Below are 46,603 nucleotides of genomic sequence, written 5' to 3'. Positions count from 1 at the left end.
CAAAATAGGAAGTATTGGGCCACGTGTTATTTTCTTGGCAGCAAGAGCAGTCATAGCGTAATACCGCCGCATGGGAAGACAGCTCGAAAGGACGAACACGCATGGGAAGACAGCTCGAAAAGACGAACACGCATGGGAAGAAAGCTCGAAAGGACGAACACGCATGGGAAGAAAGCTCGAAAAGACGAGCACACATGGGAAGACAGCTCGCTAAAACGAGTGCCCGAAGCTCGGAGCTCGAAGCCCAAACTCCGCCTTCCGCTAATCCGCCAGCCGCCGAAGACTCCAATGAACAAGAGAAAAACCGGAGCAGGGCCGGGAATGTCTTGCTCCCCGCTGCCGGTTCTCATATTCTTGCGCTAAAACGTCACCTGTTCCTTTGGTAATGCCTGCTTTTGCAGCAGCTCCTTTTGTGCATGCGCGCGGCTATACGTAATGCAGCCCGTTCTCATAGGGCAGCGGGAGCGGGAACCAGCCGGCTGCGGCTTCACGCAGCTCGGGGTCGGCGACCGCCGCCCGGTGCGGGTCGAACAGCAGGGAGGCGATTTCCCGCTCGTCCACCGCAAACCGACGGCCGCGCAGCACGACCGCCACGCGCCCGTCCGCTTCGCGCGTCAAGCCAAAGCCGCCGTCCTGCGCTTCCGGCGGCAAGGCGGGCAAAAGCTGCTCCGCCAGCCGTTCGGGGCTGATCAGCTTTACGGTGTGAGCCGGCCGCTCCGGCTCGCTTTCCGCCGCTACAGGACGCAGCGCTTCCGCCAGGGCGTCCTGATGCCAGGGCACGGGAAGCTCCAGCGACTGCAAGCCGTATTCGCCAACGGCATGGGCAAGAAGCGCGGCGGCCGCCCGGCCGTCCCCGCCCCAATCAATCAGCCGGGGCTCCCGAACGCTGGAGCCGTAAGGAATGCCGATGACGGCATAGGCTTTGGCCTGGCCCGCTTCCTCGGCGATCACGATCTTCTGGCGCTGCTTCAAGATGCTTGCATAGGCTTCCGCCCGCGCCAAAGCGGCCCATTCCCACAGCGACGTCTCAAAATAGGCTTGGCCCGTCCGGGACAGCGCGTGAAGCCGAAACCAGTCGGTCTCCGCAGCCTCGCGGAACGAGAGGGCTTCCCCCGCCATCCGGGCCGAGCCGCACGTATCGGGCGTCATGCGGAATACTCTCGCTCCTCCAAACAGAACGCAGCCCGCCCGGGTATAAAGCGAGCGGCCGCCCGACACGAACAGCAGCGACGCGCCGGCTTCTTCGGCGTGCCGGATGATCCGGCTCAGCACCTCTCCGGCCAGTCCCTTGCCGCGGCTGGCTGCCGCGGTATAAACCGACCCCAGCTGGCAGACCTGGAGCCGGGCTTCCCCGATGCGCAGCTGCCGGGGCACCAGGCCCATGAAAGCGGCGAGTTCTCCTTCCTCAAACGCTCCGTAGGATTGAATCAAATAGGGCGTAAAAATATTCGGAAACGCTTCGCCCATCGAGGACTGCTCGCTGTCGCGAAACGTCAGATCCGACAAACGGGCCGCTTCGGCCAGTTCTTCGGGGCGGACCAAACGTACTTCTGTCACTAAGATCACGTCCTTCTCGGCCCGGTTTGCCCGGGCCCGGTTTGGAGCCTCATCCGCATGCGCCGCTTCTTCCGTCGCGAAGCGGTCCGCCGACCGTTTCCTATTCGGACGCTCAAGGCCGGATGCGGCTCTTGCTGTTGGTTTCTTCCTCATTATACCACGCACGCTCCCCTTTTCGGCCAATCCCCCTCCGCCGGTTTCTCCGCCCTTCCCGCTATTCCCCGCGTACCGACAGATGAGAAAGCACCGCGGCCGGACCCTCCCGGGACAAATTGGCTATCCGGCAGGATTTTGGATCAGGCTGTGGAATTATTCTCAAAGCTGTTATCCAAACGGATAGAGAGGGAGTCCTGCTGATGAAAAAGAACCTGCTGCAAGCCAAAAAAAACCTGCTTGCAGCCCTGAGCCTGTCGCTTGCGCTTTCCGCCGGCGCCGCCGCCGGAACCGCAAGCGCCGATTCCGCCATTGTCCAAAGCGGACGCCCGACTTCGGCTATCTCCGCCGTCATCGACAAGGTGACCCCGTCCGTCGTCGCCATCATAGGCAAGCCGGTCTACACGGAGGAAGACGCGGACAACCGGTATGACCTCAGCCACGGCACCGGGGTCGTCGTCCGCTCCGACGGGGTCATCATGACGAACGCCCACGTGGTCAAGGACATGAAAAACCTGAACGTCGTCACCTCCGACAGCAAGTCGTATACCGCGCGGATTACCCATTACGACGAGGAAAGCGATCTGGCTCTGCTCAAAATCGACGCCGCAGGCCTGACCCCCGCGGTCTTCGCCAAACCGGGAGACATCCGGGTAGGCGACAGCGTCATCGCCATCGGCACGCCGATTTCCTTCGCCCTGCGCAACTCCGTCACCATGGGCATCGTCAGCGGAATGGACCGTTCCGTCAGCTCCCGTTATCAGCTGATCCAGACCGATGCGGCGATCAACCCCGGCAACAGCGGCGGTCCCCTGGTCAACCTGCAAGGGGAGGTCGTCGGCATCAATACGCTGAAATTCAGCGACATCGGGGTGGACAGCCTTGGCTTCGCCATTCCCGCCGACACCGCAGCGTACGTGCTGGATCAGTTTTTGCAGTACGGCCGGGTCAAACGGCCCGATCTCGGGCTGGACCTGGAGGAAAGCTGGGAGGCGCTGGTCGGCCTGCCGACGAAGCAGTCCCTCGGCGTTTCATATGTCGATCCCGATTCGCCCGGAGCGAAAGCCGGGATCAAGGAAGGCGATTTTGTGCTGGCGCTGGACGGCAAAGCCGTGGATACCCTGGTCAGCTTAAACGAGCTGCTGAAGCGGTACCTGCCCGGCCAAACCGTCCGCGTTACCGTGAAATCGGGAACCGCCGTTTCCGAACGCAGCCTGGTGCTGGGAGAGGAAAAGGCCGGAGCGAAGTGGGAAACCTCCGAGGACGGCTCTTACATCGACTCCGATGAAGGCAAAACAAAAATCGGCGACAGCCAAAACGGCTGGTCGATGAAGTACCCGGCGGGCCTCATCCTGAACAACGACTACAAGATGCAGGACAGCGTGATGTTCGCCGACGCCAAAGAGGAATACCTGATCAGCATTCGCGTCGAAAAGCAGCAGAGTCCCGATCTTTCTCCCACGGGCCTTCTCCGCAGGCTCGCACTGGCGGAACAGACCGGCACCACCTTGGAAAAACGGTACGTCGAGGACGTCCCCTATCCGTACGCCAAGCTCGCGGGCAATCTCACCGAAGGCTCCTATTACCAGACCCGCGCGTTTTTGAAGGGAGACACGATTTATTACGCGTCGCTCTATCTGTCCGGCAGCGCCCTTTCGGCCAACACATCCAAACGCAACGCTTACCTGGAGCTGCTCGGCTCCTTCCAGCCCGTTTTTGACAAGAACGACCCCGCGCTCAAAGACATCGGCAGCGCCAAGAAAATGAAGCCCGTGTCGAGCGATTACGGCGTCGCTTTTGAAGTGCCTTCCGACTGGACGCAGGCGCCTTGGTCGGAAGGGGTGGAGTTCGCCAGCGACGATTACAACCGCTCCTTGTCCGTGGCCGTGACCTCGGCCTCTTCGGGAGATACGCTGAACGCCTGGGTAACCCGCAACGAGGCTTACCTGAAGAACACTTACGTAGCGGGTTACTACAGCATCGGCAAACGCGAAGCGTTCCGGCTTTCCGATACCCCGGCCGTCGCCAACACCTACACGTATACAATGGGCGACAAATGGTGGGCCTCCACCGAGATCTATTTCATTAAGGACAAGTATAAATATCATTTTGTTTTGAGCTATCCCAAAGCCGACGCCGAGGAAATGAAGCCGGCCATCGCCGACATGCGGGCGTCCATCCGCATCGACAAGTCGCTGATGAGCGAGTCGCTCGGGTATATCCAGGACGACCATGAATTGGCGGACCCCGGACGGCTTGTCACCTTTGCCAATAAAAAGTACAAATACGAGCTGAAGGTGCCGGAAACCTGGGAGTCCGACTTTTCCGACCAGGGGAACGACATCAAAACGGCGGATTTCTATTTCCCCGGGTCTCTTTTCTCCGTGGAAGCCAAAAGCGGTTCGAAGTACGCGGATGTGCTGAAAAGCGAAGAAGCCCGGCACAAGAAAAAGAAGCTGGAGGACCCCGATTACAAATACACCTCCGTGGAAAAAACGCTGTTCGGCGTCAAAGGGCGCAAAATCGAGGCGTCGGGCAAATCGGGCAATATCCCGTATCAGATGACCGAATACATTTTCGCGAAAAACGGCATAACCTACGTCATCACCATTGACATCAACAACGCCACCCGGACGCCGGACGTGCTGGCCCAGACGGAAAAGGCGTTTGCCTCCTTCAAGCTGCTTCCTTAAGCGAGGCCATCGGTTCCCTCATGGCGCTTTGCCGCCCGGCTCAAAGGAGATCCGGGCACCCGCTCGTTATATCGCTTCATCCAGCGGCATGAAAAAATCCTCCCGTTCCGCCTGCGCGGTACCGGAGGATTTTTTTCGTTCGTGCGGCGCTCCCCAAAAAAAGAACCGGGAGTCAGATAGGCAGCAAACGCACGTTATCCCGCCGTTCCAGATCGGCGATCATGTCGTGCCAACCCTGCGGTTTGTTTGGAAGCACGCTGTAATACCTCTTGAGAAAAGCGACGAGCAGCCCGGCCGGCAGCTCCTCCGTCTCCTCTGCGAAGGGCAGAAAGCAGAAGTCGAGCGCCGTTACCGCCTCCCCGTCGTTTTCCCAAGAAGGATGTACGTAAGGGAAGTCCAATTTTTTATAGCCCAAGTGGGACAGCACTTCCCGCCGGACAAACGGGTCCATCGGCTTGATTCCGCCAAAGGCGTGGTCCTTCATACGGTATGGATCATAAATCTCCGCGAACATGCCGAGCGCGGGGCGGCCGCTTTCGGCGATCCAGGCCCGCAGGTCCTCCATCCGCTTGCGCGCCAAAAACGCGCCAACGCCAAGGCCCTCCCGGCCGATGATCGTGAAGTCGGTCATCGCCACGCCGAGATCGGCGAAATAGCGGTATTCGGTCGCTCCGACAGCCTCCCCCTCATGGACGGCCGCATAGACGCGGATCGTCGGGTCCTTGAGGGGCTCCGCCCAAAGCGGCGCTTCCAGCACTTCCTCCGGCGGAAAAATCCGGCTCATCAGATCGTGCAATTTTTGAAAAAGCGGCTGCTTAATGTCGTCAATTCTCGCGTATTCCATCTCGCGATCGGCCTCCTTCGGCAAACGGATTTTTCCATTCCATCAATACCGCGTGGTGGAGGGAATCTTCGTCCTCCAAATAATCCGGCACCACCTGCAGCGGGGTGCGGCCGGCTCGCAGCAGAAACGTCAGCACCGGGTCACGGAGCTCGCCGCTCAGCACCGCCGCCAGATACGCCTCCGGGGACATTTCCCCGGCGCGGGCCCGGTAGCCCGGCATGCGGCCGCCGCCCAGCAGCCGATCCAGGCCAAGCCGGACCACCACCTCGTACATGGACTGCATCAGCCAATACCCCAGCTTCAGCCGACGGAATTCGGGCCGGATGCAGATGTCGACCACATACAGCGTGTTGCCCGCCGGGTTATGGTTGCCGATGTATCCCCCGTCCGTAACGGCTTCCCAGGTATGGAGGGGATGCTCCGGATCGAAGTCGACCCGCAGGGACGTCATGGAGCCGGCCAGCTTTCCCTCTACCTCTACGCAAAGGGCTCCTTCGGGGAACCGGGTCACGTGATTCGTCAACTGCTCCTCGTTCCACCATAGCTCGGGAGGAAACGGAGGCGAAAAGCTTTCCTGCTGAATCCGGATCAGCTCGGCGAAATCCGCCTCCGTGTACCGCCGGATTACCGAGCGGACGGGCCGGTCGTCCTGGAACGCATACCACTCCTTGCGGTATCCGTCCCCGCCGGCCGGCCGGCCGTTCTCCGGTCCCTTTTTTGGCTCGGCATTCCTTGTGACGTGCGGATCTGCGGCTTGGGCTGGATACGGATGTCCTCCATACGGTTCTCCGCTCGTTCCTCCACGCGGTTCTCCGCCCGTTCCTCCGCCCGTCTCCCGGACTGCGCCGTTCATGGCTGTTCCTCCCCGTCCCAGTCCGGGTACAAATCGGTGCGGCGGTCGCGCCAGGTGGTGACGGAGCCTTTTTCGCGCACCTCCTGCAAAAGGGCCAGGTCAAGATCCGCCGTCACCAGCATGTCGCTGTTCACGACGCCTTCGGCCAAAATCCCGCCCGGCGGGAAAGGAATGTCGTTGGGGGTGATGATCGCCGATTGCCCGTAGTTGGCCCGCATGAAGTCGACCGTCGGAAGCGAGCCGACCGTGGACGCCGTGACCACGTACACCTGATTCTCCACGGCCCGGGCATGGCTCGTGTAGCGCACCCGGTGGAAGCCGTGGCGGTCGTCCGTGCACGACGGGCAAAAAATGACGTCCGCACCGCGGGCGCGGGCCATCCGGACCAGTTCGGGGAACTCGATGTCGTAACAGATCAGCACGGCGGCAAGCCCGTACTCCGTCGGCACAAGCCGCAGCTTGTCCCCGGCTCCCATGCTCCACCCCTTGATTTCGGCCGGCGTAATGTGGAGCTTGCGCTGCTCATGCACGACGCCGTCCGGGTCAAACGTATAAGCGGCGTTAAACAGCTTGCCGCCGTCTTCAATGATATGGGTGCCGCCGATGATCAGCATGCCCGTTTCTTTCGCCAGCCCCGTAAAAAGCTTCAGATAGCGTTCCGTAAAAGCGGGAAGCTCGCGGATGGAGAACGCTTTTCCGTCCGTGCCGCCGATGGAAAGCAGCTGCGTCGTAAACAGCTCGGGGTACAGCAGGACGTCCGTTTCATATTCTTCAGCGTTCTTGGCGTAATGGGTCACCTGGGCCGCAAAGTCGTCAAAGGAACGGATCGTTCCCAGGTGATACTGGATGGTGGACACTCGGAATTTCAACGGATTTTCCCCTTTCTCGCACCCGGTTTGCCGGCCGTTTGACATCCCCCGGCCGAATGGGTAAGTTGATTATAACACGCTGCGTGCGGCCTCATAAAAAGCAGCGATTTATTAACCGCAAAGGAATGGTTCCATGCAATTTGTCCGTTATGAAAGCTTTCGCCAATATCTGAAGCTGTATCCGGTCACTTCGTTGATTATCGCTATCAACGTATTGGCGTACCTGGCCATGCTGGTGGCGGACGGCGGGCTTACCGCCTCCACCTCCACGCTGATCGACTTCGGAGCGATCTACCGGCTGGAGCCGGAGCTGGCCTACTACCTCGGCATGGCGGAAACGCCCAGCCCCTGGCGCTACCTGGCCGCCGCGTTTCTTCACATCGGGCCGACGCATCTTCTTTTCAACTGCTTTGCGCTGATTGTTTTCGCGCCGCCGCTGGAACGGCTGCTCGGGCATTTTCGCTACCTGTTCTTCTATTTGGTCGCAGCGGCCGTCGGAAGCATCGCTTCGGTTTTGCTGCATGGTTCCACGTTTGTCGGCGCAGGCGCCTCCGGTGCGATTTACGGCGTATATGCCGCCTATCTGTACATGGCCTTCTTCGGGCGGTTCCGGCTGGACCCCGCTTCGAAGCAAATGATCCTGACCATCGTGGCGGTAGGCGCGGTTTATTCGTTCCTTCCGAACGTGGACTGGCGCGCCCACCTGGGCGGACTTGTCGGCGGCTTTCTGCTGATGGCGCTCCTGTCGCCCCGCCTGAAGCCGCGCTCCTAGAGCAGCGGGCCGCGCTATCCCCGCCGAAGCGGCACCGTCATGCCGCGTTCGGCCAGCCGGACGCCCTCCGGAAGCGGATAAGCGCGGCGGACGTCCACGTCATGGGACAGATGCGTAAACAAGGTCTGCTTCGGCCGCACCTCGGCCAGCAGCTCCGCGGCTTCGACCATGTCATACACCGAACGCGTATCGAACGCGTACGGCTCCTGATAAAAGCTGGTTCCCAGCACAAGCAGGTCCAGCCCGGTCAGAAACGCCTTTTCCTCGCCCTGAAGGTTAATCGAGTCGGGGCAATACACAAAGGCATAATCCGGCTTCTCGAAACGGTACGCGTGCGAGAAGCCGTTTTTGCCGTGGCACACCCGGCGGACGGAAATGCTCCATCCGCACAGCGTCATGCCTTCGTCCGCCTCCCGGTACGCCAGTTGGTTTTCAAGCCAGGGATAACGGTCGCGCACGGCCGAAAGCACCTCTCCCGGCGCGTACAGGGTTCCTTTCCGCTTTGTCCAGCGGCAGGAATCGGCCCATTCCGGCAGGCCAGCCATATGATCAAAGTGGGCGTGCGTCAGGAGGGCCAGCCCCAGCTCCCTTTGACCCAATCCTTCCATTTGTTCGGTCCAGTCCGGGCCCAAATCGATCCAAAGCTCTCCCTCGTCCGAAACCACTTTGACGGCGGAACGAAGCCTCCGGTTAAGCCCGCCGGAACGCGCTTCCGCGCACACCCCGCAGTCGCAATAGACGCGGGGCACCCCCATGGAGTCCCCGTTTCCCAATACAATCAGCTGATCCATGATTCTCTCCTTTTTCCTCTTTCGCCGGCCGGCGCCGCTCCTGCGTTTATCATTTTTTCTAAAAAAAAGCCTATCATCCCTCGGCTATGGTATACTAATTGAGATATAAAACGTTAACGTCCGCCCAAATCCACAAACCCGTCTGCAGAAACCGAACGCGCAAGTCGATCCGGTTCGCCGGATGATTTAGTGGCGCCGTTGACTCCCGGACCGAAACCGAAGTCCGGCTCTCTCTGGCAGGAGATTCATCTCCTCCGGTTCCCTGTGGGGAAAGGAACCTTATTTCTCGTGACCATTCCTTCTAATCCTACCCCCAGCCATCTTCCCGAGCAACCGTCCCAAGCACTCCCCCTTCAAATTCTGGTCGCGGAGGACAACGAGATTAACCGCAGAGTGGCTCAGCTTATTCTGGAGCGCCTTGGTTATGACGCCTGTTATGTCTCCGACGGCAGGGAAGCGGTGGAAGCCGCTCTCGGCAGCCGTTATGATCTTATTCTGATGGACGTGCTCATGCCTGAAATGGACGGCTTTGAAGCCACACGTCTTATCCTGAACGGCCTTGCGCCGGACGAACGCCCGGTGATCATCGCCATGACCGCCAGCGCGCGCCCGGAAGACGAGCAGAAATGCCTCGATGCGGGGATGAACGACTATATCAGCAAGCCCTTTAAGCTGGAAACCGTGTTTCATAAGATTACCAAGCATTTTTCCGGAGCAAAGGGATAAACAAACCTCCAGACCGCACGTTTCATGCGGCTCTGGAGGTTGTTTTATATCGGCGGCGGGGCGGCCCTTATTCAGCTTGTCTGCCTGATCAGGCGGGCAAGTTTTTTTTACCGGACGGATTCCCCACCCTGCCGCCAAACCTCCGCAGGACGGCGTTCAAGTCCAGCGGAGCTCGATGTCGCGGTTTTCCTGGAGCCGAGCGGCAAAGGCCTCCGGCGTTTCGCCGGCCGGGCCGAAATCCGGACAGATTCGCTGCAGCTCGGTCCGCAGCGCTTCGGGGTCCTCCGGCAGAGCGGCCAGCTCAAAGCCGACCGAATCGGTCTCGGCCGCGTACAAGCGGATGCCGCAGGTGCGGTCGAGCGCTTGAAGCGCGCTTACGATGTCTTCCGTGGACAAGTCGCGGACCGGCGCTTCGGTTTGCGCCAGCCGAACGATGTCGAACTGGGACTCGCCTTTGCCGATCGCTACCTCCGCCTCGTCCTTCGTCTCCTCGCCTTCCCAGCGCGTCGTGCCGACAAAAGCGACAAGCTCTTCGGCCAGACGCGGCTGAAGCTTTTCAACCCAGGCCCGCGCCGTCCGCTTGTCCGTTACCGCCGATACGGCGTAAGGATAACGCCGCGTGCCGTTCTCAAAGCTGGAATACGAGCGCGGCTCCTGCCCGGACAGCTGGGCCAGCGCCCGGCCCGCCTCCCAAATCGAGCGGATCGGCGCATCGGTGTCCTGTGCCGAAGCCGGCGATGCAGGCGCGGCCGGTTCGCTTGCCGGGCCGCTCTCCGCCGCCGGCTCCTGCAAGGCCGGCTCCATCGCCGGCGCTCCGCCGTCCAGCGCCTCCGCCAGCGTCTCCGCCGGCGCCGTCGGCTCGCCGCTTTCCGCGCCGGCCGGCGCGCTTTCCGCACCGCCGCCTGCGGGCTCCGCCGCTGCCGCTGGCGCCGCTCCGTCCGCCGGCTCTCCCTCCGGCGCGTCTCCCGCCGCCGGCCCGCTTCCGCCGGCTGCGCCCGCATCCGCTTCGGCCGCTTTAAGCGCCGCCGCCAGCTCCTGCGGGTCCTTCTCGGCGCTCAGCCGCGCCATGCCCGTCGCCTGGAGCTCCTCCTGCGTCGTCTCCGGCGACCAGCGGTACGGCTGGATCGGACGGCGCCCGTTATCCGGCTCCGGCTCCTGCCGCTTCTTGCGGCGGTTCTGCTGCGGCCCGCGCCGCGGAGTTTTGTTTTTCGTCAGCATCAAATACAGAATGGCCACGGCTACGCCGAGCAACAACCACATAAGTTCTTCACTCCCGTTCTCGAATATTCCGCGTTTCTCGCGCGGAACCCTTTTCATTTCATTATTATAACATGTCCGGCCGCACAACCCTACCGAAACGCGATAACCCTCCGTCCCCCATCGTCATACAAAACAGCCCCCGCGCATCCGCGCGAGGGCCGTAAATTGACTTCCCGTTCATCCGTACACGTTTGCCGGTCAGCGTTTGCCGACTGCCGGTTTGGCCGCGCTTTGCAGAAGCGATTTCCCGTCGGACTCGCTGCCGCAGCAGCTGCTCGCGGACGGACAGGTTTTGGAGACGGAGCAGGAGGCGCATTTGCCCTGCCGGCTCTTCTGGATACTGCGGTAGAGCGACCACCCGGCGAATGCAAAGACAAGCGTAGCGAACACAATGCTGAAAATCATGAGCTTCCCTTCCTTTCGTTAACCGAGACCAAGGAGCCTGCCGCCCTGATAGATCACCAGGCAAAGCAGATAAGAGACCGCCAGCGGGTAAAGAACGGAAAACCAGGTCCAGCGGGCCGAAGCGGTTTCCTTCCGGATCGCCCCCACTGTAGCGAGACAGGGAATGTAAAGCAGCACGAATACCATAAAGCTGAAGGACTGCAGGGCGGTAAACTGGCCCGCCAGCATGTTGGAAAGTCCCTCTTCGGGAATATTGTAAATGATGCCCATGGTCGAGACGACCACTTCCTTGGCGGCGAAACCGGTCATCAGGCCGGCGCCGGCCTGCCAGGTGCCGAAGCCGATCGGCGCGAGGAGGGGAGCGAAGATGCCCCCGATCATGGCCAGAAAGCTCTCGTCCATGGCGACGTTAACGCCGCCGGGGCCGGTGTAGGAAAGCAGCCAGATCAGGATCGAGCCGGCAAAGATGAGCGTACCGGCCTTTTTGACAAAGCCTTTGCCCTTCTCCCACGTGCTGCGGGCCAGCGTGCGGACCTGCGGAACGCGGTAAGGCGGCAGTTCAACCACAAACATCGAGCCCTCCTGCTTCAGCAGGGTCGAGGAGAACACCTTGGCCAGCACAAGCGCGACGACAATGCCGAGCAGATAAAGACCGAGCACAACCAGCGCCTGCTGCTGGGCGAAAAACGCGCCGACAAACAGCACATAAATCGGCAGCCGGGCGGAGCAGGACATGAGCGGCGTCAGCAGAATCGTCAGCAGCCGCTCCTTCGGCCGTTCAATCGAACGGGCCGCCATGACGCCGGGAACGTTGCAGCCAAACCCGATGACCATCGGAATAAAGGCTTTGCCGTTCAGCCCGACGGCTTCCATCAATTTATCCATAACCGTGGCGATCCGCGCCATGTAGCCGGAATCCTCGATAAAGGAAATGATGAGGAAGAGGATAAAGATCTGCGGAACAAAGATCAGCACGCCGCCGACACCCGCCACAATGCCGTCCAGCACCATCGCCCGGACAAATTCCGTGGCGCTTGCCGCATCCAGAAGCGCGGTAAACCAATTGGTCAGCGGGCCGGTAAAAAAGGCGTCCAGCAAATCGGAGAGCGGGCTCCCCACCCAATCAAAGGTCAGCTTGAACGTGAGGTACATAAACGCTACGAAGATCGGGATGCCCAGGTACTTGTTCGTGACAATCCGGTCGATTTTGTCGGAGAAGGTGAGGTCGATGTCCGCCTGGTTGGTCACCGCTTCATCCAGCACATGCTGGATGTAATCGGCCCGTTTCTTGCGGATGTACTGCGGCAGCAGCTTGATGTTCGACTGGGCGGCGACCGCCTTCTCGGCGGCGTCCCGAAGATCGGCCAGCCATTGCTTGTCTGCATATTCTTCCAGATAAGAGGTTACGACTTCATTGCCTTCAAAATATTGAACCGCAAGCCAGCGCTTGTTGGCCTTCAGACCGTCCGGCAGTTTGGCCGACAGACGGTCGATGGCGTCCTCCAGCTTGTAGCCGTAATCGATTCGCAATGGCTCGCGCGCTTCCGCCACGCCCTCGGAGACGACCCCGAGAAGCTCGTTCACGCCCTTGCCCGAGCGTGCGACCACCGGGGTAACCGGAGCACCCAGCAGCGAGCCGAGCTTGGCCGTGTCGATATCGATTCCCTGCTGCTTCGCCACATCCACCATGTTCAAGCCGATGACCAGCGGCTTGCCGAATTCGAGAAGCTGCAGCGTCAGATTCAGGTTGCGCTCCAGCTGCGAGGCATCCACTACGTTCAGAACGAGCGAGAAGTCTTCAAACAGCAGGTAGCGGGCGGCCACTCCTTCATCCTTGGACAAGGGATTAATGGAGTAGATGCCGGGCAGGTCGACCAGATAACCCTTTTTGTTGCGGAGCAGGCCCACCTTCTTCTCGACCGTGACCCCCGTCCAGTTGCCGACATATTCGTAGGAGCCGGTCAGAATATTAAAAAGGGAGCTTTTTCCGGTGTTCGGATTTCCGGCCAGCGCAATTTGCATCATGCCGCCTCCACTAGGATTTGCTGAGCTTCCTTGCGGCGAATCGCAATCCGTTGTCCACAGGCTTCCAGCGTATACGGTCCCCTGAACGGAAGCGCCTTTTTGACGGAAATGACGGTGCCTTCCATAATGCCCAAATCGATCAGCCGACGGCGGACCAGAAGATTGACCGAATCCAGGTCCGTGATTCTTACTTTGTCCCCAACCGCGATGTCCGTGAGTTTCATTTCCATCATCCTCTTCATCGCTTAATTGATAATGATTATCATTGGCTCAATTATATACCAGAAAAACAAGCTTTGAAACGATTTTTTTCCCAAATTCTGTTACGATTGCATGAACGATTTTTGGACAAACCCTGAATTATTTCCGCAATAGTGATTATATTCACATACTTTTTCATATTGTTTTCATAAACTGCCCTGTTTCAGCCTGTCCGCTTTCGGGTAAAAAGTAGCGCACGTCTCATTTTTGAGGAGGTTGAACCTTACCGTGGACAAGGAAAAGTTTGATTTGTCGCGCCGGAAACAGGACACTCAGCAAATGGACGGTAGCCTCAGAAGCTTTGTCGAAGACATCACCGAAAATTCCCCGCGCCAGCAGTATCAGGATAACCGCGGCGGCAAAAGCCGGCTGATGGATTCGCAAAACAAGATGATCGACAAGCACAACCTGCGCAAATGACGAAACGCTGACCTAGCCGATGCGACGCCAAAAGCAACAGGAGGGACCCCGAAAGGCCCCTCCTCTATCCTGCTCCCGCCCATTCGGCTGAATGATGCGTTCCTGGCTTATATAGACGGTCCGGCCGCCGCCAGCTTGGCGTTCTCCTGCTGGACGCTGGTGTAAAGGAACTTCATCGCTTTTTGCATGTATTCTTCGTGATAGTATTTGTAGATCAGCTCATGCTGGCCGTCAGGGAGCAGCCACAGCTCGGACTGCGTGCCCGGAAGGCTCTGCTGGGCTTCATAGAAGCTTTTGACGCTCCAGGCGGGCGCTACTTTATCCCGTTCGCCGTGAACCATGAAGATCGGCATGGTGTAAGCCGAGCTCTTCACCTGTCCGGTCGGGATTTCCTTCAGGCTGTGGCCGGTGTAAAGCGGAGACAGCAGGTTCAGCATGAATACGGAAGGCAGACGGGGCAAATCCGCCAGCTTACGCTTCAAATTGTGATACATCGTGTCCGTGTCGAGAATGAAAGTGCTGTCCAGAATCATGCCGTTGATATCGGCGGCGTCCGTAAGCGCGGCCTGCAGCGCCGTTCCCGCACCCATCGAAAAGCCCCAGACATACACCTGTGTATCGCCAAGCGACCGGACATAATCGATCGCGCCGATCAGCTCCTGCGATTCCTGCACCCCTCCGGTGACGTAGTTCCCGGGCTGGGTGAAGCTATAATCGAACATGAGGACGTTAAACCGGTTCTTGTGGAGCTCGTTCGCGATTTTATAGAGCGGAACCCAAGGCTCTTCGCGGTTGCCGCCATAGCCGTGGGACAAAATGACCGTATGGCTTGTGGCGCCCGGGATGTACCAGCCGGAAAGCTTGGTTTTGCCGTTTGCGCTGGCAAATTCCACGTCACTGTAAGCAAGCCCCAGTTCTTTCATCGGATTGGACAGAAGCGCCGGAATAGCGGGCTTTTGCATCCGGTAGAGAAGATAGGCGTAAAACCCGGTCGTCGCGGCGGAAGCAACCAGAAGCAGGGAAAGCAGCACCATGAGCACGACCTTGAGCCTTCGCAGGCCTCGGTTTATTCCCGTTTGCCGGTTAATGTATGCGTTTTCATCCAAAATGACGGGAAAAGGGACGATCGTTGTTTGCGGTGTGCTCATGTTCGTTCTTCCTTCCTGCGGGAGATAAAAAGGGGGGGACGGCCAAGCGGACGAGGTCCGGAATAAATTTACTGAAAATTTAAAATCTTTGTCTTCTTATTCTAGCGGCTTTTGCCTGACCTGTGGTTAATGCGGATTTACGTTTCGATTACAATTTGATTACATAACCTGGTTTTTGCACCCACAAACGCCGCTTGATTTGACACCCGGCACCGGGAGCGCTATAAAAAGGAAAGGATTAGAAGACGTGTCTATGGAGGTTTTGAAATGGAGCAGGATTTGTTTCAGCGCAATTTGGAGAAGTATGCGGAGCTGGCCGTGCGTTCGGGGGTTAACGTTCAGCCGGGCCAGACACTGGTGATCCGGACGCCGGTCAGCGCAGCCGATTTTGTGCGCTTGGCGGTCCGCAAAGCGTATGAGGCCGGCGCGAAGAACGTGCACGTGGACTGGTTTGACGATCTGGTTTCCCTGACCAAATACCGGCTGGCGCCGGAGGAAGCCTTTCAGGAATACCCGGAATGGCATTCCGCGGGGTTTGCGGAGATGGCGCGCGGCGGCGCGGCGTTTCTTTATGTGCAATCGACCGATCCCGACCTGCTGAAGGGCGTTGATCCGAAACGGATTGCGGCGGCCCGGAAAGTGTCAGCGCAGGCAAACCGCGAATTTAACGAATACACCCGGTCCAATCAGGTAAGCTGGAGCATCGTCGCTGTTCCGGAGCCCGCATGGGCGATGAAAATCTTCCCGAACGAAACGCCGGACCGCGCGTCGGAGCTTTTGTGGGAGCAAATTTTCCATCTGACCCGGGCGGACCGCGAAGACCCGGTCGCCGCCTGGAAGGAGCACATCGCCAATCTGGAAAGCAAGGTCGCTTACCTGAACGAAAAAAAATACCGCAAGCTGCGGTATCAAGCGGAAGGCACCGATCTGACCGTCGGCCTGCCGGAAGGGCATCTGTGGCTCGCCGCCCAGGAGAAGACCACCCAAGGCCTCCCCTTCCTGGCCAATATTCCGACGGAGGAAGTCTTTACTTGCCCCCACCGGGACGAAGCCGACGGCGTCGTGACCAGTACCAAACCGCTGAACTACGGAGGCAGCCTGATCGAAAAGTTCAGCTTTACCTTTAAGGACGGCAAGGTGGTGGACGTCCAGGCCGATCACAACGCCGAAATCCTGCGCAATCTGGTGGCAACGGATGAAGGCGCGGCCCGCCTCGGGGAAGTGGCGCTGGTGCCCCACCATTCCCCGATCTCGGATTCCAACCTGGTGTTCTACAGCACGCTGTTTGACGAAAACGCCTCCTGCCACCTGGCCATCGGCGCCGCCTTCCCTTCGGCGCTCGCCGGGGGCGTGGAGCTGAGCAAGGAGGAGCAGGCAGAACGCGGCTTGAACAACAGTTTGACGCATGTCGATTTCATGATCGGTTCGGAGAAGCTGTCCATCGACGCCATGAAGCCGGACGGAACCTGGGAGCCCCTCTTCCGGGACGGCAACTGGGCGTTCTGATCCCCGCTCAGCGCAGGATTTCCTTCTGGGCGCGGTACTCCAGCGGCGTCACCCCTTCGGTTTCCCGGAACACGCGATTAAAGTGCTTCGTGTTCTCGAAACCGACGGCGGCGCTGATCTCGTAAACCTTGAGGTCGCTTCCCGCCAGCAGCTCCTTCGCTTTTTCCAGGCGGATTTTCTTCAGGTAATTGACGAAGCTTTCGCCGGTGTATTCCTTGAACGCCTGGCTGAAGTAGCTGTAATTGAGCGACACATGGTTCGAAACCACCGCCATGTTCAGGTTCTTCTGGTAGTTTTGCTGAATGTAATCCACGGCCTTCTTCATCTCCCGGCGGTCATTGTGAGCGGAGCGTACCCGCTGCACATAATCGTCCAGGCGGCGGAGAAGGCTTTCTACGTTGTGAAAGTAATCGTGGAAACGGTCGTAATTGTGCAGATGTCCGACGGAGCGGTACAGCTTCAGAATTTCGATGGATTCCTCTCCGTACAGCTGGAACACCCGGTCGAAAATCTGCTCGTTCAGCGCCCGGCTGATGCCCTCCAAATAGCCGATGTCATAGCGCAGGAGCGTCTTCATATCCAGCACCTGATGCAAAAGCCGCTGCATTTCGGCTTCGCGGCCTGTCCCGAGCATGTTGGCGATCTTCTGGATATCATCCAGCGGCAGGGTATAAGCGGTGCTCCGGTTTTTAACCGCCTCGTAGCGGATGAGACCCGATTCGGCGGTCGACTGCAGCAGAAAATAATGCAGCGCTTTGCCCGCTTCGCTGCATGCTTCCTTGAAGCGGCCGGGCTCTCCGTGCCGTTCGCTTAAGCCCATCCGCACGGCCGGAAACCGTTCCGCCGCCATATGCGCCCAGATGCCGCGGAACGCTTCCTCCCGGTTGGCCACCACCAGCAGCCGGCCGTCCTTCTCATGAAAGCGGACGTGGACATGCTCCTCCGGCTCCGCCTCGGCCATCCAGGCGTCCACTTGAGCCAATTCCTCCGCCCGGTTGCTCGAACGGCCGGACGACATCCGGATTGCGCCGACGACATAACCGTTCTCCATCCACGCGAGCCCCGCTTTGGCCAGTTGGGCGCGAATGTCTTCTTCCCCGAGCAAATCGTTCAATAAGATATAGTTGACCCGGCTCTCCAGATAATCCTCCCGCTGCTTCCGGGCCTCGCGCATCTGCTCGGACTGCTCCTCCTGCCGCCGGAAATCCGCCTCCAGCTTGCGCAGCGCCTGAAACAGCTCTTCCCGGACGATCGGCTTGAGCAGATAATCCCGCACTTCGCAGCGGATCGCTTCCTTGGCGTATTGAAAGTCGTCATGCCCGCTCAGAATAATCACGGCTGGCTTCGTCTCCCACTCCTGCAGCCGGTTGATGAGCGCGATGCCGTCCATGCCCGGCATGCGAATGTCCGTGATCATCAGATCGGCTCCGTCCGTTTCGATCAGCTTCAGCGCTTCCTCCCCGTTCTCTGCAAGCATCGTCGTGTAGGCGCCGGGGAATTCGCGTTCGATCATGGCTTTTAATCCGACCCGTATGTTTTTTTCGTCATCTACTATCAGCAGCTTTCGCATCGGATATCCCTCCCGACAGGATAAGATAAGGCAAGGTCATGACAACCCGGGTAAAGCCCTGTCCGCTTTCCACCCGAAGCCCGTAGTCTTTGCCGTAGTACATCACAATCCGCTGGTGAACGTTGCGCAGCCCGATTCCGCCGCTTTCGCGTTTGCCGCCCGGATTCAGCAGCTCCTGGCTTTCGGCGTCATCCAGACAAAGGGCGCGATTGACCAGCTCCAGCCGCTCCGGCGGGATGCCCGCCCCGTTATCCAGCACCTCGATGGCGATGACCTCTCCCCGCTCTTCGGTCCGCAGCGTCAGCTCAAGCGGCTGGCGGCGCGCCTCTCCTTCCGCCATGCCATGCTTGACGGCGTTTTCGACAAGCGGCTGCAGCGACATCTTGAGCACCTCCTGCTCCAGATGAGCCGGCGGGATCTCGACCCGCAGGGTCAGCTTGCCGTCATAGCGGATGTTCATGATCGCAATGTAATTGCGGATATGCTGCACTTCGTCATGCAGCCGGACATGGTTGCTGGTCCATTTGAGGCTGTACCGCATCATCCCGCCGAGCGAGGTAAGCGCGTCGGAGATCGTGTATTGGCCTTCCACCTCGGCCAGCATTTTCAGGTTTTCCAGCGTGTTGTAAAGGAAATGGGAGTCGATCTGATTTTTCAGCGACTTCAGCTCCGCTTCCTTGGTCGCCGCCTGCTTATTCACGGCGTCCACGATCAGCTCGTTGATCCGGCGCAGCATCAGCCGGAAATGATAAGCAAGCTCGCCGACTTCATCCGTTCCCTTAATGTCGATATCGACGGAGAAGTCGCCGCGGCGGGCTTTTTTGACCGAGTCGCGAAGAATCGTCAGCTTCTTCAAAATCAGCGAATGCAGAAAATAAGTGATCAGCGACAGCAGGCCGATCAGCACGATCGTCGCGGCGATGATGGTGTTCCGGGTTTTTCGGATGTCGGACATCGATTTTTCCAGCGACACCACGTGAAGCACATCCGCATCCAGACGGTCGATGCGCGTTCCGATGCACAGGTACGGCTTCCCGCCCGATGTGAAGGAAAAGCTGGCCTCGCCGTTCACGGCCTTCTCTTCAAACCGCTGCCGGATTTCCCCCGGCGCAAGCTCCCGGTAAAAGGCGGCGTCCCGGTTGGCGTACAGGTTTCCGTTCCGGTCGATCACCAGCATCTGCGAGTCGGGCTGCTGCACGCTTCCGAAGGCTTTGGAGAAAAACTTCCGCAGCTCCATGTTCACTTCCAGCACGCCGTTGTGGCTTCCGTCCAGGTTCTCGATCTCTCTCGCCAGCATGACGTAGGTCTCTTTGTCCTCGGCGCTGGTCAGGTAACGCTGGACGACCTCCTTCGGCCCCTCGCTGATGTCCCAATGCACAATTCCGTTCTTGTTGACGACCGTCTCCCGCCAGGGCTTGTCGGCGATGCGCGACTCCTGAAAAATAACCGGCCAAAGCTCTTGCACGAGAGGGTTCGAAGTAAAGATCAGCACGTTCGCAATGTTCGGGTTGCTGGACAGCAAATATTCCAGCCCCGTGATCCGGCCATTTTTGAAATCGATGAGAAAGGAGGTTTCCGGCTCCGTCTCGCTTCTCAGGTATTCCATTACTTCTTTATCGGATAACGCCAATTCGGCGGTTCTTTCCATGAGGTCCATGTTGTTCAGAATGTTATTTTTCTCAAGCTCCAGGAGCGATTCGGTTTTGCGTGTGGTTTCATCAATGGTGCTGTCGTTCATCTCATTAAACAGATAACTGGAAAAGATAATAATCGGGATCAAAATAATAATGACATAGGAAGTAATCAGCTTCATCTGGATCGAAAAGCCGTCGATATAGGAGGACAATCGGGTAAACGGTCCCGGATTTCGCTTCTTCATGCTGAGCTCCCCGCTTTGCGCAAAATAATCTCCCGCCCAAATCATAACACAGGAGAAAGCCCGGAACCCCTCCGAATTGGAGGGGTTGCAGGCCTTTTTTCATAAACAGGCGCGGCGGGCTTTACTTGGCCGCATCGAGCTTCTTCAGGTTTTCTTCGTACCCCTTTTGCTGGTACTCGACTAATTTGGCATAACCGGCGTCTTCGCGGTCTTTCACAAACTTGTTGAAGATCTCGTCGAATTCGGCGTCCGATTTGGCCATCAGGAGCTTCGGAAGCGCCTTGCCCCACAGCTGCTTGATCTTCGTGTTGGCAATGCCTTCTTCGGAGGTTCCCGGAGGCTCCGTGTTGTCGAACTCCGACATGCTGATCGATTTGCCCTTGGTCCAGTCTTCCAGCTGTTTCGCCGGCTCTACGCTGGGCGGCGCCCATTGCAGGATCATGTTCGTGTCCTGCTGCATCCAGTAGGTGTAGGAAGCGCCGTATTGCTTGTCAAACGCGGTGCGGTCTTTGTTCAGAAGCTCCAGCACTTCCGGCTTGAACTGGTCTTTGCCGTCGATCGTGTCCCAGGTTACGCCTTTTTCACCGAGGTATGCGTCCTTGACGCCTTCTTCGCTGATCAGGTAGCTCAGGAACTGAATGGCGCGTTTCTTGTCTTTTACGTCCTTGGAAATCAGCGTTACGGTCCAGCCGGAAATGCTCGGGCCGGCAAGGGTCGGCGCGTCTCCGTTGGAGTTGGCCGGTCCGTCAATGGCGATATAAGCGCTGTTCGGGTCTTGCTGGTACAGGGAAATGTTCTGGTTCGCAAAGTCGGTGCGCTGGTACAGCATCGCGAAGTACCGGCCCTGTGCGATCTTCTCTTCCATTTGCGGACGCTTGTCGATGAAGATGTCCTTCGCAAGCAGGCCGTCCTGGTTGGCTTGACGGAACGTTTTCAGCCATTTTAGATATTCGGCGTCCGTGCGGCGGTCATACAGCTTGCCGTCTTTTTCGCGCGGAATGGCCAGGAAGTTTTGCAGGTAGTCCTCCAGGGAGGAGTTGCCCGTTTCGCCGAATTCATGCAGGCCGATCGGAATGAGCGGCTGGCCGTTCACATCCGGGAACTTCTCCTTGGCGGCCTTGAGGGCGGCCAGGAAGCCTTCCGGCGTGCTCATATCCGGCTTGCCGAGCGCTTCGTACATGTCCTTGCGGACGACGAAGGTTTGGTTGGAGACGAAATGCTCGCCATATTTCTCATAATCCGCCGGCGATGCGGAGGAGTTCGGGTAACCGTAGATGTTGCCGTCCGGCTGCGTGTACCAGCCGATTTTGGCCGGGTCGCTGACTTTGAAGAAGTACGGGTCGTACTGCTCCGCCAGCTTGTTAATCGGTTCCACAAGTCCGCCTTCGATCATTTTCTTGACGCCTTCCTCATACCAGCCCAGCGTAATGAAGTCGGGCAGCTTGCCGGAAGCGATCATCGTGTTCAGCTTTTCGTTTTCATTCCCCGCCGGCACGATGAAGTTGACGTTTACGCCGGTCTTCTTCGTAATGTACTGGCTCGTTGCGTCTCCGCCCCATTGGTACGGAAACCACGAGAAATTCAGATACCAGTCGAAAGTGATCGGAGACGTATCCGATTTCCAGCCCGGCTCGTCGGGATTCAGCGCGGCGTTGGAAGCCGACGCTTCCGCCGGAGCGGACGCGGAAGGACTGGCGCTGTCCGAACCTTTATCGCTTTTCGTGCAGGCGGCCATCGAAAAGGCCATCGTCAGCGCGAGCAGCGAGGTCGTGACTTTTTTTGCTTTGCCCATTGGTTCATTGCCCCTTTTCTGTGGGTTGAATGTTGTATTAGCAATCCCGCCGGCCGGAAGACCGGCGAAGACCGATAACCGGTAGCGATCAGCCCTTGATCGAGCCGATCATAAAGCCTTTGACGAAATACTTCTGCAGGAACGGATAGACAAAGACGATGGGTGCCGTGGTCACGACCATGGTCGCCAGCTTGAGCGACTGTGAGGTAACCGCCTTGGTGACGTTGCCCGGCATCGCCGCAATCATCTGGGTGGAGCTGGATTGCGCAACGACCCGGTACAGATACGTCTGGATCGGCTGCAGGCTTGGCTCGTTGATGTAAATCATCCCGGTAAAGTAATCGTTCCATTGGAAGACCCCGTGGAACAGGGCGATGGTGGCGATAACCGGCATGGAGACCGGAATGATAACCCGGTAGAAGATTTTGAAGTCGTTCGCTCCGTCAATTTTGGCCGCTTCCTCCAGCCCGTCGGGAATCTCCCGGAAAAAGGTGACGAAGATGATCAAATCCCAAAAGCTGAACATGAACGGAATAATGTAAACGAGAAAGTTGTCCAGCATATGCAGGTCGCGGATCAGCAGGAAGGTCGGGATGAGCCCGCCGCCAAAAAACATCGTAATCGTGCCAAGGAACATATACAGCTTGCGGCCGACCAGCTCCTTGCGGGAGAACGCGTAAGCGACCATCGCGGTGAAAAAGACGTGGACCACGGTACCGACAAGCGTCTTGGCTATGGTGATGCCCATCGCAGTCATGATGCCGCTGCTCTGGAACACCGTTTTGAAGCTGTCCAGGCTGAACTGCCGGGGCCACCAGTAGATGCCGCCCCGCATGGCGTCCGTCCCGTCGTTGAACGCGTTGACCAGCACGTACCAGATCGGATACAGGGTCAGGAAGCAGATCGCCAGCATCAAAAGATTATTCGCGAAGTCGAAAGTGGCTTCGGAAGGAGTTCTTCGTTTCAGAAATTTCACAGGATTGCGCCGCCTTTCGCTCAGAATAAGGAGGTGTCATTCAGCTTCTTGGTGATGTAGTTCGCGGCGAGAAGCAGGCCGAGGGCGATCACCGATTTGATCAGGCCGACCGCCGTGGCGTAGGAATACCGCCCTTGCAGAAGACCCATCTGGTAAACGTAGATGTCGATGACGTTGCTGGTGCTTTCGTTCAGCGCGTTGCGCAGCACGAGAATCTGGTCAAAGTTCGAGTTGAGGATGCCGCTGACCGCGAGAATGAACAGAATGGAGATCGTTCCTTTGATCGACGGGAGCGTGATTTTGAAAATTTTCTGGAAGCGTCCGGCGCCGTCGATGGTGGCCGCTTCGTAAAGCTCCGGCGAGATGCTGGAGATGGCCGCCAGGTAGATGATCGCCGACCACCCGAGCTCCTTCCATAAATCCGACGCGACGATAATGGTCCAGAAGTAGCTGGGCTCCGCGAGATACGAGATCGGCTCCTTGATTAAATGAAGCGCCATCAGGATTTCGTTCAAAATCCCCACGTCCGACAGCCAGGTGGCCAGAATGCCGCCAAGCACGACCCAGGACAGAAAGTGAGGCAAATACGAAATGGTCTGGATCGACCGCTTGAACAGCACGGACCGCACTTCATTCAGCAGAATCGCGAACGCGATCGGCAGCGGGAAGTTGAAGAGCAGCTTCAGCAGGCTCATGCCCAAGGTGTTTTTGATGACGTAGATCAGGTTCTCGTCATTGAAAAACTCCCGGAAGTGCTCAAGCCCGGCCCAGGGCGCCTGCGAAATGGGATAAATGATGTCGTAGTTCTTGAATGCGATGATGATGCCGTACATCGGGATGTAGTTGAAGATAATCATCCAGGCGACCCCGAGCAGCGCCATCACCTGCAAATACTTCTGCCTCATCATGCGGGCAAGAAAATGGTCCGCTTTTTTGCGGCTTTTTGTCTGTTGTCCGGCCCCGATGTTTGCTTCTGTGCTCACGTTTGGCCGCACCTCCGTCTCCTGTTCCGTTTTGTAAGCCTTTTCTATCATTCATTGTAACGGGTCCGGGGACTTGCCATAAGGACTCAGTTTTTGTTTCGGGTGGCATTTTTTCGGGTGGCGGTTATGCGGGGATGAAGGGATGTGTATCGGGGCGGGCCGGCCGGAGCGGGGCGAGGCGGGCAAAAGAGAGAGCGGAGCGTTCACAGCCAAGGGAACGGGCGGGACGGCGGAAGGCGCACCGCCGCCGGTGGGCGCATCGCCGCCGGTAAGCGGCTTGGCCGACCGGAGCGGGACGGCCTGCGGGAGGGCCGATGGGCCGGACCGAGGCGGAGGACCGCCGGTGGGCGCATCGCCGCCGGTAAGCGGCTTGGCCGGCCGGAGCGGGACGGCCTGCGGGAGGGCCGGTGGGCCGGACCGAGGCGGGCGGACGGCCGGTGGGCGCAACGCGGCCGGTAAGCGGCTTGGCCGGCCGGAGCGGGACGGCCTGAGGCAGGGCGAGGCGGACGGCCTGCGGGACGGCGCAACGCCGCCGGTAAGCGGCTTGGCCGACCGGAGCGGGACGGCTGAGGCAGGGCGAGGCGGGCGGCCTGCGGGAGGGGCGGTGGGCCGGACCGAGGCGGGCGGACGGCCGGTAAGCGGCTTGGCCGGCCGGAGCGGGACGGCCTGAGGCAGGGCGAGGGGACGGACCGCCGGAGGAGGCAAGGCCGTCGGAAGCGGCTTGGCCGGCCGGAGCGGGACGGCTGAGGCAGGGCGAGGCGGACGGACCGCCGGTGGGCGCATCGCCGCCGGTAAGCGGCTTGGCCGACCGGAGCGGGACGGCCTGCGGGAGGGGCGGTGGGCCGGACCGAGGCGGAGGACCGCCGGTGGGCGCATCGCCGCCGGTAAGCGGCTTGGCCGACCGGAGCGGGACGGCCTGCGGGAGGGGCGGTGGGCCGGACCGAGGCGGAGGACCGCCGGTGGGCGCATCGCCGCCGGTAAGCGGCTTGGCCGGCCGGAGCGGGACGGCCTGCGGGAGGGGCGGTGGGCCGGACCGAGGCGGGCGGACGGCCGGTGGGCGCAACGCGGCCGGTAAGCGGCTTGGCCGGCCGGAGCGGGACGGCCTGAGGCAGGGCGAGGCGGACGGCCTGCGGGACGGCGCAACGCCGCCGGTAAGCGGCTTGGCCGACCGGAGCGGGACGGCTGAGGCAGGGCGAGGCGGGCGGCCTGCGGGAGGGGCGGTGGGCCGGACCGAGGCGGGCGGACGGCCGGTAAGCGGCTTGGCCGGCCGGAGCGGGACGGCCTGAGGCAGGGCGAGGGGACGGACCGCCGGAGGAGGCAAGGCCGTCGGAAGCGGCTTGGCCGGCCGGAGCGGGACGGCTGAGGCAGGGCGAGGCGGACGGACCGCCGGTGGGCGCATCGCCGCCGGTAAGCGGCTTGGCCGACCGGAGCGGGACGGCCTGCGGGAGGGGCGGTGGGCCGGACCGAGGCGGAGGACCGCCGATGGGCGCATCGCCGCCGGTAAGCGGCTTGGCCGGCCGGAGCAAACGGTAACCGGGGGCAGGACGATGCGAATAGCTGCAAAGTGACACTTATTTTCTCGGCAGCCTCCCCTTTTTACGCGAATAACTGCATAGCGGCACTTATTCCTCAGAAAAGTAACCGTACAGAGAGAAAACTGAATAAATAGGTGTATTTTCGGAACTATTCGGTCACAAACAGCGAATTTCAGCTTAAATAAGTGCTTCTGGGCACTTATTGCTTGCTCCAGTCATCTGGTGAGACGCGCATGGGGATCTTCGCGGCCTGATTCCGGCAGCCGGACAAAACCTTTTCCTTTCCTCCAACAATCCTAACAGACAGGACGCTAGCGTGATGCGCCTTGAAGAAAAGCCCTCAGCAGCTCCATTGGTTCTTCCGCCCCTTTGCCGAGCCAGGTCAGGTGCCCCCAAGTATCGAACAAGCGGAGCTGCGCCCCGGCAATATTGCGCTTCGCGTGCAAGGCATGATCCGGGGATACGGTGCTGTCATTCCGGCTGTGCAGGAGCAAAACGGGACAGGCAATGGCCTGAAGCTCCGATTCGGCTACAGAGCCGGTCTGGTCCAGGTCGATCATGAATCCTTCGCCCGAGCGCTGACGGCGTATCATCTGCCGGAACTGCTCCAGGTCCTCCCCGCTTATACGGGCCAGTGCTTCGCGGGTCGGGAGACTGCTGAAGGACGGAACCATCCGCTTGAATAAGAACGCCGGAAATCGGTTGGCCATCCAATGAACAAGTGCCCATGTGCACTTTTCTACCGAAGGACGAAACAACAGTTTGGCCGCCCGGTAGGTTGAATCGCCAGGTAGCAGCAACCTCTTGGAAACCGCAGACAAAAGCGTTAAGCTTCGCACCTTTTCGGGACAAAGCGAAGCAAACCGGATTCCGCTGGGACCGCCTGCGGATATGGCGAGAACATGCGCTTTTTGCACATTAAGTTGATCCAGTAAAAAGCGGTAAGCCCCGCAGGCGCGGGACAAGGTTTCGCCCAATGCGGCCGAGGTGCCGCCGTAGCCCGGCCGGGACGGCGTAATCAGAGAATAGCCGTATGGCAGCAGCTCCCGGGTCCCAAAAGCATCCTCGCTGTTGGAATGGCCGCCATGCAAGACCAGAACCGGCTCTCCTTCTCCGCGGACCGAGTATTCCAGCTGCAGGCCGTCATACGGCAAAACTCGTTTCTTTACAGGTGTCATTTTACGTCTATCTCCTTTTCCTCTCTCTATCCCCAATCCTACACATTTCGTATCTTTCTCCGGGATACGGCGCCCTTTCATCGTCCTTCTTTTTTGCAATCCGGGCGGGGGTGCGGTTAAATAGGTTACAATGCCTTCTATTGTTTTCGGTGGGCAGGCATATTTCGATTACATAAGAAAAGGAGAACGTTTCAATGGCGACCGAGACAGCAGGAAGCATCGAGCAGCTAACGGAGCAGGCCGAGCGGGGCGGGCTGAACGCCCAGCTTGCGCTTGCCGGTCATTACCTGGACGCCAGGGACACGAGAGCCGCCATCCGCTGGTTCAAAAAAGCGGCCCGGCAGGACGGCTCGGGCCGGGCGGCGACAGGCATCGCCCACGCCTACCGGCTGGCGGCCAAACCGAGAAAAGCGGAGAAGTGGTACAAACGCGCCATTCAAAACAACCATACCGAAGCCAAATACAGCTTGGGCAGCCTTTGGCTGCAAAACAGCCGCGAAGAAGAAGGCCTCGCCCTGATCGGCGAGGCGGCGGCGGAGCTCTACCCGCCGGCCGTGACGGCCTATGCGGAGCACCTGCGCGAGACCGGCCGTTCGGGCGAGGCCCGCAGCGTATACATGCGGGCGGCCGAAGCCGGGCTCCCCGAGGCCTGGAGCAAGCTGGCCGCCCTGGAGGAAGCGGAGGGCAGCTCGGAGCAGGCCCTTGTGTACTACAAGAAGGCGTACGAAAACGGCCGCGCCGGAGCATCCTGGCACGCCGGACGCCTCCTGCTGGAAGCAGGACACGCCGGCGAAGCCGTTACATGGCTGGAGCTGGCGGCAAGCGCCGGTTACGCCGAAGCGATGTACGCGCTGGGCGGCATCATGCGCGAAAGCGGCTACCTGCACGAGGCGTGGGAGTGGATCCAGGCGGCGGCCGGGCAGGGGCACGCGGAAGCGCGCCGGCTGGTTGCGGCCGCGCGGGCGGAGCAGGAAGCCGCCGGAGCCGATGAACAGGCGGCGCCGGAGCAAGATGCGGCGGGAAACACGCCGGATGCGGAACGGTCCGCCGGTGGGGACAGTGCCGAAACCCGCTTTCGCGCCGGTGTCCGAAGCGAGGAAGAAGGCAATGAAAATGCGGCGCTGGAGCACTATTACGCCGCAGCCGTTTCCGGTCATGTCGACGCCCAATACAACCTGGCTTGTTTGTTAAACGAGCTCGGCTATACCGAGGACGCGTTCAATTGGTATGGGGAGGCCGCCCGCCAAGGGGACCCTATGGCCCAATACAATTATGCCGTCATGCTTCAGCAGCAGGACCGGATGGAGGAAGCCCTCGCCATGTACCGGGCCTCCGCCCAGCGGGGTCTGGACGTCAGCCGCCGGTACCTCGAACGGTTAGGGGAACGCTGGTAAACTTTTATTTTCGTTGCGCCCCCGCATACCGGAAAGCCGGTGCGGCGGGCGTTCTTTTTTCAGGCAAGGCAGAGCGTAAAATCCCGTTCATTATTGGCCCCGGCAGCGAAAAAGTCAACGAAGAAAACAAGCTTGCTGATCATTCCGGGAATTGTTTCCTTTTCCGATTCCTTATGGTACAATTGTATATACAATTGTAATGACAAGATTGCGAGGAATTTACGTGCTGTTTATTTGGGATGAAATAAACATTATGCACATCGCCCGGCATAACGTGGAACCTTATGAAGCGGAAGAAGCCTTAACGGATCCCGGACGGATAAGCTTCTCCGCACACAGCGGCCACAAAGGCATCATTGGCACGACGGATGAAGGAAGACGCCTGATTGTGATCTTCATTCGCAAGGATGGCGCCGGAATCCGAATCATTACGGCGCGGGACGCCACCGAGGCCGAGAAGAAAGCATACCGGAAAAGGAGGAAAGCGGAATGATGAAAATCATTTACTCGCGGGACGAAATCCCTCCCGACATGAGCGACGAGGAAGCGGCGGAGTTCTGGTCCACTCACGGCTTAAGCGAAGAGCTGCTCGAAGCTTCAATTCTGGATGAAGACGAGACCGATCTGCCCAAACGCAAGTCGACCTCCATTTCCATCCGGCTGGATGAGGATTTGCTGGGACGTATACGCAGTTTGGCGAAGGCCAAGCAAAAGGGCTATCAAACGCTGATCAAGGAATTCCTCATCGAACGGACTTACGAGGAGGAAAAGAAGCTGCAAGCAGCAAAAGGAATCTTCGAGATGCGCGACATTTTGGTTCAGGAGAAAAAGGACAAGGAGCACGGACACGGATAACCAAACAAACGCTTGCATGGCCAGCCTTTCTATCCTGATTGACTGCCTGCTCTGACGTCGATCTGTCCGCCCCGGCGAACTTTGCGCGCCTCCGGAACGTGCGCCTTACACGAAAAAACCTGCTGCCAGGTCTAGCCCGGCAGCAGGTTTTTGCTTCGTCACGTTATTTCAATTCCACTTCAATCCTCGCAAACTCGCCGCTGCGAACCCGCTCGGCCAGCCCGCCCGACAGGACGGCGCCTTCCACACGCCGCTCGGAACCGTCCCCGCCCACAAGCCGGTAAGCGGCCACCTTCGCCGCGCCCGGCCCGTAGGTGGACGCGCGCCGCGAATTCCGGTAAATCACCTCGGTCGAGCCGAGGAAACGGAACGTGACCGTCCCTTCTTCGGTAAACAGCCAGCCCGGCAAAACGGGCTTCAGCTCCAGCTCCAGCCCTTCCGGGCCCACGCGGAACACGTTTTTGCCCGCCATCATGCCGATCCACATGCTGAGGAACTCCGCCGTCGAGCCGCTGAGCCGCGCGTAAAACCCGCGGCCGCGCACGTTCGGATCGGGGTTGACCGTCGTCGCGATGAACGAGGAGTTTTCCAGCACACTGCGGCCGTAGACCGCCGGGTCGAGGAACGGCACCAGCGAAGTGCGCATCTCTTCCTCGTACTCTTCGTACAGGCCCGCTTTCAGCAGAGCGAGGACGTACTTGTACGACATATGCAGGAACACCGACTCCCGCTCCAGCCACCCCGGCGTAAACGCCCGGATGCGGCCGATCTCCATCGATTCCCCGTCCAGGCTGACGGAGGTTTTGTACATGCGGAGCTCCTTGTCGTACAGGTCCGACTCTTTGATCTTCGCGTGCAGCGCCCGCGCTTCGCCGGCATCCTGAAAGGTTTTCAGCCAGCGGGCCGGCCCTTCCAGAAAATGCGGCAGCGGTTCGGGGCGGAACGCCTTCACCCGTACCTTCGGCAGCCCGTAGGCGCCGATCGCGGGCGCGCCGGTTTCATCCAGCACCGGCTCGTAGTCGGCGGCCTCGTAGCGCAGGTACGTCGGCAGAATGCCGCCGCCCAGCTCCGCCGCCCGCGTAATGCCCTGTTCCAGCACCCGCAGGAACAGCCCGGCGGCTTCGGCCACGTCGCCGAGCGCGATGTCCGCCTCCTCTCCGGAAATGCCGAACCGGATTTCTTCGCGGTACGCTTCCCGCGCCGAGGCGGTCAGGTCCCAGTAGGCGAAATCGTCCAGGCCGCCCGCCAGGCGGCGTTTCGCCAACCCGCTCACCGTCTCAAGGAAACGGGCGATCTCAACCGGCAGCCGCAAGCGCTCGCCGGCTTCTTCCCCGGCCGCTTCGGCCAGGAAGCGGACAAGCCGCTGCAGCTCGACCGTTTCGCCGACACCCGAGCCGACAAGACCCGGCAGCCCGTTCATGGCGTCGTTCCAGCCCGGCTTGTTCGCTTCCATTTCGATGCCCATCCCGCCGGGATCGAGCGTTGCAAATTTGGTCAACGCGAGCGTGAGCACCTTGCCCATCAGGGTCGTGCGGTAAATCCCGCCTTTTCCGTGCTCCGTGCGCAGCCAGTGAGTGCCGTTCAGCTTGATGCCAAGCCGGGCCAGCTTCTCTTCGTCATGCCTTATGGCTCCGTACTGCCGCACCGCGCCGTCCTTCAGCCCGTATTTCTCGCTGCGCGGAAGCACCTGCACCGGGCTGTCGAAAAAGGCATAGCTGTTGTCGCCGAGCAGAAGCTCTTTTTTGCGGTCCGGGTAGAGGGACAGGTAGGTTTCGATCAGATCCAGATTATACGTCCAGTGGTCGGACCAGTAGCCCTCGTTGAAGGACGCCTCGATGTTTTGCCGCGCCAGCCGCAGCACCTCGTTCAGGAACGCTTCCTCCGGCACTGCAAGCGCAATGCTTTGCTCCGCCAGGTAGCTGATCAGACGGCCCGGCGTAAACGGCTTGCGGCAGAATGCGGCCAGTTTATCCGCATCCTCCGGGACAGAAACCGCGCGGTTCAGCAGCTGCGCCAGCGCCTCCTCCTTGCCGCCGGGCACCTCGAAGGTGCTGACCTCGACGCCCAGCGGGTTGTAGCCGTCCGCCTGGACCAGGCTGAAGAAAGTGCGGACGTTGAAGCTGCCGATCCGGGGATGGAAAAAGACGTCGTTCCGGCGGTTCTGGTTCGCGTCCCGGAAATTCCCGTTGCCCTGCGAATAAAACTCCGGCAGAATCGAGAAAAAGTTGTAGTCGCGCTCCAGATCGCCGTGCTTGCGGGAGAACAGGTGAACCACCTTGGCTTCGCCTTCCGCTCCCCCCGCTCCGGCGTCCGCTTCGCCTCCAAACAGATACGGGTAGCCGCCGCGCAGGAAATTGTCCAGGTAGCACTGCCGGGCGTAGGCGTCGAACTGCGGAACTGCGGTGCGGGCGGTGATGTCCTCCGTCAGCGTCTCGGTCAACCGGACGGCCTCTTCCCGCTTCGCCGTGACGTAGGCGGCGGATACGAGCCGCTTCGCCGCTTCATTTACCGTGTCTGCGGAAGCCGCGTGCCCGATCACCGTGTACAGATTGGCGGTTTGGCCCGCATCCAGCTGCCGCGCAAAGCCGCTGAAGCTGCACGGCAGCTTGTTGGCGTCGTACTGCGGGCGGCCCAGCAGCTCGGCAAGCGGCGTACGGCCGAACACGGAGGGGTACAGCAGCGAAGAGTTGTCTCCAAAAACGAGGTCCGGGTCGAACAGAGGCGCCAGAAGCTCCTCTTCATCGGAAAACGACAAGGAGAAATGCCCCCGCTTGATTTCCGTCACCTCGGCCTCGTCGTGCGTGCTTGACCGAAGCTTGTAGAACGGAATCCGCTGCTCCCGGTTTTCGACGCCCATCCAGCTGCGCAGCAGATGGCCGATTTCCTTGTACCCGCTGTTTTCCACGCCAAACGGAAGGAGCTCGGGCAGCCCGTCGAGCAGCTCAAACCGGACGGCCCGACCGCCCGTGTTGGTCACTTCGACATGGCGCACCAGACCGGCAAACGGCTCGCCCGGCAGATGGAAGTACGTCACCCGCACGCGCAGGCCGTGTCCGGCATGGGTCTCTTCGATGACAATCCGGTTGGCGTCGATCCGCATCGTCCGTTCGGCAAGCGGGTCCGGCGCTGCGGTTTGAAAAGGCTCATAGAGAGACGCAGCCCCTTCCAGCTTCAGGAACGTTCGGAAGCCGCTCGTCGATACGGTTTTATAGGCGATGGCCGCGGGGGAAAACTCCATGATCGGGTTGTTTTTGTCGCGGATGCCAAACCCGCTGACGGCCTGCCCCCGGTTGACGTAAAACGTCCACATCGGAACGCCCTTCAGTCCCGCAAGCCCGGGCAAGAAGCTGGCAAACGGTTTCGCTTCGTCGTACTGTCCGATTACAAAGGTGCTGTTCTCATAGGAAAATGTCGGCATATCCCTGCTCCTTTTTCGTTGATTGTCGGTTCGTCAAAGTCATTCGGCCGCCGGGCCCGTACCTTCGGCCCCGCCCGCCTCCAGCGTGATCGTCAGCGTCGCGATGCCGTACGCCGGAACAGCCGTTTCCAGCTGCCGGCCCGCAAGGCCGAGAGAAAAGCCGCGCTCCGTGTCCGTTTCGTTCTGCACGACGGCTACAAAACTTCCGTCCGGGTTCTGGAAAGCAGCGGCCAGGAGCGAGGCATCCGCGCACGTCAGCCCGATTCGCACGGCGCCCGGCTTCACATGCCGGCTGAAATGCCCGATGTAGTAAAATGAACTGTTATAATGCACTTCCCCGCTGCGCGTATCGGCAATGACCGGAGCGTCGCAAAGGTTGTTGACGTGATTGGGCCCGCCTGTTTCGTCCAGCACCAGATTCCAGTCCAGGTACCCTTCGCACCAGTTGTTCAAGTCCCCGATCATGTTGCGGCCGTACCGCTCGCCGGTGAACCATTCGCCCAGCTTGACGCCGCCCTCCTGGCAGCCTTCCGTAAACAGCAGGTGCTTGTCGGGAAACAGCTCGTGCACCTTCCCGACGTTTTCAAATTCCTCGCTCACGTACCAGTGGAACCCCGTTCCCCAGACGTATTTTGCCGCTTCCGGATCGGACAGGACGGCACTCGTCCGCTCCACGAGAAGATCCCGGTTGTGGTCCCAAATCAGGATTTTGACATGCTCCAGCCCTGCGCCGTGCATAACCGGCCCCAGGTGATGCTTGATGAAGTCGCGCTCCTCTTCGCCGCTGTAAATACAGGAGTCCCATACCTGCACGGCGGCCGGCTCGTTCTGCACGGTGATGCCCCAGATCGGCAGTCCCGCTTCTTCGTACGCGCGGATGAACTTCGTGTAATACCGCGCCCAGACCTCGGCGTATTCCGGCTTCAGCTGGCCGCCGTGGTTCATGTCGCCGTTTGTTTTCATCCAGGCGGGCGGGCTCCAAGGCGAGGCCAGCAGCGTGATCGAGTCTCCGCGCACAGCCGCCGCGTCGCGAATCATCGGGATGACCCATTTGAAATCGCGGGCGATGTCGAAGCTGGCCAGCTCCGTGTCCCCTTCCTCGACGTAGGTATAATTTTCAAGCGCGAAATCGCAGCTGTGAATGTGCACCCGGCCGATGCTGTAGCCAAGCCCTTCGGCCGGATCGAAATAACGGCGGATCACCTCCATCCGTTTGTCCGGGCTGATCCGCGACAGGGTGTAAGCCGCCGCCTCCGTAAACGCGCCGCCGAAGCCGACGATCTCCTGATAACGGGCCTCCGGGTCGAGCCGCAGGACCGCCTCCCCGCCTTCCGCCGCCTTCAGTTCAAGCGCCGGACGCTCCTTCCAGCGTTCGCCGGTATCCTTTGCCGTCACAACCATCGTTGCTTTCGCCATGCTGTTTCGCTCCTTTTAAGTGGTGTAAGCTGCCTTCCTTTACACAGACCGAAACCGGTTTCGATTTTCGGCGGAAAAAGATGTCGGTCTGCCCGGGAATTGCCCAGTTTTTGGCGGCACAAGGCGTCGGTTTCCCGAAGAATTGCCGCAGGGAACAGCCCCCTGCCCGCCCGTCTCCCCTTTCCCGGTTTGCACCTGCATTCTCAGGGAAACAGAGAGGCTCCATTTGTAAACAAACTCGAAACCGGTTTCGAAAACTCCGATAAAAAGCCTTACGCCCCCGGCGAGGCGCAGGAATCCCGAACGATCAGCTCCACCGGCTCTTTGACTTTCTCCGCGGGGACTCCGGTTTCAATCGCCTGAATCAGCATTTCCGCCGCGCGGCCGCCCAGTCCTTTCGAATCCTGCCGGACCGTGGTCAGCGCCGGGGTCAGGTAACGGGCCGTTTCAATGTCGTCAAACCCGACGAGCGACACATCCTCCGGGACGCGAAGCCCCTGCTCGCGGATTGCCTGCATGGCCCCGATCGCCAGGTTGTCGCCTGCGGCGAACACGGCGGTCGGCCGTTCCTTCCGCTTGAGCAGCTTCTGCATCGCCTGATAGCCGCCCTCCACCGAATAGTCGGTGCCCGCATGCACCACGTACCCGCCCGGCCGGGGAAGCTCAAGCGCGGCGAGCGCCTTCTCGTAGCCGGCTTTCCGGCGTTTGCCCGCAAAGGTGCCGGACCCGCCGGCCAGATGGGCGATTTTGCGGTGGCCGAGCTTGTGCAGATACTCGACCGCCAGCCGGCTGCCCGCTTCGTTGTCGGAGCAAACCGTTCCGGCTCCGGCCGCCTCCGCATCCAGCAGGACGCAGGGAATGCCGCTTGCCAGCAGCTCGGCGTGGTCCGGGTCTTCCGGCGAAGACTGGATGACCACGACCCCTTCGATGCCCCGCATGCGGCAGTGCTGAACGTAGCTGTTCGGCTTCCCGCCGATGTCCCGGCTGATGAACATCAGATCGTAGCCCCGGGAGACGGCCGTTTTTTTGAACCCTTCGATCACGCCGCCGAAAAACGGATGCATGAGTCCGACGCCGGTCGGTTCGACAAACAGGATGCCGATCGTCCATGAACGCTTGGTGCTGAGCCCGCGGGCTTGCGCGTTCGGCAAATAGCCGAGCTTCTCGGCGGCGGCCAAAATTTTCTGGCGGGTTTTCGGGCTGACATCCGAATAGTTGTTGAACGCCTTCGAAACGGTAGCCGGGGAAAAGCCGGTCTCCTTGGCGATATCGTAGATCGTTTTCACTTCCAGCCTCCGCTTCCGGGCTTTGCTTCTTCGCATGCCGGCGAAGAAACGCCGTAACGCCTCAGCCTCATTTTAAAACCCGCCCGGCACAGCGTCAATCGCCATCGCCCCCCACCCGAAAAAAGCGGCCTCGATCCGAAATAATCGGAAGCCGTCCGGCAGCCGCAAGAAACGTCAAGAACAGGCGGGCGGAATTTGGTATTCTTTCAATGGAAGGAGCCGAGAGCTGATGAACGGGTATGCGTTAAAGATCCAGCGGGTTATCGACCACATCGAAGGCAGTCTGCATGACACCTTGACGTTGAGCGGGCTGGCGGAGTTGGCCGGTTTTTCCGAGTTTCATTTTCACCGCGTGTTTGTCTCCCTGGTCGGCGAGCCGGTCATGGAGTATGTGCGCAAACGCAGGCTGGCTCACGCCGCCTGCCGGGTGGCAAGCACGGAGGAACGACTGATCGACATCGCCTTCGACTGCGGCTTTCAAACCCAGGAGACGTTCATCCGCGCCTTCCGCAAGCAGTATGGCGTAACACCGGGCGAGTACCGAAAGCGGCGGGTCGACACGCCGATTCTGTCCCGGGCCAACGTGGTGCAGCAATTTTACAATCCTTATCGGGGAGGTATACGTATGGATTATCGCATCGTGGAAAAGCCGGCCCTCGAGCTGGTCGGGTATCCGCTTCGGACCAACAACCGGAACGGGGAGAACATGAAGGAAATTCCTGCTTTTTGGCAAACGTATCTGAAAAACGACGGCTGGGAAACGCTGAATAAGCTGACCGGCTCGGAAGCCGAGTATGGCATCTGTACCGATTTCGACATGGAGACGGGCGCGTTCACTTACCTGATCGGGCTCGAGGCGGGGGACGCCGGGGACACGGCCGAGCTGCCCGAAGGCGTCGTGCGCCGCACGTTCCCGGCGGAGACGTATATCGTTTTCACCACCCCTCTGGTGGAAAAGGAGCAGTTTACGGGCTCGATCCAGGACACCTGGAAAGCAATTTTCCAGGACTGGTTCCCGGGGTCCGGGTACGAGCATTCCGGCGGGGTGGAGTTTGAATACTACGACGACCGCTCCTGTCCGACAAAAGAAATGGCGCAAATGGACATTTACATCCCTGTCAAAAAGAACTCCTAAAGAGACGGCCTTCCCGACCGCCCCGTTCCCGTCCGATGGCGGGGCCGGGGCGGTCTCGAAAGCAGGCTGTCTTGTCGGCGGCTCTTTAGCGCCCGAAAGAAACTCCGAAGCAGACAAGGAAGTCTTCCTTGCCTGCTTCTTTTTTTGCATCCTGCCGCTAGCAGCTTGCGAAATGGTCCTTGTCCGCTTCTTTTTCTGTCTCCTGCCGTTTTGAGCTTGCGAGATCATGCTAGACTGCTTCTTCTCGTACCTCCTGCCGCCTGCAGCTTGCGGGAATGTGTGCACGGTCAGGCAGCGGGCAGGCGATCACTCCCCCACTGTGCGCCACACTTATTGGACCACGCAAAGCGGGCTAAATGCCGGCTTCCAAAAATGTCCCCCACAGCGATATCAAGCGCCCATTCCAATACCACCGTATCGTTCGTATAGGAGCAGGCTTGCCGGGTTGGTTTGTTATTCCCCTCCCTGCACGAGCTTTCCCCCGGACAGGCCGGGAAAGCCCCTTGGGAGTCCGGTGCCCGCAGGAATAAATGCAAAAACGCAACTAAATCCTCTCTTCCCGCCCCCTTCGAACCAAATAATTTCAAAATCGCAACTATTTTAGCTCAAAATGGCATAAAACAGCGAAAAGGGAGTTTTTAAGTGCGGCTGCGTACTTATTTGGCTTTTTGGCGGACTTATCGCTCGAAATAGTTGTCGTTTTGCACTTAACTCTCTTTTCCATCACCAATCTCTTCTTTCATCTCTTCTCTCATCTCTTTTCTCATGGCCCTGTGAACAAAGAATGGGGAAAATTTGTTTTTTCGTCCGCTTCCCCCTTGTCTCTTTCTCCCTTTTCTCCTTTCGCTTATCACCTTCCCCTTCCTCCTTTTGCTTGTCACCCTCCCTTTCCTCCTCCCCCCTTTCTTTCTCATTTCCCATTTCCTCATTTCCTCGTTGCCTCATTGCGTCATTGCTTCATTTCCCAATTGCCTCATTTTCCCTTTCCTCATTTCCTCGTTGCCTCATTGCGTCATTGCTTCATTTCCCAATTGCCTCATTTTCCCCTTCCTTTCCTCTTCTTTCCTCCCCCCCTCCTCTCCTCTCCTTCTCATACTCTCCCCCTGCCCATCCGCTCTCGCATCTCCTCGTTTCCGACTTTCTCTCCCTGCCCTCCCCTCTCTCGCGTCTCCTCGTTTCCGACTTTCTCTCCCTGCCCTCTCTCTCATCAGCTCGTTTCCTCGTTTCTCCCCCTTCCCCCCAGCCCTCGTCTCCTCCTTCTAAAACAATGTGACGTTTCCGCGTTTTGTTCCGACTTGCTTTACTGTGGGTCTTTTTCTTTTTTATAGTCCAGCAAAAATTTGGCTCCCCACACTGGTAGTCGTCGGCGGCCCCACTCTACACGCCGGGAGCTGCTCGGGATACAGGACAGCCTTTGCGGCGAAAACCGTCCATTTTCCTCCATCCTCCGCCTGCTTTTCGTTTTCTTTACATTCGCCTGTGGCGGTGCTTGGCCCTTATCATTTGCGGAAAAAATGCGTCGGGAAAGCGCGGAGCCGTGTGAAGAAACCGTGAAGAATCGGCCGTTCTTAAAAAAGGATTTATCTCCCCTTGACCCCCGGCAAACAATTTCCCTATAAACTGGCCCTGTTTCCGCGGTGCAACGCGGGAACGAATCGAAACCCGGAGGTGGCAAAATGAGACTGATCGTCCTGGGCGATCTGCACTATCCGCTGATGCGGGACGCCGGGCCGGAGCTTTTGGCGGCGCGCGACGAATTTTTCGGCGGTCTGCTTGGGCGCATGATGGCCGAGCCGGCCGATTTTCACATTTCCCTCGGCGACCTGACCAACGAAGGCATGCCGGACGAATTAAGCGACGTCTACCGGATCCTCCGGCAAACGGATGGGCCCGACGTTCCGTTCCTTCATGTGCTGGGCAATCACGACGTTTACTCCCAGCCAAAACGCGACCTGCTGGCTTTCACCGCACAGGAACGCTACCGTTCGATCGATACGCCCGAAGCTTTGCTGCTTTTCCTCGACACGACCAAGGAGATGTCGCCCGCCGACTGGGGCGGCGAAATCGACGCCGCGCAGCTCGCCTGGCTGGCCGAGCGGCTGGAGGACGCGCCGGACAAACCGCTCCTGGTCTTCGCGCACCATCCCGTTTACAACACGACCGCCCGGTCCGCCCTGGATATGCTGTGCGTCCATCCCGACCTCGGGCTGCAAAGCCTGCTGGAGCGCCGCACCGGGCCCTGCTATTACTTTTGCGGCCACAACCACCAGCAATCCATCGTCCGCATGGGCAGCTGGCATTACGTGCAAACCGCCGCCGCGCTCGACCTCCCCGGCTACCGCATAGTGGAAATGGAAAAAGGCCGGATTTCCATAACCACCAAGCGGATCGAAGAGGAGCATCTGCATCGGCTGGCCCGTTACATAGGAGAACGCATGCAGCATTTTCGGCTTTTCCCGGATGCCGCGGGAAGCGACGCGGACCAGAGCCACGACATGGAGCCTTTTGCAGCCCGTTAAAGAAGGAGGAGAACGCAAGTGGCGGAAATCGAATTGAAACGGATCACCAAGACCTTCGGCGGCGAAACCGTCGTCCGGGACATCAGCCTGACCATACGGGACGGTTCGTTTACCGTCCTGGTCGGCCCCTCCGGCTGCGGCAAGTCCACCACGCTCCGCATGATCGCCGGCCTGGAACGGCAGTCGTCCGGGGACATCCGGATCGGCGGCAAAACGGTGAACGACACCGAGCCGGGCAAACGCGGCGTGGCGATGGTGTTTCAAAATTACGCGCTATACCCGACGATGACCGTGCGCGGCAACATCGAGTTCGGCCTAAAAAACCGCAAGGTGCCGAAAGCCGAACGGGCGCGCCTGATCGCAGATATCGCCGAGATCGTCGGCCTTGCGCCGTACCTGGACAAGAAGCCGCAGGCGCTCTCCGGCGGCCAGCGGCAGCGGGTCGCCCTCGCGCGGGCAATGGTCAAGGAGCCGGCTGTCTTCCTGATGGATGAGCCGCTCTCCAATCTGGATGCCAAGCTGCGCGGCCAGATGCGGACCGAGCTCATCCAGCTCCACCAGCGGCTCCGCACCACCTTCGTCTACGTGACGCACGATCAAGTGGAGGCCATGTCGATGGGTGACGAGATCGTCATCATGGACGGAGGGCAAATCCGTCAGGCGGGCGCGCCGATGGAGGTTTACCACAACCCGGACAATCTGTTCGCCGCCCGGTTTATCGGCACGCCGGCGATGAACGCCCTGGAGCGGGCGCAGCTGCCCCAGCTCGGCATCGGCAGCGAAGCGGAGGTCCGCCACATTGGCTTCCGGCCCGAGCATGCGCAGCTCGGGGACGAAGCGAAGGCGGGCGGCCTGCAGCTTGCCGCCGAAATCGTGACCCGGGAAACGCTCGGGTCCGAGATCGTCTACCGGCTGCGGACGAACGGCGAAGACTTCTTCGCCAAGACCTTCCTGCAGCCGATGCTCCAGTCCAGCCGTGTGACGGTGACCGTCCCCTACGAGCGGCTGTACTTTTTCGGTGCGGACGGGGAGCGCCTGCGCAGCGCAGCCGCCCGGGAGCGCATCGTTCCGGCGTCCGCCGCGGCCAAGGACGCGGCGGCGCAAACGGCCGCGGCCCGCGAAGCCGCCGGCCCTGCGCCGCACCGTGAGCCGCTTGCCCAGCCCGCGGCAGATGCGGGGACCGGGGCCGGCCCTGCGCCGCACCGCGAGCCGCTTGCCCACCCTCCGGCAGATGCGGGGACCGGGGCCGGCACCGCGCCGCACCGTGAGCAGCTTGCCCAGCCCGCGGCAGATGCGGGGACCGGGGCTGGCCCTGCGCCGCACCGTGAGCCGCTTTCCCAGCCCGCGGCAGATGCGGGAACCGGGCCCGGCCCTGCGCCGCACCGTGAGCCGCTTGCCCAGCCCGCGGCAGATGCGGGGACCGGGGCCGGCCCTGCGCCGCACCGTGAGCGTGTCGCTCAACCGGCGGCCGGCGGAGGCGTCTCCTGATGGTGTGGTCCCGCATCCGGCCCTATGCCATGGTCGCGCCGTCGATCGCCGTGTTCGGCATCTTTTTCCTGTACCCCATCGGGTACATGATCTACCTGAGCTTTCATTCCTGGAACTTCGTCAGCACGGACAAGGATTTTGTGGGGCTTGCCAACTTCAAGGAGCTGTTTGATGCGGAGCAGTTCCGCACCGTGCTCGGGAACTCGTTTCAATACACGCTTTTTACTGTGGGGCTGACGCTTCTCATCTCGCTTCTGCTCGCCCTTTGGCTGAACCGCCCCGGGTTCCCGTACCGGTTTGTGCAGGGCGCCATTTTTACGCCGCATATCATTGCGCTCGTTTCCGTTTCGCTCGTCTGGATGTGGCTGATGGACCCGAACTACGGCCTCCTGAACTGGCTGCTCGAAGCCGTCGGCCTGCCCGCCTCGCAGTGGCTGAACCACCCGGATTCGGCTCTCCTGTCGCTCGTGCTCGTGGCCGTCTGGAAAGGCGTCGGCTTTAACGCGCTGGTGTTTATCGCCGGTCTGCAAAGCATCCCGAAGGACATGTACGAAGCCGCCCAGCTGGACGAGTCGCGGCCGCTGACCACGCTGTTCAAGCTGACGCTGCCGATGCTGTCGCCGACCCTGTTTTTTCTCGCGATCACGAACCTGATCAGCTCGTTCCAGGTGTTCGACACGATCTCGATCATGACGCAGGGCGGACCGGTCGATTCGACCAACACGATCGTCTTCTACATTTACCAGTACGGCTTCCGTTTCTTCAAAATCGGCTACGCCTCGGCGGCCGGGGTCGTGCTGCTGGTCGTCGTCGCGCTGCTCACGCTCGTTTACTTCAAGCTGCTCAACAAACGGGTTCACTACCGCTAAACCGGCTGTTCTGCCAATCCGCTAGCCCACTTTTCTGCTAACCCGCAAACCCGCTGATCAGCAGATTTGCTCATCCGCTGACCCGCTAAAAGGAGGAACCGCCTCATGGCCCTGTACCGCCTTTCGCTCCGACTGCTGCGGGGCGTCTTCCTGGCCTTGGCCGTCGCCGTTTTCGCCCTGCCGTTCGTGTGGATGCTGTCCACCTCGGTGAAGTCCCTGTCGGAAACGGTTCAGTTTCCGCCGGTCTGGCTGCCTTCGGAATGGCATTGGGAAAACTTTTCGCTCGCCTGGAACTCCGGGCCGTTTCTGCAATACCTGGGCAACAGCGTCGCCGTTTCGATCGGCGTGCTGCTCCTCCAGTTTCTCACCATCATCCCGGCGGCTTACGCCTTTGCCCGCTACCGGTTCCGCGGCTCGTCGGTGCTGTTCGGCCTCACCATGGTCAGCCTGATGATTCCCGGCCAGCTCATTTTTCTGCCGGTGTATCTGCTGCTCAGCGACTGGGGCCTGATCGACACCCGCTGGGCGCTCATTTTACCGTTCGCCTCCAGCGCCTTCGGCATTTTCCTGCTGCGGCAGGCGTTCAAGCAGGTTCCGGAGGAGCTGCTGGAAGCGGCGCGGCTGGACCAGGCCGGGGAATGGAAAATCATTTTCAAGCTGATGGTCCCGATGGCCCTGCCGACACTTGTCACGTTTGCGCTGTTCAGCTTCATCGCGCACTGGAACGATTATTTCTGGCCTTTGGTCATGACCACGACCGACGCGGCCCGCACGCTGCCCATCGGCATCGCCAAGCTGCGTCAAGTGGAGGGCGGCTCCGCCTGGAACATTGTCATGGCCGGCAATTTGATCCTCGTCGCACCGATCCTCGTGGTTTTTCTCGCCGCCCAGCGGCAGATTATCAAAGCGTTTGTGTACTCGGGCGTCAAATAAAAAAAGTGGTGGAGGGAATCGACTGTGAAAGCAAATCGCGTTTGGAAAAAAGGACTGGCCGGGGCGCTCGCCCTGACGGCCGCCATCTCCCTGACGGCCTGCGGCCAGGACGAGCAAGCCTCGGCGGGCAATGCTCCGTCCGCATCGAGCGGCGCCGAGCCGGGCAAAAAGGTGGAAATCACCTACTGGTACGCGTGGGGCGACAAGATCGGCGAAAACAACGAAAACCTCGTGAAGCAGTTCAACGAATCGCAGGATAAAATCCACGTCACCGCTGCTTACCAGGGCACCTATGAGGACCTGCATTCCAAAACGCAGGCGGCTTTTGCGGCCGGCAACGCTCCCGAGGTAACGCAAAACGAAATCGCCTCGGTCAAAACGTTTGCCAAAAGCGGCATGACCCAGGACCTGACCGAGCTCGTGAAGCGCGACAACTTTGACCTGAGCGATTTTGTGCCCGGCCTGATGGGCAATTCCTACGTGGACGACAAGCTCTACGCGCTGCCTTATCTGCGCAGCACCCCGATTCTGTACCTCAACGTCAACCTGCTGAAGGAAGCGGGCCTGGACCCGGCCGGTCCGAAAAATTGGGAGGAATTTGCCGAGTACGCCCGCAAGCTGACCATCCCCGGCCAGCGCGTGGGCATGTCGATCGCCCCGAGCGCCTGGTATTTTGAAGCGTTCGTCGCCCAAAGCGGCGGCAAGCCGCTGGCCGAGGACGGCAAAGGCCTCGGCTTCGGCAACCAGCTTGGCGTGGACATCGTGAACTACTGGCTCGGCCTGAAGGACGAAGGCGCGATCACGATCCAGGCGTCGGACAACGCGGGCGAGATGGCCAAGCAGGACTTCTACAACCAGAAGGCCGGCATGTTCTTCAGCTCGACGGCCGACTTGACCAAGGTCCGTCAGGTGGCGCAGGAGGCCGGGGTGGAGATCAACACCACGTTCATGCCCGCCAACAAAACCTACGGCGTCCCGACCGGCGGCGCGAACCTCGTGATGACCAGCGGCCTGTCCCCGGAAAAGCAGGACGCGGCGTGGGAATTCATCAAGTGGATGACCGCCAAGGAGCAAACGATTTACGCCAGCTCCTTCACCGGTTACCTGCCGAGCCGCCAGTCGGCTATCGAAAGCGACGAAATGAAGAAGCTGTACGAGGAAGTGCCGCAGTTCAAGGTTGCCGTCGACCAGCTGGAATACGCCCAAGCCCGCCCGATGGACGCCGCGTACCCGGAAGTTGCCAAGTTCCTGGAAACGCAGTTTGCCAAAGCCTCGCTCGACAAGTCCTACACCGCGCAGCAAATGATCGACGACGTCGCCAAAAAAGGCGCCGAGCTGCTGGGCAAGGATTGAGGTTGGCCGATTTTGGCGGACAGAAAGTTGAAACGTGGACGGAAGGAAATCGAAAACCGCCCCGCGCGCAGCCGTTTGCTGTGCGCGGGGCGGTTTATCAGTTTCTCAGCCTGCTAAAAGCTGGTTCATATGCTGGCCAAGCATAGTTGACAGTTTTAACAGTTACTTACCAAATACTTTTTCGTTTTGGATTTTAATTTCTTCCTCCGTCATTGTGTGGATGGGATTTTTTTCAAGATCCTCTAAAGTCGCTGTAATTTCTTCTTTGACACTTCCTTCACTAAAAAAATCTTTCCCATTGTTAAAGTCCCCATCAATACCATTTATAAATTTCTTTCCTTCTCCTTTACTTTCCGTTAGTGAAAACTTACCTTGGAACATCCCCGTTAGGACATAATAGTCTTTAGATGGATCAGCCAAATCACCGTTATCTCTTGATAAAAAGAGTACCACTTCTTCTCCTTCAAGGAAATCCGGGTAACCTTCTGAAACGGTTTTTGTATTACCCACCTCACCGGCATTTATCCGAACAGTAATCTGCTTATTGTTAAGTTGATTTTTATAGACTTCCGTTACGTTTACAATTACATCCGTTTGAATAATATTTCGAACATTACTTCCCTTCGCACCTTTCGGATTACTCCACTGACTAGGCAACTTCTTGTCCACAGTCCCTCTTACTATGAGGTCTGAATTATTTATCAATTCTCTTTTAGTGAATAAGGGAAATTCACCTGACACTTCAATTTCCACCTGTTTGGGTATTATCTGATAAATCCCCATTCCAACTACAAAAGAAATAATTGCAATTAGTAGAAACTTTTTCATGCTTTTTTTTCTTCCCCCTTCCTCTTAGTATATGTCAGCAATCCCACGCTTATCGTCATCCTCAATAGTCCGTTTATGTATAGTTCCCATTGAGGAACCTGATTGCATTGTTGCGCCATTGACATCGGAATGATTTAATCCCAACAAATGTCCAAGCTCATGAGTAAATGCATTCCCAATGTCGTAAGTTGTTGAGTTCCCATTAGGTGCATTAGACCATGGATAAGAAAGGTTTACATCTATATCAGCTTCGTATATAAAGCTTTCAAAATAAAGGCCGTTCCATTTGACACCTGTCGAAGTCGCTGTTGTTTGCATTAGATAGTCATTCGCTCCACGAGCACCTTTTGTTACTTCGTTTAGGTCATTATCATTTTTGTAGGTATTATTCTCAGATGTACCTCCTATTGTTACCAGAATACCCGCCCCTGCGTTGTTCCACTGGCTCGCTCCATTCTTCATTGCTGCAATACTTTCAGAGTCAAATGTCTTATAGGGATTAACAATTGCAGGGTAAGGTTTGAATCCACCGTTATACCATTTATCATATGCGAATGCTGAACCGGCTCCCCCCAGAACGCTACATGATATTACTCCCGAAAGTAATAAATTCCCCCACATTTTATTTCCCATAAAATTATCTCTTTTTGGATTTTTATACAAATATAGTATAACAGAACCATAAAACAATTCATACCATATTTATTACAATATTCAAATGTTTTGGCCGAGCGAAAATATATAAATCATATTTGCAATGAGACATACGCTGAGAATGTAAGCCCGGTAAATTGACGTCTCCGTCCCGGAGGAACCAGTTTCCTAAAAATTCAAATCGTTAAAGCCCCCACGACGATTTCTGTAGGCGTAATAAACAACTTAAAAAAAACGAAAACCGCCCCCGTGTGCAGCCAATTGCAATGCGTGGGCGGTTTTTATTGATAGTGCTAATGCAAAAAGTGTTTTGTTATGCGTTGTTATATCGAGCAGACGAAAACAACCAAGTACAGAACATTCTTCTATCGCCCCAAAAAAAGGTTCGTCCACTTACATATTTTCCGAAAGTCTGGTGGAGCTTTTCTCGTCATTTAGCCATACCGGAAGCCGAATGCTGAATCAGATCTTCATGCGAGGCCATGACCTCAATCAGGATAGAAGCTCCGGTCGTGAAGCCGTGCAGAAAAGCAGCCTCGACATGCATCAAACTGGATTTATCACACAGGTCGAACAATTCTTCAAGGTCTCGAAATTCTTCCTCGTTCAGTCTGCTTTGCCATTGCTTCGTCTTGGCCGCGATTTGCCGGCGTAATGACCGATAGTCAGGATGAGATGGAACAATTGCCTCATCAGGATGAAGCTGCCCGCGATACAGCGCTTCCAGCACGGATTTCATATTTATCCTCCTGTATAAACCTCGCACCGCTTGAAGGAGCTTCCTGCACATGGTAGGATATTTGTGCAGTCTGCTTATTGAAGCGGTTGCGGGATAGGAAGTAGCGGTGTTCTTGTCGGGACTCACGCTGCTTCCTTCTTTATTTTTGGAGCTCGTCATACACCTTTTCAATCCCTTTGCGAACAATTGCAGAACGTGACGTATTCAGCTTTTTGGCAGAAGAATCAAGCTTGCTCATCGTTTCCTGATCGACACGTATCTCAATCGTTTTGCTTTTGGGTTTGTCAGATGGAGGACGCCCCGTCTTTTTGGAGGACATCGCTTCACCTCGCTTTTTGTCCTGACAATAATATATTGTTGTCAGGACAAAAAGTCAATTAAACCTTTCCAGGCATCTTTTCTCGATGCGCTAAAGGTTTTTCATGCTGTTGGCCGCAAAAAAAAGAAACTCTGAAGGGCGTGAAGCCAATCAAGGTTGATCTTTCATACAACCTATATTTTCATTTCTTCTCTCCGTAAGGAATCGTACAAAAACTGCTTGGATTTGATTTTTTCCATCAGGCTCTGCATCTATCCTTCGCTTTACTTTTTAACCGCCATATACAGTTTCGATTGGTTTGCCGAATGTCTTCAGACTTGTCTTCCTAACATTAGCCGATGCATCCCACTCATCATAAGGAATAGTTCCTGAGAGCGATCTCGGTTACGGGCCGACCCTTCTAAACTTTACAAACCAACAGTATTATTCCAAGAACGGAGGTCACACCGTAACCGGAACGGGGTACAAAGAGTACAAATATAACGGGAGCTCTGTGGGTCACCAATATATGACGGTTAACGATAACTGGGATAACACAAAAAACGTTCATATCTTGTATGGACAGCATTACGCCAATATGGCCTCGGCTTACTTTTTACCTGAATAAAGTTAGGTGGCGTCTCGATGAAAAGCAAAAGAGTTCTTCCCATACTAATAGCCGTTCTGGTTCTGTTAGCAGGTTGCAGTGAAAAACAGACGGATGGCATCCCAGTAAAAATGCCTGAAGGCTACCAAAGTGTTTTAATGAAGCTGAACTTAACGGAGCTTGCAGCACTGTCATATTTCAACGAACCCTACGGTGTTATTGCACGCAATGACAGCGACGAGGAGTTTTTACTGGCTTTTTACGAGAATGGTTCCCATAAACAAGAGCGTTTGCTTGTCTCTTTTGAAGAAATTAAAACGATTTTTTTGCAGGAAAATCATGACGTCTTATCGGACTCCGGCGACGTGATCGGGATTTATATTCGAGAAAAAGACGGGAAGCTTTATTATTCCTCTTCCCAAGGAGGGGGCGAACCCCAAACGTTAGCTCTATCGTTGGTTGGCAAAATCGTTCCGGCGGAATCCGATTAATCCCCCCCATGTCACAACCTGCCCTCGCGCGACAGCCGTTCTGCGCATGGGCTTTCTTGCAATTACGCCGAACGAAACGCTAGCTAAGATGAACGTAAACAAGGACAGCCCTCCATAATTGCTA

Annotated in this window: 40 protein-coding genes and 1 pseudogene; 17 read left to right on the top strand and 24 right to left on the bottom strand. The window is 58.5% G+C overall.

What is annotated here, in order from left to right:
- Positions 1-426: 426 nt before the first annotated feature.
- Complete coding sequence (locus tag AC6I6H_RS17415) at positions 427-1,557, bottom strand: GNAT family N-acetyltransferase (RefSeq protein ID WP_497955263.1); 1,131 nt, start codon at positions 1,555-1,557, stop codon at positions 427-429.
- 356 nt (positions 1,558-1,913) lie between these two features.
- On the opposite strand from AC6I6H_RS17415, the gene AC6I6H_RS17410 reads away from it, so the two are divergent.
- On the top strand, positions 1,914-4,403 hold the full coding sequence (locus AC6I6H_RS17410; protein WP_497955262.1) for a S1C family serine protease: 2,490 nt from the start codon (positions 1,914-1,916) through the stop codon (positions 4,401-4,403).
- Positions 4,404-4,575: 172 nt separating this feature from the next.
- Here AC6I6H_RS17410 and AC6I6H_RS17405 read toward each other — a convergent pair whose 3' ends face one another.
- From AC6I6H_RS17405 to AC6I6H_RS17395, 3 genes are all read right to left on the bottom strand, one after another.
- Positions 4,576-5,247, bottom strand: coding sequence for a GNAT family N-acetyltransferase (locus AC6I6H_RS17405; protein ID WP_497955261.1), 672 nt, complete (start codon positions 5,245-5,247; stop codon positions 4,576-4,578).
- On the bottom strand, positions 5,228-5,872 hold the full coding sequence (locus tag AC6I6H_RS17400; protein ID WP_497955265.1) for a GNAT family N-acetyltransferase: 645 nt from the start codon (positions 5,870-5,872) through the stop codon (positions 5,228-5,230). The genes AC6I6H_RS17405 and AC6I6H_RS17400 overlap by 20 nt, the downstream gene beginning before the upstream one ends.
- A gap of 224 nt (positions 5,873-6,096) precedes the next feature.
- Entirely contained in the window at positions 6,097-6,969 is an 873-nt protein-coding gene (locus AC6I6H_RS17395; RefSeq protein WP_497955260.1) for a carbon-nitrogen hydrolase family protein, read from the bottom strand.
- A gap of 133 nt (positions 6,970-7,102) precedes the next feature.
- Here AC6I6H_RS17395 and AC6I6H_RS17390 point away from each other — a divergent pair, with 133 nt between their 5' ends.
- A complete protein-coding gene (locus tag AC6I6H_RS17390) occupies positions 7,103-7,741 on the top strand; it encodes a rhomboid family intramembrane serine protease (protein WP_497955259.1) in 639 nt (212 codons plus the stop codon).
- Between the two features lie 14 nt (positions 7,742-7,755).
- Here AC6I6H_RS17390 and AC6I6H_RS17385 read toward each other — a convergent pair whose 3' ends face one another.
- Entirely contained in the window at positions 7,756-8,532 is a 777-nt protein-coding gene (locus AC6I6H_RS17385) for an MBL fold metallo-hydrolase (protein ID WP_497955258.1), read from the bottom strand.
- Between the two features lie 288 nt (positions 8,533-8,820).
- On the opposite strand from AC6I6H_RS17385, the gene AC6I6H_RS17380 reads away from it, so the two are divergent.
- Positions 8,821-9,258, top strand: a complete 438-nt coding sequence (locus tag AC6I6H_RS17380; protein WP_497955256.1) for a response regulator — start codon at positions 8,821-8,823, stop codon at positions 9,256-9,258.
- Between the two features lie 156 nt (positions 9,259-9,414).
- On the opposite strand, the gene AC6I6H_RS17375 is transcribed toward AC6I6H_RS17380, so the two are convergent.
- The 4 genes from AC6I6H_RS17375 to AC6I6H_RS17360 form a co-directional block, all read right to left on the bottom strand.
- Positions 9,415-10,518, bottom strand: a complete 1,104-nt coding sequence (locus AC6I6H_RS17375) for a DUF4253 domain-containing protein (RefSeq protein WP_497955255.1) — start codon at positions 10,516-10,518, stop codon at positions 9,415-9,417.
- A 198-nt stretch (positions 10,519-10,716) separates the two neighbouring features.
- A complete protein-coding gene (locus AC6I6H_RS17370; protein ID WP_497955254.1) occupies positions 10,717-10,923 on the bottom strand; it encodes a FeoB-associated Cys-rich membrane protein in 207 nt (68 codons plus the stop codon).
- Between the two features lie 18 nt (positions 10,924-10,941).
- Complete coding sequence (gene feoB, locus AC6I6H_RS17365) at positions 10,942-12,948, bottom strand: ferrous iron transport protein B (RefSeq protein WP_497955252.1); 2,007 nt, start codon at positions 12,946-12,948, stop codon at positions 10,942-10,944.
- On the bottom strand, positions 12,945-13,172 hold the full coding sequence (locus AC6I6H_RS17360; protein WP_497955251.1) for a FeoA family protein: 228 nt from the start codon (positions 13,170-13,172) through the stop codon (positions 12,945-12,947). The genes feoB and AC6I6H_RS17360 overlap by 4 nt, the downstream gene beginning before the upstream one ends.
- 265 nt (positions 13,173-13,437) lie before the next feature.
- On the opposite strand from AC6I6H_RS17360, the gene AC6I6H_RS17355 reads away from it, so the two are divergent.
- On the top strand, positions 13,438-13,629 hold the full coding sequence (locus tag AC6I6H_RS17355; protein WP_497955250.1) for a hypothetical protein: 192 nt from the start codon (positions 13,438-13,440) through the stop codon (positions 13,627-13,629).
- A 107-nt stretch (positions 13,630-13,736) separates the two neighbouring features.
- Here the strand turns inward: AC6I6H_RS17355 and AC6I6H_RS17350 are convergent, their stop codons facing one another.
- A complete protein-coding gene (locus AC6I6H_RS17350) occupies positions 13,737-14,777 on the bottom strand; it encodes an alpha/beta hydrolase (protein WP_497955249.1) in 1,041 nt (346 codons plus the stop codon).
- 267 nt (positions 14,778-15,044) lie between these two features.
- On the opposite strand from AC6I6H_RS17350, the gene AC6I6H_RS17345 reads away from it, so the two are divergent.
- A complete protein-coding gene (locus tag AC6I6H_RS17345; protein ID WP_497955248.1) occupies positions 15,045-16,283 on the top strand; it encodes an aminopeptidase in 1,239 nt (412 codons plus the stop codon).
- A 7-nt stretch (positions 16,284-16,290) separates the two neighbouring features.
- On the opposite strand, the gene AC6I6H_RS17340 is transcribed toward AC6I6H_RS17345, so the two are convergent.
- The 5 genes from AC6I6H_RS17340 to AC6I6H_RS17320 form a co-directional block, all read right to left on the bottom strand.
- Positions 16,291-17,853 carry a response regulator gene (locus AC6I6H_RS17340; RefSeq protein WP_497955247.1) on the bottom strand — a complete coding sequence of 521 codons (1,563 nt, stop codon included), beginning with the start codon at positions 17,851-17,853 and terminating at the stop codon, positions 16,291-16,293.
- Complete coding sequence (locus AC6I6H_RS17335; RefSeq protein WP_497955246.1) at positions 17,828-19,732, bottom strand: cache domain-containing sensor histidine kinase; 1,905 nt, start codon at positions 19,730-19,732, stop codon at positions 17,828-17,830. The genes AC6I6H_RS17340 and AC6I6H_RS17335 overlap by 26 nt, the downstream gene beginning before the upstream one ends.
- A gap of 121 nt (positions 19,733-19,853) precedes the next feature.
- On the bottom strand, positions 19,854-21,524 hold the full coding sequence (locus tag AC6I6H_RS17330) for a type 2 periplasmic-binding domain-containing protein (protein WP_497955245.1): 1,671 nt from the start codon (positions 21,522-21,524) through the stop codon (positions 19,854-19,856).
- Positions 21,525-21,612: 88 nt separating this feature from the next.
- Positions 21,613-22,500: a carbohydrate ABC transporter permease gene (locus tag AC6I6H_RS17325; protein WP_497955244.1), complete on the bottom strand. Its 888-nt coding sequence runs from the start codon at positions 22,498-22,500 to the stop codon at positions 21,613-21,615.
- Positions 22,501-22,520: 20 nt separating this feature from the next.
- Positions 22,521-23,483, bottom strand: a complete 963-nt coding sequence (locus AC6I6H_RS17320) for an ABC transporter permease (RefSeq protein WP_497955243.1) — start codon at positions 23,481-23,483, stop codon at positions 22,521-22,523.
- Positions 23,484-23,625: 142 nt separating this feature from the next.
- Between AC6I6H_RS17320 and AC6I6H_RS17315 the strand changes: the two genes are divergently transcribed.
- Positions 23,626-24,153 carry a hypothetical protein gene (locus tag AC6I6H_RS17315; protein WP_497955242.1) on the top strand — a complete coding sequence of 176 codons (528 nt, stop codon included), beginning with the start codon at positions 23,626-23,628 and terminating at the stop codon, positions 24,151-24,153.
- A gap of 196 nt (positions 24,154-24,349) precedes the next feature.
- Entirely contained in the window at positions 24,350-24,769 is a 420-nt protein-coding gene (locus tag AC6I6H_RS17310; RefSeq protein WP_497955241.1) for a hypothetical protein, read from the top strand.
- A gap of 560 nt (positions 24,770-25,329) precedes the next feature.
- Here the strand turns inward: AC6I6H_RS17310 and AC6I6H_RS17305 are convergent.
- Positions 25,330-26,196 (bottom strand): alpha/beta fold hydrolase, encoded by an 867-nt coding sequence (locus AC6I6H_RS17305; protein WP_497955240.1) that lies wholly within the window; start codon positions 26,194-26,196, stop codon positions 25,330-25,332.
- Positions 26,197-26,390: 194 nt separating this feature from the next.
- On the opposite strand from AC6I6H_RS17305, the gene AC6I6H_RS17300 reads away from it, so the two are divergent.
- The 3 genes from AC6I6H_RS17300 to AC6I6H_RS17290 all read left to right on the top strand — a co-directional run bounded on the left by AC6I6H_RS17300 (position 26,391) and on the right by AC6I6H_RS17290 (position 28,445).
- On the top strand, positions 26,391-27,590 hold the full coding sequence (locus tag AC6I6H_RS17300; protein ID WP_497955239.1) for a tetratricopeptide repeat protein: 1,200 nt from the start codon (positions 26,391-26,393) through the stop codon (positions 27,588-27,590).
- A 223-nt stretch (positions 27,591-27,813) separates the two neighbouring features.
- On the top strand, positions 27,814-28,083 hold the full coding sequence (locus AC6I6H_RS17295; RefSeq protein WP_497955238.1) for a BrnT family toxin: 270 nt from the start codon (positions 27,814-27,816) through the stop codon (positions 28,081-28,083).
- On the top strand, positions 28,080-28,445 hold the full coding sequence (locus tag AC6I6H_RS17290; protein ID WP_497955237.1) for a CopG family antitoxin: 366 nt from the start codon (positions 28,080-28,082) through the stop codon (positions 28,443-28,445). Before AC6I6H_RS17295 ends, AC6I6H_RS17290 begins: the two co-directional genes overlap by 4 nt.
- Before the next feature lie 163 nt (positions 28,446-28,608).
- Here AC6I6H_RS17290 and AC6I6H_RS17285 read toward each other — a convergent pair whose 3' ends face one another.
- The 3 genes from AC6I6H_RS17285 to AC6I6H_RS17275 form a co-directional block, all read right to left on the bottom strand.
- Complete coding sequence (locus tag AC6I6H_RS17285) at positions 28,609-31,863, bottom strand: cellobiose phosphorylase (protein ID WP_497955236.1); 3,255 nt, start codon at positions 31,861-31,863, stop codon at positions 28,609-28,611.
- Positions 31,864-31,902: 39 nt separating this feature from the next.
- Positions 31,903-33,279, bottom strand: coding sequence for a glycoside hydrolase family 30 protein (locus AC6I6H_RS17280; protein WP_497955235.1), 1,377 nt, complete (start codon positions 33,277-33,279; stop codon positions 31,903-31,905).
- 272 nt (positions 33,280-33,551) lie between these two features.
- On the bottom strand, positions 33,552-34,565 hold the full coding sequence (locus AC6I6H_RS17275) for a LacI family DNA-binding transcriptional regulator (protein WP_497955234.1): 1,014 nt from the start codon (positions 34,563-34,565) through the stop codon (positions 33,552-33,554).
- A 229-nt stretch (positions 34,566-34,794) separates the two neighbouring features.
- Here AC6I6H_RS17275 and AC6I6H_RS17270 point away from each other — a divergent pair, with 229 nt between their 5' ends.
- Positions 34,795-35,700 (top strand): GyrI-like domain-containing protein, encoded by a 906-nt coding sequence (locus AC6I6H_RS17270; RefSeq protein WP_497955233.1) that lies wholly within the window; start codon positions 34,795-34,797, stop codon positions 35,698-35,700.
- Between the two features lie 707 nt (positions 35,701-36,407).
- On the opposite strand, the gene AC6I6H_RS17265 is transcribed toward AC6I6H_RS17270, so the two are convergent.
- Positions 36,408-36,629, bottom strand: coding sequence for a hypothetical protein (locus AC6I6H_RS17265; protein ID WP_497955232.1), 222 nt, complete (start codon positions 36,627-36,629; stop codon positions 36,408-36,410).
- 747 nt (positions 36,630-37,376) lie between these two features.
- Here AC6I6H_RS17265 and AC6I6H_RS17260 point away from each other — a divergent pair.
- The 5 genes and pseudogenes from AC6I6H_RS17260 (at position 37,377) to AC6I6H_RS17240 (ending at position 42,862) form a co-directional block, all read left to right on the top strand.
- Entirely contained in the window at positions 37,377-38,219 is an 843-nt protein-coding gene (locus AC6I6H_RS17260) for a metallophosphoesterase family protein (protein WP_497955231.1), read from the top strand.
- A gap of 18 nt (positions 38,220-38,237) precedes the next feature.
- Positions 38,238-39,275 (top strand): annotated as a pseudogene (locus AC6I6H_RS17255) (ABC transporter ATP-binding protein); the annotation flags it as partial.
- Positions 39,276-39,706: 431 nt separating this feature from the next.
- Positions 39,707-40,576, top strand: a complete 870-nt coding sequence (locus AC6I6H_RS17250; protein WP_497955230.1) for a carbohydrate ABC transporter permease — start codon at positions 39,707-39,709, stop codon at positions 40,574-40,576.
- A gap of 105 nt (positions 40,577-40,681) precedes the next feature.
- The gene (locus tag AC6I6H_RS17245) at positions 40,682-41,509 is read left to right on the top strand and encodes a carbohydrate ABC transporter permease (protein ID WP_497955229.1); all 828 of its coding nucleotides are present in this window, start codon (positions 40,682-40,684) and stop codon (positions 41,507-41,509) included.
- 24 nt (positions 41,510-41,533) lie between these two features.
- Positions 41,534-42,862 (top strand): ABC transporter substrate-binding protein, encoded by a 1,329-nt coding sequence (locus tag AC6I6H_RS17240; protein ID WP_497955227.1) that lies wholly within the window; start codon positions 41,534-41,536, stop codon positions 42,860-42,862.
- Between the two features lie 162 nt (positions 42,863-43,024).
- Here AC6I6H_RS17240 and AC6I6H_RS17235 read toward each other — a convergent pair whose 3' ends face one another.
- The 4 genes from AC6I6H_RS17235 to AC6I6H_RS17220 form a co-directional block, all read right to left on the bottom strand.
- Positions 43,025-43,690: a hypothetical protein gene (locus tag AC6I6H_RS17235; RefSeq protein WP_497955226.1), complete on the bottom strand. Its 666-nt coding sequence runs from the start codon at positions 43,688-43,690 to the stop codon at positions 43,025-43,027.
- 24 nt (positions 43,691-43,714) lie between these two features.
- A complete protein-coding gene (locus tag AC6I6H_RS17230) occupies positions 43,715-44,323 on the bottom strand; it encodes a matrixin family metalloprotease (protein WP_497955224.1) in 609 nt (202 codons plus the stop codon).
- A 451-nt stretch (positions 44,324-44,774) separates the two neighbouring features.
- On the bottom strand, positions 44,775-45,083 hold the full coding sequence (locus tag AC6I6H_RS17225; protein WP_497955223.1) for a DUF6809 family protein: 309 nt from the start codon (positions 45,081-45,083) through the stop codon (positions 44,775-44,777).
- Between the two features lie 139 nt (positions 45,084-45,222).
- Complete coding sequence (locus AC6I6H_RS17220) at positions 45,223-45,402, bottom strand: ribbon-helix-helix protein, CopG family (RefSeq protein WP_497955222.1); 180 nt, start codon at positions 45,400-45,402, stop codon at positions 45,223-45,225.
- Positions 45,403-46,026: 624 nt separating this feature from the next.
- Here AC6I6H_RS17220 and AC6I6H_RS17215 point away from each other — a divergent pair.
- Positions 46,027-46,479 carry a hypothetical protein gene (locus AC6I6H_RS17215; RefSeq protein WP_497955220.1) on the top strand — a complete coding sequence of 151 codons (453 nt, stop codon included), beginning with the start codon at positions 46,027-46,029 and terminating at the stop codon, positions 46,477-46,479.
- The last annotated feature ends 124 nt before the right edge of the window (positions 46,480-46,603 follow it).

The organism is Gorillibacterium sp. sgz306347 (assembly GCF_059735245.1).
Note: the sequence above shows the minus strand (reverse complement) of the source record. Positions and strands in the feature narration are given on the sequence as shown.

Bases quoted from the DNA above. Each gene is read 5' to 3' on its own strand.
- AC6I6H_RS17250 (WP_497955230.1), top strand. From the start codon at position 39,707: ATGGTGTGGTCCCGCATCCGGCCCTATGCCATGGTCGCGCCGTCGATC.
- AC6I6H_RS17220 (WP_497955222.1), bottom strand. From the start codon at position 45,402: ATGTCCTCCAAAAAGACGGGGCGTCCTCCATCTGACAAACCCAAAAGC.
- AC6I6H_RS17370 (WP_497955254.1), bottom strand. From the start codon at position 10,923: ATGATTTTCAGCATTGTGTTCGCTACGCTTGTCTTTGCATTCGCCGGG.
- AC6I6H_RS17390 (WP_497955259.1), top strand. From the start codon at position 7,103: ATGCAATTTGTCCGTTATGAAAGCTTTCGCCAATATCTGAAGCTGTAT.
- AC6I6H_RS17335 (WP_497955246.1), bottom strand. From the start codon at position 19,732: ATGAAGAAGCGAAATCCGGGACCGTTTACCCGATTGTCCTCCTATATC.
- AC6I6H_RS17230 (WP_497955224.1), bottom strand. From the start codon at position 44,323: ATGGGAAATAAAATGTGGGGGAATTTATTACTTTCGGGAGTAATATCA.
- AC6I6H_RS17300 (WP_497955239.1), top strand. From the start codon at position 26,391: ATGGCGACCGAGACAGCAGGAAGCATCGAGCAGCTAACGGAGCAGGCC.
- AC6I6H_RS17330 (WP_497955245.1), bottom strand. From the start codon at position 21,524: ATGGGCAAAGCAAAAAAAGTCACGACCTCGCTGCTCGCGCTGACGATG.
- AC6I6H_RS17350 (WP_497955249.1), bottom strand. From the start codon at position 14,777: ATGAGCACACCGCAAACAACGATCGTCCCTTTTCCCGTCATTTTGGAT.
- feoB (WP_497955252.1), bottom strand. From the start codon at position 12,948: ATGATGCAAATTGCGCTGGCCGGAAATCCGAACACCGGAAAAAGCTCC.
- AC6I6H_RS17345 (WP_497955248.1), top strand. From the start codon at position 15,045: ATGGAGCAGGATTTGTTTCAGCGCAATTTGGAGAAGTATGCGGAGCTG.
- AC6I6H_RS17215 (WP_497955220.1), top strand. From the start codon at position 46,027: ATGAAAAGCAAAAGAGTTCTTCCCATACTAATAGCCGTTCTGGTTCTG.
- AC6I6H_RS17385 (WP_497955258.1), bottom strand. From the start codon at position 8,532: ATGGATCAGCTGATTGTATTGGGAAACGGGGACTCCATGGGGGTGCCC.
- AC6I6H_RS17360 (WP_497955251.1), bottom strand. From the start codon at position 13,172: ATGAAACTCACGGACATCGCGGTTGGGGACAAAGTAAGAATCACGGAC.
- AC6I6H_RS17340 (WP_497955247.1), bottom strand. From the start codon at position 17,853: ATGCGAAAGCTGCTGATAGTAGATGACGAAAAAAACATACGGGTCGGA.
- AC6I6H_RS17260 (WP_497955231.1), top strand. From the start codon at position 37,377: ATGAGACTGATCGTCCTGGGCGATCTGCACTATCCGCTGATGCGGGAC.
- AC6I6H_RS17235 (WP_497955226.1), bottom strand. From the start codon at position 43,690: ATGAAAAAGTTTCTACTAATTGCAATTATTTCTTTTGTAGTTGGAATG.
- AC6I6H_RS17315 (WP_497955242.1), top strand. From the start codon at position 23,626: ATGTGTATCGGGGCGGGCCGGCCGGAGCGGGGCGAGGCGGGCAAAAGA.
- AC6I6H_RS17285 (WP_497955236.1), bottom strand. From the start codon at position 31,863: ATGCCGACATTTTCCTATGAGAACAGCACCTTTGTAATCGGACAGTAC.
- AC6I6H_RS17405 (WP_497955261.1), bottom strand. From the start codon at position 5,247: ATGGAATACGCGAGAATTGACGACATTAAGCAGCCGCTTTTTCAAAAA.
- AC6I6H_RS17245 (WP_497955229.1), top strand. From the start codon at position 40,682: ATGGCCCTGTACCGCCTTTCGCTCCGACTGCTGCGGGGCGTCTTCCTG.
- AC6I6H_RS17290 (WP_497955237.1), top strand. From the start codon at position 28,080: ATGATGAAAATCATTTACTCGCGGGACGAAATCCCTCCCGACATGAGC.
- AC6I6H_RS17265 (WP_497955232.1), bottom strand. From the start codon at position 36,629: ATGAGGAAATGGGAAATGAGAAAGAAAGGGGGGAGGAGGAAAGGGAGG.
- AC6I6H_RS17225 (WP_497955223.1), bottom strand. From the start codon at position 45,083: ATGAAATCCGTGCTGGAAGCGCTGTATCGCGGGCAGCTTCATCCTGAT.
- AC6I6H_RS17375 (WP_497955255.1), bottom strand. From the start codon at position 10,518: ATGTGGTTGTTGCTCGGCGTAGCCGTGGCCATTCTGTATTTGATGCTG.
- AC6I6H_RS17270 (WP_497955233.1), top strand. From the start codon at position 34,795: ATGAACGGGTATGCGTTAAAGATCCAGCGGGTTATCGACCACATCGAA.
- AC6I6H_RS17305 (WP_497955240.1), bottom strand. From the start codon at position 26,196: ATGACACCTGTAAAGAAACGAGTTTTGCCGTATGACGGCCTGCAGCTG.
- AC6I6H_RS17410 (WP_497955262.1), top strand. From the start codon at position 1,914: ATGAAAAAGAACCTGCTGCAAGCCAAAAAAAACCTGCTTGCAGCCCTG.
- AC6I6H_RS17280 (WP_497955235.1), bottom strand. From the start codon at position 33,279: ATGGCGAAAGCAACGATGGTTGTGACGGCAAAGGATACCGGCGAACGC.